The sequence below is a fragment of the Jiangella asiatica genome, assembly GCF_004349065.1.
GTDB classification, from domain to species: Bacteria; Actinomycetota; Actinomycetes; order Jiangellales; family Jiangellaceae; genus Jiangella; species Jiangella asiatica.
In genome coordinates this window covers 1-55,263 of record NZ_SMKZ01000047.1, presented here as the reverse complement: position 1 = coordinate 55,263, position 55,263 = coordinate 1, and the positions used below count along the sequence as shown (strand labels likewise).

The following is a 55,263-nucleotide window of genomic DNA, read 5'->3' as shown; positions in this document are numbered from 1 at the left end:
TGTGCGCGATGCCCCCGACGCCGCCGTCGGAAGTGCCGGAGGAACTGGACTTCACCGCGCCGACGATCGACGGCGGCACGTTCGACGGCGCGAGCCTGGCCGGTCGGCCCGCGGTGCTGTGGTTCTGGGCGCCGTGGTGCCCGGTGTGCCAGCGGGAGGCGTCGCTCATCGCCGAGCTCGCCGACCGGTATGCCGGGCGGGTGGAGTTCGTCGGCGTGGCTGGGCTGTCCGGCGACCTCGGCGCCATGGAGTCGTTCGTCGCCGACGGCGGCGTCGGGGGCATCGCGCACATCGACGACCGCGACGGTGAGGTGTACACGAGGTTCGGGGTCACGCAGCAGTACGACTTCGGGTTCGTGTCGGCCGACGGCACGGTCGAGGTGGTGCGCGGGCCGCTCGAGCACGACGAGATCGCCGCCGAGGTCGAGCGGCTCGTCGCGGACTGACCATGCCCGAGGTGCCCGTCGAGTTCGCCGTGCTGCTGGGGTCGGTCGCGGCACTCAACCCGTGCGGCTTCGCCCTGCTGCCGACCTACCTCACGCTGCTGGTGGCACAGGGCGGTCCGCCCGGATCGGCCGCCGCGCTGCGCCGGGCCGGCGTCATGACGGCGGCGATGACGGCCGGCTTCGTGGCCGTGTTCGGGGCGTTCGGGCTGGTCGTGGTGCCGGCGGCGGTGTCCGTCGAGCGTTTCCTGCCGTGGGCCACCGTCGCGATCGGGATAGCGCTGGTCGGGCTCGGCGGCTGGCTGGTCGCCGGGCGCGAGCTCCCGTTGCGGGTGCCGCGGCTGGCCGGCGCGGCACCGTCGTCGTCGTGGCCGTCGATGGTCTGGTACGGCGTCGCCTACGCGGTGGCCAGCCTGTCGTGCACCGTCGCGCCGTTCCTGGCGATGGCGACGACGACGTTCACGTCGTCGGGCGTGGCCGGCGGGCTCCTCGCCGTGGTCTCGTACGGGATCGGCATGGGCATCGTCGTCGGCGTACTGGCCGCCGCGGTGGCGCTCGGCAGCGACAGTGTCGTGCGTCACGCCCGCCGGCTGCTGCCGTACGTGTCCAGGGTGAGCGGTGCGCTGCTGGTCCTGGCCGGCAGCTACGTCGCGTACTACGGCGTCTACGAGCTGCGGGTGAGTGCGGGCGGTGACCCCGGCGACCCGGTCATCGACGCGGCGCTGTCGGTACAGGGCGCGCTCAGCGGCTGGGTCGTCGACCTCGGCCCCTGGCGGGTCGCCGCCGCCCTCGCGTCCGTCGTCGGCGTCGGGCTGCTCGTCGGCCTGGCACGGCGTAACCGTGCTCAGCGCTGAGCGAGCTGTCGGTACCGGCCGGCTACCGCTCCAGGAAGGCGGCGAGGTTCGCCAGGGAGGAGGCGAGGCCCGCGGCATGGTCCTCCGCCGAGATGCCGGCCGGGACGTCGTCGGCGCGGATGTCCACCCGCGTCCCTCCCTCGACGGGGGTCACGTCCCAGGTCATGGTCATGGTGCCGGAGTAGGCGGGGTCGCCGGAGACGAAGTCGACGGCCTGGACGACGCGCTCGCCGGGGACGACATCGACGAAGCGTGCCTCGACGACGTCGGAGTCCGGTGTCGCCTTGCCCGGTGCCGTGGTGGCGTCGGCGTAGGTGAGGACCAGCCGGTACGACCCGCCGGGCCGGGCGTCGAACCGCTCGAACCGGCCGCTCATGCCGTCCGGCGGCAGCCACGCGGTCAGCGCCTCCGGATCGACCAGTGCGGCGAACACCTGGTCGGACGGGGCCGCGATCACCCTGGAGGCGGCGTCTGTCCGTGCCATCGTGCCATCGTAGAGCCGTCGACCCGTGAGTCCCTTGATCATCAACCGTTGGCGACGCCATGACGTCGCCAACGGTTGATGATCAAGGGAAGGGGCGGGTTGGTCAGCTGGTGAGCAGGAGCTCGTCGATCTTGTTGTTCCAGCTGCCGTCGCCGCCGCGGAACTCGCGGAGCAGGCTCAGTTCCGCGTGGCGGTCCCTGGTCCCGCCCCTCGGCCCCGCTTCGAGGGTGAAGGTGCCGTTGGAGTTGTGGTGGTCGAACAGGCCGCTGACCGTCTGCCGGTTGTTGAAGTAGCTGTTGGCCCGCTCGGCGAAGCCGTAGTCGCGCAGGTCCTTGTAGCCCGCCTGCCGGAACTCGATCTTGGGGCCCGCGTACTGGCGGTCGTCCCACAGGCAGAGATGGGCGCTCGGACAGTCGCTGAGGGCCAGGGTCTCCGGTCCGTCGGCGGCCAAACCTTCACCAGCGCGGTAGTCGGCCTCGTCGTCATAACAGACGATGCTCGCGTCGGCCTGCTCGACACAGATCTGAGCGCCCTGCCATCCTTGCGACAGGTCGATGTACTCGCCGTTGTACTCGGCATAGCGGCCACCGGTCTCGGGGTTGACCAATGGCGTGGCGGATTCTGCCGGGTCGGCATGGGCGGACCCGGCAGTGACGGCCAGGATGGCCGCACCCGTGCTGAGCGCCGCCAGGATCCGATGCATGGTTCGCACGTAGTGTCCCTCCGATAATTTTCGTGCTCGAGGCGATGACGTCCGGATTCCGGTGAGATGAACCTAGGGGAGTGCGCGAAACACCTTTGGAAGCAAAGGTGAACAGTGGTCGTCCACCGGCTGACGGCGCTGTCAGGAACGGCGCGGCCCCGATCGGCCGGTGGTTGCGAAAGGGCGCCAGGCGGAGGGGTGACGTCCGCTATGGTGTGCCACCGTGGCGTCCGCTCCGACCCCGAACTGCATATTTCGGGCAGATGCCTCAATTTCGACAAACACATCCGTGGCGGAATCGTCACGTCTTCTTGAAGGAGCATCGTGGCTTCGTGGTGGAACCGTCGTACGACCAGTGCTGTCGCGGCGGGCTCGTTTCTCTTCTTAGCAGCGGTCGGTACGGGTGCCGCTCATGGTGGCGAGCGAGTGCCGGAACCCCCGTCGTTGTGGGACCAGCTGACGGCGCCGGACCGGGATGCCTCGCAGCAGGTCACCGATCTGAACGGCGGGCTGACGCCGCACGACCTGGTGGAGGCGCTGATCGGGGAGGGGGTGACGTACGAGAACGTGACGTACACCGGTGACCCTCGTGGTGCCGGCCTGGGCGCGGGCTTCGAGGCAGCCCTCGGCGTCGATGGCGGCGTGTTGCTGTCGTCGGGCTCGCTGGCAGGCGAGCTGAGCAACGTGATCGGTCCGAACGTGAACCATGCGCAGACGACCCAGTTCGACGCCCCGGGCGACGCGGATCTCGATGGCCTCGTCGCGCCGTATGCGACGCTCGACGCCACAACGCTGGAGTTCGACTTCGTGTCCGATGCCGACCAGATCTCGTTCCAGTACATCTTCGGCTCGGAGGAGTACAACGAGTACGTCGGCTCGGCGTTCGACGACGTGTTCGCGTTCTACGTCGACGGCGAGAACTGCGCCGTCGTGGGTGCGGATGCGCAGCGGGTCTCGGTGAACACCGTCAACGCCGGCCAGAACGCGGAACTCTACGTCGACAACGAGCTCCCCGAGGCCGCGCACGATACCGAGCTGGACGGGTTCACGAGCGTGCTCACCTGCGCCGCGGCGGTCGAGCCCGGCGAGAGCCATCACCTCAAGCTGGTGATCGCCGACACGTCGGATCCGTACCTGGACTCCACGGTGTTGATCGCGGCCGGGACGTTCCAGGCCAACCATCCGCCGGTCGCCGACGACCAGGCGGTGGAGACGGAGATGGACACCCCGGTCGACATCACCCTGACCGGGTCCGACCCCGACGGCGATCCGATCACGTTCGGCGACGTGTCGGATCCGGCCAACGGCGAGCTCTCGGGTACCGAGCCGGACCTGGTCTACACACCCGACGACGGCTTCACCGGCGAGGACGAGTTCACGTTCACCGTGTCCGACGGCGCGGCGGTCTCGGCACCCGCCACCGTGACGGTCACCGTCGAGGGCGGCTCGGAACCGACGGACGAACCGACCGACGAGCCCAGCCCGACCGATGAGCCGACGGATGAGCCGACGAATGAGCCCAGCCCGACCGACGAGCCGACAGATGAGCCGTCGGACGAGCCGACCGGCGAACCCACCGGCGAGCCGACGCCGCAGCCCACCGAGCAGCCGACCGACGAGCCCGACGACCAGCTCCCGGACACCGGCACCGACGCGCGGCTGATCCTGGTCGCGGGCGCCGTACTGGCCGGCGTGGCGCTGGCCCTGCTGCGCCGGGCGCGTACGACGAGCTGAGATCGCGCCCCCCGGGCCCGGCCGACGCGACCGGCCGGGCCGCGGCGGGCGTTCAGCGCAGCCGTAGCCGCAGGTGCCCGTCCGGGGCGTCGGTGCGGGTCTCGACCAGCTCGCCGAGTGACTCGACGAAGTCGGAGAAGGTCTTGAACCCCAGCGACTGCTCCTTGAAGGACGGGTCCATGCGCTGCATCTGGCTCTTCAGGCCGCCGCCGTTGAGCCACTCGCCGTCGTCGGCCTTGTCCTGAGCGATCCGGATGGCGCGCACCAGCAGGTCGGTGGCCTCCTGGAACGGGTCGACCTCGCTGCTCTTGGCCGAGCGGCGGGTGGTGGCCTTCTGCTCGGCCTTCTTCGCCGTCTTGGCGGCCGTCTTCTTGGCCGCGGCCCGGGGCTTGACCGGGCTGACGCCGGGCAGGGCGTCGTACTGGCTGAACTCGTCGCACGCGGCGATCAGTGCTCGGCTGGTCGAGCCGGTGACGCCGATGCCGACGACGAAGCGGCCGAGCTGCTTGCACCGCTGGGCCAGCGCGATGTAGTCGGAGTCGCCGCCGACGATGACGACGTGGGTGATGTCCGCGTACTGCACCAGGTGTTCGATCGCGTCGACGGCCAGCCGGATGTCCGCGCCGTTCTTGGTGCCGCTGACCGGGAACAGCTGGGTGAGGTCGACCGCCCGGTCGACGAGCTGGCGCCGGTAGGCGGCGTTGGCCGGCACCGACCAGTCGGCGTAGGCGCGGGCCAGGGCGACGGTTCCGAAGGAGGATGCGTAGTCGAGGATCGCGCCGATGTCGACGGTCGCCTCGGCCAGCCGGACCTGGACGGGGTTCGAGCCGGCCGGGTCCGGCGTGTGGGACCGTGCGCTGTCCGCGCGCCACGCATCGCGTATGTCCGGATGCACCTGCTCGTAGCGGGAGATCACGATGTTGTCGAAGTCCAGGTAGACGGCGACGCGAGGAGCGTTCATGCGGCCAGCCTAGAACGAAGACCCGTTCCCGAACCCGCTCCACGCCGGATGGACGGCTCGTGGCGAGGACGGGTCGTGCTCACCCGCATCGGGTGATGACGTGCGCCCCGATCGATCAGACGATGACGCCACCGTCGGACCGAGCGGGAGAGGTGTTTGCGATGACCGAGCCGTTCCGTGGCGTCATCGACATCGACGAGCGGGAGTCGACGCCGGACTGGACTCCGTACCTGCAGCCGGTGGCTCCGGACGGCGCGCCGAACGTGCTTTACATCGTGCTCGATGACGTCGGCTTCTCGGCCATGGAGCCGTGGGGCGGGCTGATCGAGACGCCGAACGTCAACCGCCTGGCGGCCAACGGTCTCACCTACACGAACTGGCACACCACTGCGCTGTGCTCGCCGACCCGGTCGTCGCTGCTGACCGGGCGCAACCACACGACCAACGGCATGGCGTGCATCGCGGAGGCGACCAGCGGGTTCCCCAACGCGCACGGGCACATCCCGTTCGAGTGCGCCACGATCGCGGAGGTGCTGGGGGAGCGAGGCTGGAACACGTACCTGCTCGGCAAGTGGCACCTGTGTCCGAGCGACGAGATGAACCTGGCCTCGACGAAGCGGAACTGGCCGCTGGGACGCGGGTTCGAGCGCTACTACGGGTTCCTCGGCGGCGAGACCAACCAGTGGTATCCGGACCTGATGTACGACAACCATCCGGTCGACCAGCCGGCCCTGCCGGAGGACGGGTACCACCTGACCACCGACCTGACCGACAAGGCGATCGAGTTCATCCGCGACGCCAAGATGATCACGCCGGACAAGCCCTTCTTCATGTACTTCGCCCCCGGCGCGGCGCACGCGCCGCACCACGTGGCGAAGGAGTGGATCGAGAAGTACCGCGGCGTGTTCGACATGGGCTACGAGGTCTACCGGGACGTCGTCTTCGATCGGCAGAAACGGCTCGGGATCTTCCCCGAGAGTGCCGAGCTGTCGCCGCTGAACCCGTACGTCGGCGAGAGTTCTGTCGACGGCGAGCCGTGGCCCCCACTGGACACCGTGCGGCCCTGGGACTCGCTGTCGGAGGAGGAGAAGCGGTTGTTCTGCCGCATGGCGGAGGTCTTCGCGGGCTTCCTCTCGCACACCGACCACGAGATCGGGCGGCTGCTCGACTTCCTCGACGAGACCGGCGAGCTGGAGAACACGATCGTCGTGCTGGTCTCGGACAACGGCGCCAGCGGCGAGGGTGGGCCGAACGGCTCGGTGAACGAGAACAAGTTCTTCAACGGCATCCCGGACGACATCGAGGAGAACCTGCGCTACCTCGACGAGCTCGGTTCGCCGGCCACCTACAACCACTACCCGACGGGGTGGGCCTGGGCGTTCAACACGCCGTTCAAGATGTGGAAGCGCTACAACTTCGAGGGCGGCGTGGCCGATCCACTGCTGGTCTCCTGGCCGCGCGGCATCACCGCACGCGGCGAGCTGCGCCACCAGTTCCTCCACGCGACCGACGTGGTGCCGACGATGTACGACCTGCTCCGCGTCGACCTGCCCGCGACGGTCAAGGGCTATCCACAGGTCCCGCTCGAGGGCGTCAGCTTCCGGTCGACCTTCGACGGCGACGACGTGCCGACGCCGAAGGAGTCGGCGTTCTTCTCCATGCTGGGCTCACGGGCGGTCTGGCACCGGGGGTGGAAGGCCGTGAGCGTCCACCCCACCCTCTCCGGCTGGGGTCACTTCGACCGCGACCGGTGGGAGCTCTACAACACCGACGAGGATCCCACCGAGTGCCACGACCTCGCCGCGCAGCAGCCGGTCAAGGTACAGGAGCTCGTCAACCACTGGTTCCACCTGGCCGGCCGGTATCGAGGCCTGCCGCTGAACGACCGCACGGCGCGGGAGGTGCTTGCCGACCCGTCCCGCCCCCAGGTGGCGCCGCCCCGGGACCGGTACGTGTACTACCCCGGCACCGCGGAGGTGCCGGAGTCGGCCGCGGTAAACATCCGCAACCGCGACTACACCGTCGCGGTGGACGTGCTCGTCGACTCGGCCGACGCCTCCGGCGTGCTGTTCTCACACGGCGCGCGCTTCGGTGGGCATGCGCTCTACATCAGGGACGGCCGGCTGCACTACGTCTACAACTTCGTCGGGACCACGGTGCGGACCGTCGTCGGGGCGTCACCGGTCCCCACCGGCGACGTCGTGCTCTCCGCGGTCTTCGTCCGCGACGGCGACGCCATGCCGACCACCGGCACGCTGAGCCTCTACGTCGACGACGAGAAGGTGGGCGAGGACCGGATCGTCACCCAGCCGGGCAACTTCTCCCTCGTCGGCGAGGGCCTCAACGTCGGCAAGGACCCCGCCTCGCCGGTGACGTCCGAGTACCCCGGAACGAGCCCTTACGCGTTCACCGGCGGCGCCATCAAGGCCGTGATAGTCGACGTGTCCGGCCAGCCGTTCTTCGACATCGAGAAGGAAGCCATGGCGATGATGGCCCGCGAGTGACCGCTCACTTGGCGAAGAACCCCACCAGCAGGCCGGGCGCGCGGCTACATCCCCTCGGCGGCGCCGGTGTCGTTGCGCACCACGTCGCCGGTGGCGGAGACGATGCGCGGGCTCCGCTCCTGCGGGAACGTGGCCTGGCAGAACGGGCACAGCAGGTCGTAGCCGGCCTGCCACAGCTCGGTGTGGCAGGGGAAGCTCTGCCCGCACGACGGGCATTCCACGGTGAAGATCGAGGCCATGGGCTGCTCCTGTCACTCGCCCGCCGCCGCGGGGGCGGACTCGCGGACGTAGTCGGCCATCGGGACCCTGGCCTTCGCATCGTCCGGGACAAGAATCCGCTCCGAGAACGGCCGCCGCACCGGCTTCGTCGCGTCCACGATCATCTTGGTGGTCATGATGGGGTCCGTCTGGGACGGGTCGAGGGTGTTGCCCTTGGCGTTCTTGATCATGTCGATCGCCTGGTCGGCCTGGACCCGGGTGGCGATCGCCCAGAGCACCTGCCGGTCGTCGAAGGGGTCGACGTCGGCGTCGACCACGAACACGTGCTTGATCATGTCGACCTCGCCGAGCGCGATCATCGCCGCCTGCTTGGATTCGCCGTCCACCTTCTTGTCGATGGCGATGTTGCAGTGCAGCCGGCACACCCCGGAGACCGGCAGGTGGACGGCCTGGACGGACGGCACGACACCCTTGATCCGGTTGTAGATCCGCGCCTCCTTCGGCAGCCCGCCCTGGATCCAGTCGTCCGGGTGCCCAACGAACACGTCCTGATAGATGGCGTCGCGGCGGTGTGTGACGGCGGTGACGTCGACGACCCACCGAAGCCGCTGCGGGCCGTACGTGCCAGGGAACTCCCCGAACGGTCCCTCGACCTCTCGCACGCCCGGCGGGATCACGCCCTCGATCACGATCTCGGCGTCGGCCGGCACCATGAAGTCCTCGCCCCAGGTCTCCGACGGCACCAGCCGCAGCGAGCGGCCGGCGACCGAGCCGATCACCTCGTAGTCGTCGTCGCCGAACGGTGCGACGTTGAGGGTGCCGAGGAAGAACGCCGGATGGTGGCTGACCACGATCACCACGGGTGTTGGCAGCCCACGGTCCTCGTGCTTGCGGGTGATCTGCCAGCTGTGCCGCGGCGACATGTGCAGGCCGAGCTTGCGGGGCCCTTTGTACATGGTGCGCAGGTAGGCGGCGTTGTACGCGCCGGAGTCGGGGTCGCGCATGATCGGCGTCATGTCGATGTAGGGCGCCGGGTCCATGTGGTGGTGGCGCACGATGGGGAACTCGCGCAGGTCCACCTGGTCACCCACCTTGACGACGTCCTTCACCGGGCTCTCGCCGGGCGTGACGACGGTGGGTGCGATGCGGTCCTGCTCGCGGCGGCCGTACTCGATGCTCAGCGGGAACTTCGCCTCGGTGACCGGCAGCCCGAGGGCCTGTGCGCACCGGGCGCGGTCGGCGAACACGTTGGTGATCAGCGGGAACCGGGAGACCTCGCCGCGCAGGTTCAGCGGCTGATGGAAGATCGCCATCGGGAAGCGGCCCGCATCCTCCAGCTGCTGGAGGACGGCAGTGACCTCGAATGCCGCGGGGTCGACCGGCTTGTCGACGTGCACCAGCGCATCCGGCTGGCCGGCCTCGACGGCCTTGATGAACTCGCGCAGGTCGAGGGTGAGGCTGTCCATCCGGGTCTCCTTCGCTCGGGTGGTCTGGCTGGCGCCGGTCGGGTTGTCAGCGATCACGCAGGCCGAATCTGGTGCCGATGGCGTAGACGAGGGTGACGAGCACGGTGAGGCCGCCGATCATCACCACGCCGAGTGCGGCGACCGTGGTGAGCTGGCCGTCCTCGTAGTAGTTCCAGGTGAGGATCGACAGCACCTCGTTGCCCGGCGTGTAGAGCACGATCGAGCTGGACAACTCGCGGACGGAGATGATGAACGTGTAGAGCCAGCCGGCCAGCAGCCCGGGGACGATCAGCGGCACCAGGACGCGCCGGAACGTCTTCCACCAGCTCGCCCCGGACACGTAGGCCGACTCCTCGAGCTCACCGGAGATCTGCTGGATCGCCGACACGGCGTACCGCATCCCGTAGGGCAGGAAGCGGGTGACGTAGGCGATCAGCAAGATCAGCATCGTCCCGTACACCTGGAACGGCAGCGGGTTGCGCAGGTAGACGAACGAGACGGCCAGGCCGAGCACGATGCCGGGCACGACGAGGGGCAGGAACGCCAGCTGGTCGACGATCTGCCGGCCGGGAACCTTGGTGCGGGCGATCAGCCACGCCGCGATTGCGGCCAGGACCACCACCGCCGTTGCCGCGCCGGCGCCGAGCAGCAGCGAGTTCATGGTGGCGCGCGGGAACGCGCGGTCGTCGAACAGCTCGGCGTAGTTGTCGAAGGTCATGGACGAGAAGACGTCGAGCGAGAACTGCTGTGCGAACGGCAGCATCGAGGTGTAGAGCAGCACGCCAACGGGCAGTGCGGCGGTGACCAGGAAGTAGAGCAGCACGAGCGTTCCGACGACGGGCTTGGCGCGCCGCAGCTCGATCGGGTGCGGACGGAACCCCTTGCCGGTGATCGTGCTGAACTGGCCGTCCCGCCCGCTGCCGAACCTGTTGGTGAGGAAGACGCCGACAGCGGCGAAGGCGAGCAGGCTCAGCGACAGCGACCCGGCGGCCGCGGTGTCGATCGGGAAGTTCTGCAGCTCGTAGAAGATCCGGCTGGTGAACACGAAGATGCCGCCGGGCACGCCGAGCAGCGCCGGCACCTCGAAGCCCTCCAGCCCGCGCACGACCATGATCAGCGTCGCGGCGGCGAGAGCCGGGCGGACCAGCGGCAGCGCGATCCGGCGGATCATGGTGAGCCGGTTCGCCCCGGACAGCAGGGCCGACTCCTCCATCGCCGGGTCCATGGAGCGGAACGCGGCCACCATGAACAGGTAGACCAGGGGAGCGTTGTGCGTCCCCTCCACCCAGATCATGCCCGGCATCGAGAACGCGTCGAAGACCGGCCGCCCCAGGATCGCGGACGAGACCTGGTTCAGCACGCCGATGTTCTCGCTGGACAGCAGGATCCAGGCGATGGTGTAGAGGACGCCGGGGATGATCAGGGGCACCATGGAGGCGGCGAAGACCAGCGTCGGGAACGGCGCGTCGGTGCGGATGGTCACGTAGGCGAGGAAGGTGCCGATCACCATCGCCAGCAGGGCACTGCCGCCGGCGAACAGGAACGAGTTCCAGACCATCTCGCCGAGCCCGACGGCGGAGTAGGCTCGGCCGAAGGCGTCGAGGGTGACCGACCCGTTCTCCACGAACGTGCCGTGGATCAGGTAGAACAGCGGTACCGCGGCCAGGTACGCGATGACGATCACGACGGCGAGCACGATGAGGTTGCGGGTCTGGAAGCCCGTGCGGGCCAGCCGCAGCCACCGGCCATTGCCGGACACGCCGCCGGAGCCCGGCTCGCCACGCTTCGGCGCCGGCGGCAACGTCGCCGTCGTCGGTCCTGCTTCGCTCACGGTCGCCTCCAGCCGTCGCCTACTCCTGGTGCTGGGTGCCCTCGTCGAGGAAGCCGAGCCATTCCGGCTCCCATTCGTCGCGGCTGTTGAAGTACTCGTCGATCGGGACGAATACCTGGTCGAGCCCCGCGAACAGGTCGTCCTGGCCCTGGGGGATCGACGTCGGCCGGTAGAGGCCGGCCATGATGTCCTGCCCGCCGGTCAGCAGGTAGTCGATGAACAGCAGCGCGCCCCACGGGTTCGGCGCGTTGACTACCGGCACGGCACCTTCCTGGTGGAACACGATGGGCTCGACGGCGCTGCCGTCCGCGCGCTTCCACGTCACTGCGGCCCCGTCGGCCTGGAGCAGGTTCACCGCGTGGTTGAAGGTGGTGAGTGCGACGTCGTACTCACCGGCGGCAAGCAGCTCGGCCTGGAGGGTGTGGCTGGGCACGATGGTCGAGTAGCTGGCCAGCGTCTGGAAGATCTCGACGATCTGCTCATGCGACTTGCCCGCCGCCTCCATCTGCTCGTGCAGGGCCATGTACCACGGCCAGTCCGCGTCGGCGATCGAGAGCCGGCCCTCCCATTTCGGGTCTGTGAAGCCCTCGATCGTGTCCGGGATCTCGCTCTCGTCCACCGCGTCGGTGTTCCACGACACCACGAACGCTCCCATCCGGGTGGGGATGAACTGGCCCTGCACGTCGTCCAGGCCACGGATCTGGTCGGTGAGGTCCGGATGGACGTACTCGCCGGCCAGGCCGCGCTCGGTGACCAGCGTGACGTCGGCGTCCTCCACGACGTCGACGCCGTGGTAGCCGGCCTCCTGCTCCTGGAAAAAGCGCTGGATGAATGCCTGTGGCGTGGCCCGGTAGGTGTTGACCTCGAGGTCCTCGTACGTTTCCTCGAAGCCTTCGATGATGGAGTCGATGGCGGAGTTGGAGGTGTAGACCGTGATGCGCCCGCCGGCATCGAGCGCACCCTCGTAGAGGGCCTGCTCGCGCTCGGTGCCGGACATGCTGGCGAACTCCTCGTAGACGCCCTCGGCCTGCTCCTGGGCCTCACTGGTCCCACCGTCGCCGCCGGTGCCGCCCGACCCGTCGCCGCACGAGCCGACGACGGCGGCAGCGGCGACCAGGCCGGCCAGGACGCGTGCTCTGGGCCGGCGTCGCCGCCGGAGGGGAAGCGTCATTGCTCGGTCTCCTTTCAGCTCACGGCCCCGTTGCGTCCGGGCCCTGGACGGTTCAGCGCGTCCCCTGGCCGCCGGCCGACCACAGCCGGGTGCTCTCGGCGAACAGGTCGTCGACGGGGAAGACCTCGGGGATGAGTCCCTGTTCGTGCGAGAAGCGCACCATCGACTCGAGGACGGGGCGGTTGGCGCCGAGGCCGTAGGGAAAGGGGTCCTCGCCGACCGCGGCGCGGGTGCGCTCCAGGTACTCCCACCGGAAGACCAGGTTGAGGGGGATGCGCTCGAACGTTCGTCGCTGGCCGGCGAGCTTGGCCTCGAGGAAGGCCGCACACAGGTTGTGCGCGACCCAGGGATGCCGGCGCAGCAGGTCGGCACGGACGACGTAGGCGTGGTTGATCGGGATGTAGCCGTGCGCCGCGAAGAACCGGGCACCCTCGGCGACGCCGTCGCCGAACGCCGGAGCGACCTTGCTCCAGTCGCCGCCGCGCTGGCGCTGGGACCGTTCGATGAAGTTGGTGGCCGCGGTGCGGCGGTTCGGCCGGACGAAGGCCGCGTCCAGCTCGCGGTCGAGCAGCATCGACGCGAGGCTCTTCTCCGGCGGGACACGGTGGAACGAGATGCCGTCGGGTGGGGTGAAGCCGGTGGCGCCACCGTGGCTGTGCTCGACCCCGCGCTCCATGTACCACTCGACGTCGTACTGCGAGACACCGAAGTCGTGCTCGAGTACCGCGCGCAGCCACAGGGCCGCCGTCTGCTGGTACTCGCCGACACCGATGCGCTTGCCGGCCAGGAGGTGCGGTTCGGTGACACCCGCGTCGACGTGGACGTCCAGCTCGGTGTGGAAGAAGCGGCGCGACGGGAACACCGGCAGCGCGACCAGGTCACTGCCCCTGGCATGGGCGATGAACAGCGACGACAGCGACATCTCGCAGACGTCGAACTCGCCGTACCGCAGCTGGCGCCAGAACAGCTCCGACGGGTGGGCGACCGTGGGGACGAGCTCGATGCCCTGCGGGGTGACGGTGCCGTCGACGAGGGCCTCGGTGTGCACGTTGAGACCGGAGCCGAACGACAACCTCACGTGTGCCACGGTCGTCCGCCTCTCCGTCGAGTAACTAAGTTTGTAGCAGCGGCATATGAATAAAGCAATAGTTCCGCCATTTCGTGCGGCGGCGTGCAACGCCAGGTGCGAGGCGGGCCGGCCGCATCGCGTCAATGGGTGTCGAAGACGGCCTGGTAATGCTGCAGGGCGGCCTCGACGGCGGCCAGCTCCGCTGCGGTCGGCGAGTCCGGATCGGCGGCCGGCGGCGGCGCCCCGAACCGCAGCAGGCACGCCATCAGCAGCATCCGAGCCTTGGTCGCGGTGAGATTGGCCCCGGCGATCGCCAGCCGCATGCGGTCGTGCGGCACCCAGCCTTCGCCGTTGCCCCGGCCGACCCGGACGACCGGCATCCCGCACAGGGCGGTCCGGCGCAGCACCGCGTCAGCCGACGGCGCGCTGGACCCGTAGGGCGCGTTCGCCTCCACCACGAAGCCGGCGAGCCCGCGGTGGCGCAGGTTGTGGTCGATCCGCGCCAGCAGCTCGACCTCGTCGTCGATGCCGTCGGGCCCGGTGGTGAGATACCGGGCGTGCTTGAAGATCGACACGTGCGGCACCGCGGAGCCGAGCAGCCCGCCCGCACCGTCCTTCACCTCGACGTCGATGGCCTCGGCTCCGTCACCGGCGCCGGATCGGCGGACGCCCCGCACCCGCCGGGGGATCGCCGTCAGCCGCACGTCGGAACCGTAGGTGTGCCGCCACACCGGCAGCGCCGTGAGCACCGGCGGGCCCGGGTCGCCGATGGTGGCGACGATACCGCCGTGCCCGCCGGTGACGCCGAACCCGCCCGGCCGGGCGTCGGCCTTCTGCACGTCCCGGGCCAGCAGCACCCGCTCGGCGTCGACCAGGACCGCGCCGAGCCGGTCGCGGCCCTGGTGGTCACGCCAGATCCCGGAGCGCAGGTACTCGACGGCGTGCACCAGGTTGCGGTCGCCGGTGGCGCCCAGGCAGCCGTGCGGCCACTCGGTCGACGCGCATCCGACGATCGGCACCTCGGTGTCGAGCACCAGCGTGAGCCAGTACAGCGTCTCCTCGATGGCCGGGCTCGCGTCGAGCCACAGCGCCGCCTGATACGTGCCGGTGGCCAGGGCACCGCTGAGCCGGTTGGTGACCTCGGCCAGCGCCGCGCGGGGCGGCTCGCCGCGAAGGTGGCCGGGCCGGTACGGGAAGAAGTCCTCGCCCCATCGTTCCGCAGCGATCCCGCCGGTGCCCACGTCGGTGCGCTCGCCCTCGGCCAGGCCGCGGGTGTAGCCGCCCGACGGCAGAACGCGGAAGAAGTCGAAGTCGGCGTGCCGGCCGAGCAGGTTGCTCTCGGCGTGCTCGCCGTAGCCGAGGCGGTCGATCTCCTCGAACACGCGCGCCGCGTCCGGGTAGAACGGCTGCCGGGTCGCGTCCGGGGGAGCGTCCGGCCCGGTGGCGTCGCCGTCCCACGCGCTGCCGTCGGCCCGGACACCCATGTAGGGCAGAGGCAGCAGACCGTCCTCGGGCCGCAGCTCGATGCGATAGACCGGCCGGTCCGACGGTGCGCGCCGCTCAGTGCCGAACCGGCCGGCGTCGTCGAGATAGCCGTCCGGTGGTCCGTAGAGGTGGGCGGCGTCGGCCTCCAGCGGATGGGCCGAGAACTGCTCCACGTACACCGTCACCGGTGCGGCCAGCCGCTGCGGCCGGAGCTGGTCGAACCGCAGACGGTCGCCCCACCGGTCGGTGAGCGGCGGCAGGCCGTGCCGCTCCCGCGCCTGGTTGGACGTGACCAGGGGCGCGCTGTTGAGCACTGTCGCGTTCGGCCCGGCGAACACCGCGACGCGGGGCTTGCCCGCGAGCCACGGACGTACGGGCTCAGTGCCGCTCACCGGTGCGGTCCTCGATCTCGGCGGCCTCGCGTTCGACGACGTCCAGGACGTCCTTGCGCAACACCGACCAGATCTCGCGGCGCACCTCCACGAAGCGCTCGTGGCTGCGTGCGTCGTACTCCCAGCGCGGCTGCGGCAGCCCGACGTCGACGACGGTGCGCACCCTCCCGGGGTGCGGCGAGAGCAGCACCACCCGGTCGGAGAGGTACACGGCCTCGTCGAGGTCGTGGGTCACCAGCACGATGGTCTTCCCCGTCGCGGCCCAGATGCGCAGCAGCTCCTCCTGCATGAGCTCGCGCTGCTGGGCGTCGATGGCCCCGAACGGCTCGTCCATCAGGAGCACCTCGGGGTCGACGGCGAGGGCGCGCGCGAGCCCGACGCGTTGCTGCATGCCGCCGGAGAGCTGATGCGGATAGCGGTCCTTGAACCGCTCCAGGTTCACCAGCCGCAGGTAGCGGTCGGTGCGCTCGTCGATCTCGGTGCCGCTCAGCTTGCGGATCTTGAGCGGGAATGCGACGTTTTGAGCCACCGTCCGCCACGGGAGCAGACCGAACGCCTGGAACACCATCGCCCGGTCGCGGCCGGGGCCGTCGACCGGCGTCCCGTTGACCTCGACCGTCCCGTCGTCGGCGGCGGTGAGGCCGGCGATGATCCGCAGCAGGGTGGTCTTGCCGCACCCGCTGGGGCCCAGGAGCGAGACGAACTCGCCGTCGGCGATCGTCAGGTCGATCCCATCGAGCGCGGGCGTGACGGCGGCGGCGTCGCCACTGATTTGGAAGCTCTTCCGGACGCCGGACACGACGATCTTCGGCTCTGCCTGTCTCATGATCGCGTTCTCCACGGTCTGCTCGTCGGTCAGGTGGTGGTTCGCCACGGTTCCAGCCGTTTCTCCAGGCGGGACATGAGCGCCATCGTGAGAATGCCGGCCGCGGACAAAACCAGCGCGGCGGCGACCATCTTGTCCACGCGGAGGTAGCCGACGCTGGCCTGGATCAGCCCGCCCAGCCCGGTCAGGCTGAGGAAGATCTCGGCGACGACGATGGCGGCGAGCGCCCGGCCCAGACCGATGCGCAGCCCCGCGGCGATGAACGGCAGCGCGCCCGGGATGACGACCTCTCTGACGACGTCGCGGCGGGAGGCGCCGAACGACGCCGTCACCTCGACCAGGTCGGCCCGGACGTTGCGCAGCCCTTCCTCGGCGTTGACGTAGATCGGGATGAAGGCGCCGATGAACACCAGCGTGATGCGTCCCACGTCGCCGACTCCGATCCACAGGATGATCAGCGGGACCATGACGATCACCGGCGTGGCGTAGAGGGCCAGCAGGTAGGGATCGATGATCGAGCCGAGGACGCCCGAGCGGACGGCGAGCAGCGCGAGTGCCAGCCCGGCGACGACCGCCAGCACCATCGACACCGCGAACGTCCAGGCCGTGGTCCACGCGGCACCGACCAGCTCGCCGGTCTCGAGCATTTCGCGGTACGCCTCGACCACCCGGACCGGGCTTGGGAACAGCAGCGGATCGACCGACGCGGAGAACAGCAACCAGCAGCCGAGGAACACCGCCAGGGTGGCCAGGCGCAACAGCGGTGTCCGCCAGCTCCGGCGCGGCCGCCCGCGGCCGGCTCGGACCGGCGGCGTCATGAAGCACCGCAGCCCATGCCGGCCGCCTGCTCGAGGAAGTCGCGCATGACCAGCGCCTCGCCGTCGACGTCCTGGGCGATGTCGCCGTTGTCGAGCATCGCGTCGGCCAGTGCCTGCATGCCGCCCTCGGGCAGGAGGTCCTGCCATTGCGTCGGGAACATGTTCATGTCCGTGACGGTCGCGTGCAGCTCGTGCAGCTCCTCCTCGCTGATGTTGGGCACGTTCTCCACAGCGAGGTCGACCCAGGCGTCGGGGTCGTCGTGGAACCAGGCGTTCGCCTCCAGGTTCGCGCAGGCCACCGCCAGGGCCACGTCCGGGTTGTCCTCGACGTAGTCACGCTTGGCGAACAGCGCCTCCTTCGTGAAGTCGTCGAGCACGTCGGACATGGTCAGAACCGCGTGCACGTCGTCGGTCTGGTTGGACAGCACGAGCCAGTCGCTGAGGATGATCGTGCTGGCGTCGATGCGGCCGGCGAGCAGGGCGGCAGCACGCTCGCCGCTGCCGCCGATTTGGACGAAGTCCACGTCTTCCGCCTCGATGTCGTTGCGGTCCAGGGCGATCCGCGACAGCAACGCGTCGAAGCCGGCCGGTCCGGACATGCCCATCGTCCGGTCCACCAGGTCGTCCGGGGTCTCGATGTCCGTCGTGGCCGCGAGCACGTAGTCGAGGGTGGAGCGCGGCGAGCCGACGGCCACCAGGTCGGCACCGCTGGCGGCGCCGAGGATCAGCTCGTCGCTGGGCGCGGACACCCAGTCCGCCTGGCCGGCGAGGATGGCCTGGGTCCCGGTCGTCGAGGTGATCGTGATGACGTCGAGCTCGGCGCCCCAGCCCTCCAGCCGGTCGAGCATGTAGTACATGGTCGTCAGCAGGGCCTCGGCCGGCGGCACGGTGATCCGGACGGTGGTCCCGGACAGGTCGATGTCGTCCGGGCCGGAGACCGTCGCGGCCGCCTCGCTGGCCCCGCCGGCGGCGTCCTCGCTGCCGGAGTCGTCGAACGCGGCGCAGGCCGGGACGGCGAGGACGACGGTGACGGCGCCGGCGGCGGCTCTGCGGGCCGGTGCCCGGTGCCCGTGACTGGCTCTGGCTCTCATCGCTGGTTCCTTTCGTTGTGCCGGACGGCGCCGGCCCTCAGGCCCGCCGCCAGGGCGACAGCCGCAGATAGATGACGTCGACCAGCCTGGTCAGCGCGACGCCCAGGACAGGAAGCACGAGCACCGACGCCATCAGGTAGTCGGTGGCGAAGCGCGCGCCGAAGGTGAAGACCAGGCCGCCGAGTCCGCCCAGGCGCAGGAACGCCTCGGCGAGGATCATGCCGACGACGCAGCGGCCGATGCTCTGGCGCAGGCCGACGACGATGTACGGCGCGGCGCTGGGCAGCAGCACCCGCAGCACGACCGTGGACCGCCGCGCGTCGAACGAGCGGGCCATGTCCTCCAAGTCCGGTGGGGCGGCGAGCACTCCGGCGCGAACGTTGTAGATCATCGGGAAGACGCCGGCCAGCAGCACGATCACGAAGCGGCCGCTGAAGCCGTAGCCGAACCAGACGATCAGGATCGGGATGAGCGCCACCTCGGGCGTGGCGTACAGGGCGGAGATGTACGGGCCCAGCAGCCGGTCCGCGAGCGGCACGCGGGCGACCAGGAAACCGACCGCGACGCCGACGAGGACCGAGGCGCCCAGGCCGGCGGCCAGCAGCTGCAGGCTCGGGACGGCTGCCTCGAGCAGCTGACCGCTGACGACCAGGTCGCCGAACGCGGCCGCCACCTTCGACGGTGGCGGCAGGATGATCGAGTCCCTGGCCTGCCCGTAGATCTCCCAGGCGCCCAGCAGCACGGCGGATGCCGCCAGGAGCGGCCACCGGCGCCGCCGGGCCACCGACCACAGCGGTGTCGCGGCCCGGCTCACGTCGGCTGTCCCGTGGTCAGGCCGAAGATGCGCTCGGCGTTGGCGTGCAGGATCCGCTCGAGGCTGGCGGCGGGCAGGTCGCCCTGCTGGTCGAAGAACTCGACGGCCTCGTCCATCCGCTGGTAGGGGTAGTCGGTCGCGAACATGATGTTCTCGTCGCCGAGCTCGGTGAGGCACAGGTCGAGGGCTGAGCGTTGATAGGCGCCGCTGACCGTGATCGCGAAGTTGCGCTTGACGTAGTCGCTGGCCTTCAGCTGCAGCTGGGGGGCGGTCTTGCCCTGGTGCTTGCCGTTCCAGTAGTCGATCCGATACAGCCAGAACGGGATGCCCTCGCCGAGGTGGCCGAGCACCAGTCGCAGCCGGGGGAACCGGTCCAGCACGCCGCTGACGATCAGCCGGTACGCGTGCGTGGCCGTCTCGACGGCGTAGCCCCAGGCCGCGCGGGACAGGTGGTAGACGGAGAACGGCGCGGCCACCGCGTCGGGGAGGGTCCGCGGGTGGATGTAGAGCGGGACGCCGAGCTCCTCGATGGCCGCCAGGACGTCCCAGAACCGCGGCTCGTCGAGATAGTGGCCGTCGGTGTGCGAGTTGACCACCAGGCCGTGCAGGCCGAGCTCCCGGATCGCTCGCCGCACCTCGGCCACGGCGCGCTCGGGATGGTGCGGCGCGAACACGGCCAGGCCGGCGAGCCGGCCGGGGTGGGCACGGACCTGCTCGGCGAGCCGGTCGTTGGCCAGCTCCGCCATATCGCTCGCGGTCTCCGGGTCGAACAGCTGGACGCCGGGGGAGCACAGCGAGAGCACCGCGACGTCGATGCCGTGCTCGTCCATCGCGGCGATCCGGGCGTCGCCGAGCTGCAGGAGGTCGTCGATCAGCCGCTGGCCGTGGTAGCTCATAGCGCCGCGGACCAGCTCGAGGTCCTGCGATGCCCAGACGCTGCGGGCCATCCCTCGCCACGCGTCTAGCTGTTCCGGGATCGCGAAGTGCTCCTCCGTGCCGATCCGTCGCATCGCCATCGCTCGCCGTCCTTCCGTTCCGCCTGATCAGCTCTCGCCGAGCTCCATGCGCCGGTGTGCCGCGTCCTCGGCGACGTAGGAGACCCACCGCCAGTCGGTGTCGGCGCCCCGCTCTCGGCCGGTGGCGACGTTGGTGTCCGCGCCCATCGCCCGCTTGTACGGCCGGGTGAAGAAGGCCTGGTCGGCATCGCTGACCGGCTCGGCCCGAACGCCGGCCAGGCGCAGCTGCCAGGTGAACCGGGCCAGGCGCTCCAGGCGCAGGGCGTTCATGACCGCCTCCGGCACATCGCGCCCGACGACGGTGACGCCGTGACCTCGCATCAGGCAGGCGGCGCGGTCGGCCATGGCGGCGACCAGCTCGTGCGCGCTCTCGACGTCGTCGACCAGCCTCGAGTGCGGGTAGGTCGGCACGCCGCGCAGTGCCAGCCGCAGGCCGCCGCTGTCGTACCCGCCGTAGGCCGGTTCGAGGGGGAGGCCGGCCACCGAGCACAGCACGCTGTAGGTCGGGTGGGCGTGCACGACGGCGTTCACGTCGTCGCGCAGCCGATAGGTCTCGCCGTGGATCGGCAGCTCCAGTGGGAGCTCGAAGCCCTCTGCGGCGTGGTCCTCGCCGCGGAAGCCGCACGTCCTGATGGCGTCGGTGGTGGTGTAGCGGAGGCCGCGCTCGGCCGCGGAGCGGCCGCGGACGAACATCCGCTCGGTGCCGGGAATCCGGGCGCTGACATGCCCGGCGATCTCGTGCACGAGGCCCTGCTGGGCCAGGATGCGGCATCCGGTCGCCACCTGTTCGCGTAGGTTCTGCATCGCTCAGCCGTCCCTCCCGCTCGCCGTGACTTGGTCGGCCGGCCGCGCACGGCGCGCGCGCAGGGCCTTGACCGCCGACCAGGCGATACCGACGGCCATCAGCCCGGTCAGCGTGGCCGCAAACGGCCGGGCCAGCAGGAAGTCCGGGCCGTAGATCTGCAACGACAGGACGAGGTAGTGCTCGAGGACCGGTCCCAGGACGAAGCCGATGAGGAACGTCACCCGCCCGTACCCGTACTTCTTCAGGTGGTAGCCGGCCAGCCCGGCCACCGCGGCGGTGATGATGTCGCCGACGTGCTGCGACGTCGCGTAGGCGCCGAAGAACGCCACCGCGAGGATGCCTGGGCCCAGCAGCGACGGCCGGACGCTCGCCAGCTTCGCCAGCTGCCGCACGAACGCCAGCACCATCCCGCTGGCCAGCAGATTGCTAACCATGAGAACGAAGACGATCATCCAGACGACGTCGAGGTCGTCCTCGAGCATCTCCGGGCCCGGCTGGATGCCGATCGTGACCAACGCCGCGAGCACGATGGCCATCGTGGAGCTGGACGGGATGCCGAACGCCAGCGCCGGGACCAGCTCGCCGCCGACGGTGGAGTTCGTGCTCGCGTCCGCGCCGACGACGCCGCGGACGTTGCCCTTCCCGAACGGCGGCAGGCCCCGGCCCCGGCCGCGGGCGGTGGAGGTCTTCGCCACCGTCGAGTAGGCCATGAACTGCCCGGCGGCGCCGCCGACCCCGGGGAGCATGCCGATCACCAGGCCGATCCACGAGCCGAGCCAGGTGGCGTCGAAGTGGCGGAACACGTCCTTGACGCCCTCCAGGGTGCCGCCGGCGGGGCTCGCGGCGGCCGCCGGCACCGGTGCCGGCTGGCCGGCGGCCCGCTGCTCCCGCGCGTCGCGCAACATGCTGATGGCCTCGGCCACGGCGAACAGCCCGATCAGCACCGGGACGAGACGCAGCCCGTCCCACAGGTAGAGCTGGTCGGACGTGTAGCGCTGGGTGCCGGTGGCGGCGTCCATGCCGACCAGCGCCAGCGACAGGCCCAGCGCGGCGGAGACCAGCCCTTTCGCGAACTGCTCCTCGCGCACGTACGCCAGCGTGAACAGCGCGGCCACGACGATGATGAAGAACTCGGCCGGCCCGAAGGCCAGGACGACGGGCCGGGCTATCGGAATGGCCAGTGCGAGCGTCACCGCGCCGATGACGCCGCCCACCGCGCTTGCCGTCAGGGCCGCGCCGATCGCCCGGCCCGCCATGCCGTTGCGCGCCATCGGGTGGCCGTCGAAGAGCAGGGCGGTGGAGGTGGCCGAGCCGGGCACCCCGAACAGGATCGACGTCACGGCGTTGCCGGTGCCGTCCGTCGCGGTGGCCGCCACCAGCATGGCGATGGCCACCAGCGGGTCCAGCTGGTAGGCGAAGGGGATGAGCACGGCGAGGATGAACGCCCCGCCCAGGCCCGGGATGATGGCGATGACCTGGGCGACGGCGACGGAGACCACGATCGCGAACAGCAGGGTGGGGTCCGCGAGGTGGCCGAGCCCTTCGACGATGGCATCCATCGGTCAGCCTCCGCCGAGCAGGCCGCCGAATACCGGGACGTCCAGACCCACCGCGAAGGCGAGATAGACGGTGACCATGACGCCGGCGGTGACCGCGACCGTCGTCGGCCAGGACTCCCGGGAGTAGCCGCGCAGCAGCGCCACCATCGCCAGCGACATCCCGGCCAGGAAGCCGAGGAGGAAGAGCAGGCCGATGCTCCCGGCGACCCAACCGAGCGTGACGGCCTCGTGCCGATGGCCGCGATCGGCGCCGGGACGCGGCCGGCGGCGCAGCAACCGGACCACCTCACGTACCAGCAGGCCGGTCATCAGGGCGAACGCGCAGCCGCCGATGATCGTCGGCGCGACGTTCGCCGGATACGCGAAGTCGAACGCACCGGTGAAGATGTATCCGGCCAGCAGCCACAGCACGACGGTGAAGGCGAGCGACCCGATCGACGGGTCGGTCTTCTGTCCGGTGTCCATCCGCCGCTCCCTATGAGGTGGCGGCTTCGCGCATCAGCTCGACGTACTCCGCCGGGGCGTCCAAGGCGTCCTCGACCGCGCTCTTCAGCTCCGCACCGGTCCGCGGCGCCCAGTTGACGCCGCGCGAGGTGGCCTCCTCGACCAGCGCCGGGTCGCTGGCCGCCTCGAACACGGCGTCGCTCAGCGGACCCAGCAGGTCGTCGGGCAGGTCCGGCGGCGCGACCAGGGCGACACCCAGCTGCGAGATCGTGATGTGGATGTCCAGCATCTCCATGACGTCGGCGGGCAGGTCGTACTCGACGATGGCCGGAACGTCCGGGAGCAGCGGGCTTCGTTCGTTACCGAGCACCACGAGCCCGCGGATCTCGCCGGCCTCGATGGCGGCCAGCTCCCCGCCGAGGAGATTGAACGAGGCGTCCACCTCGCCGCGGATGAGCGCCAGCTGGTTCTCGGCGCCGCTCTCGAAGCCCGAGACGATCTCCGTCTCGATCTGGTCGCCGAACACGCTCTGCATGAACACCGCGTCGTTGTAGCCGGACCCGGAGGTGCCGGTGACCCCGAGCAAGATCTCCTCGTCGGCGGCCAGCAGGTCCTCGAACGTCTCGTACGGGCTGTCGGCGCCGACGGTCATCAGCCGCGGCTCGGACGTCAGCCCGGCGAGATAGCTGAAGCGGGGGAGCTCGAACTCCACCGAGTCCGATGCGGTCTCGGCGAGCACGGTGACGGTGTTGCCGGGACCGTTGAGAGTTCCGATGACCGAGCCGTCGGGCTCGGACGCCCAGACGTAGTTGAGCGCGATCAGGTTGCCCGCGCCGGGCCGGTTCTCCACGACGACGGTCGCGCCGGTCTGTTCCTCCAGATATGGCTGCAGCCAGCGCGCGGCGTCGTCGAAGCTGCCTCCCGGGTCGTAGCCGACCACGAGCTCGATGGTCTCGCCGTCGAACGGCCGGGCCTCGCCGCCGGACTCACCCGCTGCCTCGGTGCCGTCGTCGTCGGAACACGCCGCGGCCAGGAGCAGGAGGCCGAACCCCGCGATGACGGCTCGGGCCGCCCCACGGCCAGGGATGTGCGTGCTGGAGAACATCGGCGTCCCCTCTCTGCGCAGCAGCGATGATCGCAGCAATGAATGTTGCAGTCAAGCTTGTTATGTCGATAATGTGTACCGACAATCAGCTCGGCGGCGACGGAGGGAGACGCTTGATGCGGACCGGGAATGCCGTAGCGGGGTGGCGGGATGCGGGCCGGGCATGAGTCGCACCCCGCCGGAGGCGACAGCCGAGACCGATCGGTCGGCCGGTCCGTTGGACGGCGTGCGGGTCCTTGACCTTGCCGACCCGCTCGGGGCGTACGGGTGCCGACTGCTGGCCGACCTCGGCGCGGACGTGATCCGCATCGAGCCCGTGACCGGGCGAGGCAGCCTGGACAGGGCGCCGTTCTGGTTGGTCCCCGGCAGTCCGCCGGTGAGCCTGTTCGAGCGGTTCGTCAACGCGGGTAAGAAGTCGGTGACGCTCGACCTGACCGCGCCGGAGGCCGAGCCGCTGCTGCGTGAGCTGCTGGTGAGCGCCGACGTCGTCGTTGAGAGCCCGGGGCCGGTGCTGGCGGCGGCCGGCTGGCCGCCCGAGTGGCTGCAAGAGGTCAACCCGGGCCTGATCCACGTCCGGGTCTCGCCGTACGGCGCGGACGGTGGCGATCGGTCCTCCGGCGCGACGGCGCCCGTGCCGCCGGACGACCTGGTGCTGCTGGGCGCCGGCGGCCTGTTGCACATGGGCGGCTATCCCGACATCGGCCCGGTGGCGGTCTACGGCGAGCAGAGCAGCTACATGGCCTCCATCTTCGCCGCCGTCGCCGCGATCGTGGGCCTGGTCGGGCGGCACCGCACCCGCGTGGCGGTCACCGCCGACGTGTCCGCCCAGGAGTGCGTCGCCCAGGCCCTGGAGGAGAGCGTGATGCGCTACGCCCTGACCGGCGAGGTGCGCGCCCCGCAGGGTGATGTCGCGAAGGAGGCCGGCAGCGGGGTCTACCGGTGCGGCGACGGCTACGTGAGTGTGGTGGCGGGGCGGCTGGGCACCGCGGCCGCATGGGCGTCGCTGGTGCGGTGGATCACCGAAGCCGATCCGGACGCCACGATGCTGACCGAGGAGCAGTGGTCGCGGTTCGAGTACCGGCAGCGGCCGGATGCCATCGAGACGTTCCGCGTGATCTTCGAGCGGTTCGCCGCCACCCGGAGCCGGCAGGAGCTCTATCGCGGTGCGCAGGAGCGGGGCATCGCGCTGTCACCGGTGAACGATCTCGCCGCGGTCCTGGAGGACGCCCAGCTGGCCAGTCGTGACTTCTTCGTCGACGTCGACGACCCTGAGGTCGGACGGACGCTGACCTACCCCGGCCCGCCGTACCGGTTGAGCGGCACCCCGTTGCCCGGGCCCCGGCCGGCGCCGCGGCGCGGTGCGGACAACGTCGACGTCTATGTCAAGGAGGCCGGGTTGAGCCCGGCCGAGCTGGAGAGCCTGGCCGCGCGTGGTGTGCTGTGAGAGGAGTTCCACCGTGAAGATGACCATCGCCACCGGCCGCTACGACCGGACCGCGGCGCTGCACGACGGCAGGATCCGGCCCGAGGGCCTGGAGATCACCTGGCTGCCGCTCAACGTCGAGCAGATCTTCTGGCGCATGATGCGTCACCGCGAGTTTGACGCGTCGGAGCTGTCCCTGTCCGGCTACCTGATCCGCCGGGCCAGGGGAGTGGACGACCTGGTCCCGATCCCGGTGTTCCTCTCCCGCTGCTTCCGGCACTCGGCCATCTACCTCAGCGCGGCGAGCGGCATCACCAAGCCCGAAGAGCTTGCCGGACGCCGTATCGGCGTTCCGGAGTACCAGATCACCGCGGCGGTGTGGGCACGTGGGCTGCTCCACGACGAGCACGGCGTGGACGCACGCGACGTCCGATGGGTGCAGGGCGGGCTGGAGCAGCCGGGACGCCGTCCGTTCGAGCCCGTCGAACCGGACGGCGTGGACCTCAGCTTCGCGCCGGAGGACGCGACGCTGGCCGGCATGCTCGCCGACGGTGAGATCGACGCGCTGATCAGCCCGCGGGTGCCGTCGACGTTCAGCGACGGCAGCGGCCGGGTGACCCGCCTGTTCCCGGACCCCGGCCGCGCCGAGCGCGACTACTACCGCCGCACCGGCATCTTCCCGATCATGCACATCGTCGCGATCTCACGCGACATCGTGGACGCCAACCCGTGGGTGCCGCAGACGCTGACCTCCGCGTTCCTGCAGGCCAAGCAGGTCGCGGACGCGGCGCTGCGGGACACGACCGCGCTGCCCATCCAGCTGCCCTTCCTGGTCGAGCACGTCCAGGAGACCGTGGCGGTGATGGGTGAGGACTTCTGGTCGTACGGCGTGGAGGCCAACCGCGCCACGCTCGAGGCGTTCGTCCGCTACGCCCACGTCCAGGGGCTGCTGCCCGAACCCGTCGACGTCGACGACATTTTCCCGGCCAGCGTCAGGAAGGTATCGCGGGTATGAGATTCTCCATCGCGTCCCTCGGCGAGGAGCCGGCCGGCCGCTTCGGCGAGTTCGTCCGGCTCTGTGAGCTGCTCGGGTACGAGTCCTTCTGCCACTCCGACGAGAAGTGGACGCGCGACGTCTACGTCCGGCTGGCCGTCGCCGCCGCGTCGACGTCGCGGATCGGGCTCGGCATCACCGTGACCGACCCCTATACCCGGCATCCCGCGCTGACCGCTCAGGCGGCCGCCACCCTCGGCGAGGCGTCGAGCGGGCGGCTGCGGGTGTTCCTGGGTGCCGGCAGCCACTTCGAGACGCTGCCCGGTTACGCGTCGGTCCGGCCGGTGGTCGGCATCCGCGAGTCGATCGAGCTGATGCGCCGGTTGTGGGACGGCGAGCGGGTCACGCTCGACGGCGAGATCGTGCGGTTCACCGGCGGCGAGCTCGACTTCCCCGTCGCACCCGAGCATCGGCCCGGCGTGTGGGTCGCGGGCCGCGGCCGGCAGATCCTGCGCATGGCCGGCCAGGTCGCCGACGGCGTCCTGATCGGCAGCTTCGCCACGCCGGCGGGCATCCGCTACGCCAAGGAGCTGGTCGCCGGCGGCCTGGAGCGCGCCGGGCGCACCTGGGACGACATCGGCCTTGCGTCGTGGCTCTACGTGAGCGTGCTGGAGTCCGCGGACGACGATGTCCCCGCCGGGGTCCGTCGCGGCGTCAGCCACGCGCTCTGGTCCAGCAGGGCCGTCGCGAACCAGCTGCTGGAGAGCGTCGACCTGTCCGGCGAGGACGAGTTCCTCGCGTTCATGAAGGACGCGCCCCACGAGTGGTCGCCGGCGGTCATGGCCGAACTGCGCCGGCTGATCCCGCGCGTGGTCATCGAGCAGTTCGCGGTGGTGGGCACCGCGGATCAGGTGGCCGCCCAGCTCATCGCCCTACGTGACGAGGGGGTCCAGGAATGCATCGCCTGGCCCTTCCCGGCCGATGGCATGGACGTGGAGGACTTCGCCGTCCAGTTCGCCCACGAGGTCGTCCCCCGGGTGCGGGGAAGGAGGTCGCGCGGTGCCTACCGGCTCGTCGACTGACGTCGGCGCGCAGCTACCGACGACGACAAGGCTTTGCGAGGAGAGGACCAATGCACGTAATGGGGAGGACTGGAACCAGCAGGACGCCGGTGCTGGCCGCGCTGGCCGTCGCTCCGGTGCTGTGCGCGGTGGCCTGCAGTGACGGCGCCTCCGGGGGCGGTGACGAGGAATGCGCCGACTACCCGGGTTCGGACATCGAGTTCATCGTGCCGTACTCCGCCGGGGGCGGCTTCGACACCTGGGCGCGCGTGATCGCGCCGGAGCTCGCCGACGACCTGGGCGTCAACGTGCCGGTGGCCAACCGCGACGGTGCCGGCGGCATCACCGGCGTCACCGAGGTGTTCGGCACCCGGCCGGACGGCAGCACCATCGTCATCACCGAGCCCGGCATCCTGGCCACCGCCCAGCTCACCGGCACCTCCGACCTGGACTTCGCTGAGCTCGACGTGGTCGGGCGGGTCGCGGTCGGGCCGGAGGTGATCGTGGTGCGCGCCGACTCGGAGTGGGACACCATCGAGGACGTCCAGGCCGCCGCCGGCGGCGGACCGGTCCTGATGGGCACCGGCGGGCTCGCCGCGGTCAACATCATCAGCTTCGACGAACTCGGGATCCCGTTCGAGAACGTCTCGCACGACGGCAGCAGCGAGGCGCTGCTGAGCGTGGTGCGGGGCGACACCGCCATCGCCCTCTTCCCGCTCGCGAGCGTCGCCGAGGGCATCCGCGCCGGCGACCTGAAGCCCTTGTTGCTGGTCGGCACGCCACCTGGCGAGGACAACCCGGACGCCGACGTCGTCGCCGGGGTGCCCACCCTGGACGAGGCCACCGGCCAGGACGGCCTCGGCGCGGCCCTGGAGCAGCACCGCATCGTGGCAACGGCGCCGGACACTCCACAGTGCATCGTGGAGAGTCTGTCCGAGTCGATGGCGGCGGCGTTCCAGGACGACGGGCTCGTCGGCGACTTCCAGGAGGCCGGACTGGTCCCGGCGCACATGGACGCCGCCGAGGCGCAGGAGGTGCTGCAGAGCACCATCGACACACTCACCGAGTACGAGGACCTCCTCAGCCAGAGCTTCGAAGGCTGACCGCGCCGGACGGGCAGGTGACGTGATGATCGACGGCCTCTCCTCGGCGTTCGCCGACCTGATGACCTGGCCGAGCCCGCTCTACCTGCTGCTCGGGGTCGTCGTAGGGCTGGTCGTCGGCGTGCTGCCCGGGCTGGGTGGCGGGGGAGCGATGGCCCTGCTGATCCCCTTCACCTTCGCGATGGAACCCTCGCACGGCATCGCGTTCCTGATGGCGGTCGGCGCCACGTCCGGCATCGGCGGCCAGGTCTCGTCGATCCTGATCAGCGTGCCCGGCGATCCGCCGAACGCCGCCACTACGATCGACGGCTTCGCCATGACCAAGCAGGGCAAGGCGGCCGAGGCGATGGGCGCGGCGACCTTCGGCTCGGTGTTCGGCGCGACCATCGGCATGGTCCTGATGCTGGCCGTGCTCCCGTTCGCCCGGGAGTTCGTGCTGGCATTCTCCTATCCCGAGTTCTTCATGCTGGCGCTGACCGGGCTGGTGCTCGTCTCGCGGCTGACCGGCGACAGCGTTCACAAGGGGCTGATCGCCGCCGCAGCCGGGCTGATGGTCGCGTTCGTCGGACTGGACCCGGTCAACGGGAACCCGAGGTTCACCTTCGAATCGCTCTACCTGTGGGACGGCGTCGACATCGTCCCGGTCCTGATCGGCCTGTTCGCCGGCGCGGAGCTGTTGGCGCTGTTCAGTCATCGTGGCGAGCAGGGCCTTGCGGCGGCGCCGCCGGGCGGGGAGGCCTCGCGGGTCATGGACGGGTTCCGGGCGACGGTCCGGCACTGGAGAGTGGTGGTGACCAGCTCCGTCATCGGGTTCGGCGCGGGCATCGTGCCCGGTATCAGCGGCACGCTGGCCGCCTTCGTCGCATACGGCCAGGCCGCTCGCTCGTCGAGACATCCGGAGCGGTTCGGCAAGGGGGCCGTGGAGGGTGTCATCGCCCCGGAGACCGCCAACGACGCGGACAAGGGCGGCGGCCTGCTGCCGACGCTGGCGTTCGGCATCCCCGGCGGCGTCATCATGGCCGTCCTGCTCTCCGGCCTGCTGGTCCACGGCGTCCCGGCCGGCCCGAACCTGCTCCGCGGCGACCTGCACATCGTCTACGTGCTCGTGGTCGCGGCGTTCCTGCCGCGCCTGCTGGCGGCGGGCATCGTGCTGCTGCTCGGCATGAAGGCGACCGTGCTCACCCGCATCCGCGGCGACATCCTGGCACCGGCGATCGCCGCCGTGACCCTGTTGAGCGTCTACGCGCTGCGCAACGAGCCGCTGGACGTCGTGCTGACCCTGATCTTCTGCTACGTCGGCTACGCGATGGAGCGGTTCGGGTTCTCCCGGTTGACGTTCATCATCGCGCTGGTGCTCGGCGGGCTGTTCGAGAGCTCGTACCACCAGACGATGACCACGTTCGGCGCCAGCGGCTTCGTCACCCGGCCGATCGCGCTCGCCCTGCTCGCGGTGGCGGTGCTGGCCCTGTTCGGCCCGCCGGTGGCGCGGCGGCTGCGCCGCAAGCCGGCCCCCGCCGACGTGGAGGTGGCCCGATGAGTGAGCCGGCTCGGGCCGCGCGCGGTTCGACGCGTGACCGGCGGCGCGAGCCGCACCGGATCACCTTCGACCTGCTGCTGGCGGCGTTCCTGGCCACCTTCGTCTACTCCAGCCTCGACCTGCGGCCGGACTCTCGGCTTGTCCCCCTCATCGTCGGCTTGCCCACCCTGGCCGCCATGCTGGTCCGCACCGTCCTCGACCTGCGCGGCACGAACCCCGAGCGCGGCAGGGCTGCCAGCCGGCCCGACGGGCTGGCGACGGCGTCGCTGGCAGACCTCACCCGGGCCGCGCGCGAGGAGGTCGCGGCCGACGCTGAGCTGGCGACCGGCGGCCAGGAGCTGCGCCGTCAGCGGGTCTTCGCGCTCTGGGGGCTCGCGGTCGTGATGGTGCCGGTGCTGGCGACGGAGTATCTGCAGCCGATCCCCGGCCTGCGCACGTACTTCGTCCCGGCGGTCGTGGCCGGGCTGCTGTTCATCATCCGCTGGGTGGGCATGAGCTGGGTGAAGACCGTGGCCATCACCGCCTCCATCTCCGCTCTCATGTACCTGCTGCTGGGCGTCCTCCTCAACGTCCGCCTGTAGCGCCAGTGACCCGTCCGACCCGAACACGGAGGTGCCCGTGGTGAAGTACGACGATCTGCGCGGCTGGATCGACCAGGTGCGGGCGCTCGGCCAGGTGCGCGACGTCAGCGGCGCGACCTGGGAGGAGGACATCGGCCGCATCACCGAGATGTTCCACCACACCGACGGCGCGCCGGCGGCGTTGTTCGACGACATCCCGGGCTACCCGCACGGGCACCGGATCCTGGTCAATGCCAACGCCACGTTGCAGCGACTGGCGCTGACCCTCGGGCTGGACCTCGACGTCGACCGGCGCGGCCTCATGGACCGGTTCCTCGAGCTCACCGAGGAGGGGAAGGCCATCCCGCCGGTGGTGGTGGGCCCGACCGACGCACCGGTGTTTCAGAACGTGGCCACCGGCGGCGACGTCGACGTGCTGACGTTCCCGACGCCGCTGTGGCATCCCCGCGACGGCGGCCGGTACCTCGGCACCGGCGTCAGCGTCGTGATCAAGGACCCCGACTCGGACTGGGTCAACGTCGGCACCTACCGCGTGATGATCCACGACGGCCGCCACGTCGGTCTCTACATCTCGCCCGGCAAGCACGGCAAACAGTTCGTCGACACCTACTTCGAGCGCAAGCAGCCCTGCCCGGTCGCGATCATCCCGGGCCCAGACCCGCTGCTGTTCGTCGGCTCCACCGTCGAGGTGCCGTACGGGGTCTGCGAGTACGACTGGGTCGGCGGCATCCGCGGCGAGCCCTACCCCGTCGTGAACGCGCCGGTGACGGGTCTGCCGGTGCCGGCGGCGGCGGAGATCGTCCTCGAGGGCTTCCTCCACCACGACCGGTTCCTGCCCGAAGGACCGTTCGGCGAGTGGCACGGCTACTACGCCAGCGGCCAGCGGCCCGAGCCCGTCGTCGAGGTGTCGGCCGTCTACCACCGCGACGATCCGATCATGCTGGGGGTCCCACCGAACAAGCCGCCGTGGGAGCCGATGAGGTACCGCGAGTACCTGCGCTCGGCGTTGCTGCTGCGCAACCTGCGACAGGCCGGCGTGCCCGGGGTTGTCGACGCCCAGTGCTTCGCCGTCGGCGGCAACCGGCTGTTCAACGTCGTCTCCATCCAGCAGAAGTACGCCGGCCACGCGCGCCAGGCCCTGCATGTGGCCGCCCAGTGCCATGCCGGCGCCTACCTGGGCCGCATCGTGGTGGTCGTGGACGACGACGTCGACATCACCGACCTGTCCGACGTCATCTGGGCGATCTGCACGCGGTCGGACCCCGAGGAGGACATGGACATCATCCGCAAGGTGTGGTCCGGGCCGCTGGACACCGCCGTCCACCCGGACCGAAAGGGGCTCAACTCGCGCCTGCTGGTCGACGCGACGCGGCCGTGGGCATGGCGCGACCGGTTCCCGGCGGCGATCGGTCCGGACCCGGAGACCAAGCGCGCCACCCGGGAGCGCTGGGGCCACCTGCTCCGGTGAGCCGAGCGGACACGGGGCGCAGCATCGCGACCATCATCGCCTTCGGGCTCGCCCTGGGCGCCTCGACCGTCACTTTTCCGCTGCTGGCGTTGGACGCGGGCATCTCCGCGCCGGTGGTTGGCGCGCTGGCGGCGGTCTCCGGCGCATCGCAGCTGACCTCGCGGCTGGCGCTGCCCTGGTTGCTGGAGCGGGTACCGGACCGGGCGCTGATCGTTTCGGCCTGCGTCGCCATGGCCCTGTCGGGAGCGACGCTGCTGGTGAGCACGGCGTTCGCGGCGTTCGTCGGCGCTCAGCTGCTCCAAGGCCTGGCCCGGGCGCTGTTCTGGACCTCCAGCCAGACCCATGCCGTGCGCTCGCCCGGCACGCCGATCCGCCGGCTGGCCCAGGTACACAGCTCCGGGCACGTCGGATCGCTGGCCGGACCGGCCGCGGCCGGGGCGTTGCTCGCCCTGAGCCCGCACCTGGCGCTGGGCCTGGTGGTCGCCGCGGCGGTGGCCGGCATGGTCACCGGGAGCCTGCTGGTGCGGCGTGCACCCTACGCGCGGCGGCCGCGCGGGACGCGGCGCAGCCGGCTGTGGCGGCGGCGGACCGTTGCCCTGGGCTGCTGGACCAGCTTCTGCGCCGGCGGCTGGCGCGGGATCCTGGACGCCTTCGTTCCGGTGGTCCTCGCCACGGCGGGGTTGAGCACCGCGACGATCGGGTGGCTGGTCGCGGTGGCCGAAGGCGCCGTCGTGGTGGTCGCGGTGGCGCTGGCCCGGTACGGGCGCGAGCCGTTCGGGCAGCTGGTCCGGTTCGGGGCGATGGCGGTGCTCGCCGGCGCGACCGTCCTGCCGGCGGTCGCCGGTCAGCCCGTGCTGGCCGGCGTCGCGCTGGCGGTGGCCGGCGCGGGTGCCGGGCTGGCGGGCTCGGTGGGCCCGGCCATGGTCAACGCCTCGGTCCACGAGCGCGACCAGGGCATGGCCATCGCGCTCACCGGCACGTACCGGGCCGCGGCGCGGCTGGCCACGCCCGCCGTCCTGGCGACGGCGGGCGGGCTGGTCGGTGTGCCGTTGGCGATCGCGTTGACCGCGGCGGGCATGGTGGCGCCGGTGCTCGGTCTCGGCGTGGTCAGTCGCCGACCGGGATGAGGGTGAGGTTCGCCGGGTCGATCCGCAGGGTGACGGTGGTCGACGGCGCCAGAGAGACCGACGGCTCGCACCGGGCGCGGACCTCCTGGCCACCGACTCGGACGATGTGGTCGACGGCGTCGCCGACGAAGCTGCGCGTGACGACGCTGCCGGTGAGCTGGTTGGGCGTGTCGTGGGTTGGCGCCTGGTCGGTGAGCGCGACCGCCTCGGGCCGGGCGGCGAGCACCACGGCCTCGCCGGTCCCCGGTCGCACCTCCGCGCGGACCAGGAGCTGGCCGTGCTCGGTGTCGACGGCGAGGAGCCCGTTCTCGTGCCCGGCGACGGTGCCGCTGAGGAAGTTGGACGTGCCGATGAACTCGGCGACGAAGCGGTTGTCCGGCCGCTCGTAGATGTCGCGCGGCGTCCCGGTCTGCATGATCTTCCCGTCGCGCATCACCGCGATGCGGGAGGACAGCGCCAGCGCCTCGATCTGGTCGTGCGTGACGTAGACGCTGGTGATGCCGAGCTCGCGCTGCATGCGCTTGAGCTCGAACCGCAGCGACTCGCGCAGCTTCGCGTCGAGGTTGGACAGCGGCTCGTCGAGCAGCAGCAATGGCGGCTCGGTGACCAGGGCCCGGGCGAGGGCCAGGCGCTGCTGCTGCCCGCCGGACAGCTTGGTCGCCTGGCGGCCGGCCAGGTGCGCCAGTTCCATCGTCTCCAGCACCGACATGACCTTCTCCGCGATGGCCTTCTTCCCCGGCCGGCTGCCGCGCGACATGACCTGCAACGGGAAGGCGACGTTGTCGAAGACCTTCATGTGCGGCCAGATCGCGTATGACTGGAACACCATGCCCAGGCCGCGCTGGTTGGGCGGCAGATGGAAGGTCCGGCTCGAGCCGCCGCTGAACAGGACCCGGCCGGCCACGCTGATCTCACCGGAGTCGGGGCGCTCCAGGCCGGCCACCGAACGCAGCGTGGTGGTCTTGCCGCAGCCGGACGGTCCGAGCAGGGTGAACAGCTCCCCGTCCCGCACGTCGATGCTGATGTCGTCGACGGCGCGTACCCGGCTGGCGGCGCGGTCACCGTTCTCCCGTCGCGGCTGACGATCGCCGGCGAAGGTCTTCACCAGGTTCGTGATCTCGAGCATGGTTCGTCCTCACGTTCCTCTCGACGTTCGATCCGGCGGTCAATCGCTGCGCAGCCCGATGCTGGCGCCGAGCTTGTAGGCGGCCGAGACGAAGACGACGAGCGTGGCGACCATCACCACCCCAAGGGCTGACACCGCCGTCATCTCGCCTTTCTCGTAGAACTGGAAGATCACGATCGCCAGCACCTCGTTGCCGGGGCTGTAGAGCAGGATCGAGCTGGAGAGCTCCCGGATCGAGACGATGACGATGTAGATCCAGCCGGCCGTCAACCCGGAGACCATCAGCGGCAGGACGATCCGGCGGCCGGTCTGCAGCCAGCTCGCGCCGGACACCGCCGCGGACTCCTCGAGCTCGGCGGAGATCTGCGTCAGCGACGACGACGCGTAGCGCATCCCATAGGGCATGAACCGGGTCACATAGGCGATCAGCAGGATCAGCATGGTGCCGTAAACCGGGATCGGCAGCGGGTTTCGCAGGTACACGAAGGAGATGGCGACACCCATGACCAGCCCGGGCACGATCAGCGGCAGGAAGGTGAGCTGGTCGACGACCTGCCGCCCGGGTATCCGGGTCCGGATCACCAGCCAGGCAGCGATCGCGGTGAGCAGCATGACCGCCGTCGCCGATCCGACGCTGAGCCCCAGCGAGTTGACCAGCGACCGGGTGAAGATCCGGTTCTCGAACAGCGCGCTGTAGTTGGCCAGCGAGAAGTCGCCGAAGGAGGCGAAGGAGAAGCGCTGGTAATACGGCAGGAAGGAGTTGTAGACCATGATCAGGACCGGCAGCGCCGTGGTGGCGACGAAGTACAGCACCACTGCGGCGCCGACGGGGACCCTGGCCAGGCCCAGGTCCAGCGGTCGCGGCCGGAAGCCTTTCCCAGTGACGGTGGCGTACTCACGGCCCCCGCCGCCCAGCCGGTTGACCGCGTAGACGCCGGCGACGGCCACCAGGACCAGCCCGATCGAGAGCGCGCCGGCCGCGCCGTAGTCGTACGGGAACTGCCGCAGCTCGGTGAAGATCTGGCTGGTGAACACGTTGATCCGGTCCGGGAGGCCGAGCAGCACCGGCACCTCGAAACTGGTCAGCCCGTTCACCCCGATGATCAGCATGGCGCCGGCGATGGCCGGGCGGGTGAGTGGCACCGTGATCCGGCGGATCATGGTGAACCGGCTGGCGCCGCAGACCAGCGCCGACTCCTCCAGTGCCGGGTCCATCGAGCGGAACGCGGCGACCATGAACAGGAAGACCAGGGGAGCGGAGTGGGTGCCCTCGACCCAGATCATGCCGGCCATGCTGAAGATGTCGAAGACCGGCTGACCCACGACCGCTTCCGAGACCTGGTTGAGCAGTCCGACGTTCTCGCTGCTCAACATGATCCACGAGATCGTGTACAAGAGCCCCGGGATGATGAGTGGGACCATGGCTGTGGCCACCAGCAGCGGCCGGAACGGGACGTTGGTGCGGACGGTCACGTAGGCGAGGAACGTGCCGGTGACGAAGGCCAGCAGCGACGAGCCGATGGTGAAGACGACGGAGTTGCGGACCATCCCGCCCAGCCCCGAGCTCGCATAGGCCCGCTCGAACCCGGACAGCGTGAAGGCGCCCTCGTCGACGAAGGTCCCGTACGCGAGGTAGAGCAGCGGCGTCATGGCGAGGTAGCCGATGACGATCACCACCGCCAGCAGCACGAGCGTGCGCGCCTGCAGCGCCGACCGGATCCACCCCCTCGCCCGGCCGTCGCCTGCCGCCCGCGACGCCGCGGCGGGCGGGGGCGCGCCGCCGGCCGGCGGCTGAGGCTCGATCTCGACGGCCGCGGGCGGGCCAGCGGTCGGCCTGGTCGTCATGCGCTCTCCTCGCCCGCGGTCAGCTCTGGTTGAGCAGCTCTTCGAACCGGCTCGTCCACTCGCTCCGCTCGGTGGTGAACTTCTCGAAGTCGACCTGGTGCAGGTCCTCCTCGTGGATGTCCTCGAGTGGGCCGCCGGGTTGCGGGACGGCGGTGGGCGTGCGGTCCTCCTGGGAGATGATCTGCTGGCCCTCGTCGAGCAGGAAGTCGACGAACAGCATGGCCGCGGCCGGGTGCGGCGCGTTCTTCAACAGGGTTATCCCCTGCGGCTGGAAGATCAGCGGCTCGACGTAGCTGCCGTCGGACTTGCGCCAGGCGATGGGCGCGTCGGGCGCGGCCTCGGTCTCGCGGTCGATCGACTGCGTGTACACCGACAGCGACACCGGGAACTCTCCGGCCAGCAGCAGCTGGGCCTGCACGGTGTGGCCGGCATTGTAGGTCGAGTACGAGGCCAGGGTCTGGATCATCTCGTCGACCTCGTCCTCGGTCCACCCCTGTTCGAGGTAGTAGTCCATGACGCCCGTGTACCAGATCCAGTCGCGCGGATCGATGGAGAGCTTGCCGTCCCACTTGGGGTCGGTGAACCCGTCGAGCGTGTCCGGGATCTCGTCCTCGGACACGAGGTCGGTGTTCCAGCCCTGCGTGTAGACGCTCAACCGGGTCGCGGCGACGTGCGACTCCGGGTCGTAGCCGGGGATCTGGTCGGTCAGCTCCGGGTTGATGTACTCGTAGGTCAGCCCCTGCTGGGCGATGCTGAACGACTCGGAGTCGTCCATGACGTCCGCACCGTAGAAGCCGGCCTCGTACTCCTGCAGGATGCGCTGGAGCACGGTGTCGGACTGCCCGGAGTAGAGCTCCACCGTGACGTCGTAGGTGTCCTCGAACGCGGCGATCACCGGATCCATGCCGGAGCTCGCCGTGTAGAAGACGACGCTGCCCTCCTCCTCGGCCGCTTCGACGAGGGCGTCGTGCCGTTCCTGGCCCGACATCTCGTTGAAGCGGTCGAAGGTGTCGGCCGCCGAGCCCCGGTCGGAGTCGCCCGAGCTGGCGGTGCCGTCCTCGCTACCGCACGCGGCGAGCACCAGACCGATCGCGGCGGCCGCCGCGAGGGACGTCCGCGTGGAGCGCCGGCCGCCGAGTCGGCGGGCCGGTCGTGTCCCGGCTGACTTCATCGTCATCTCCCCAAGCCGTGGCCGAAGAACTGTAACGTTGCGGGATCGTGCGAGCATTGCAGCAATGAATGTTGCAGTCAAGAGCTGGGTAGAGATAATGTGTACCGCCGTGGTGACCCTGTCATTCGCGTCGGCGGTGAACGAACGAACCCGGCCGATCATGGACGGAACCGTCCAGCCCGAAGGCATCACGCTGTGTCCGGTGGTGTCCGATCCGGCCGAGACCTTCTGGCGGATGCTGCGCTTCGGCGAGTTCGACGTGTCGGAGATGTCGATCTCGTCGTTGCTCATGGCCTTGGAGCGGGGCGCCGACCTGGTGGCGATCCCGGCGTTCCCGTCCCGGCGCTTCATGCACACCGAGTTGGTGTGCCACCGCGACGCCGGCATCGGGGGTCCGGCCGACCTCGCCGGCAAGCGGTTGGGCGTGGGCGAGTACCAGCAGACCGCGGCACTGTGGACCCGCGGCATCCTCGAGCACGACTTCGGCGTCTCGCAGTTCGACGTCGAGTGGTACATGGAACGGACCCCGGACCGCAGCCACGGCGCGGCCACCGGGTTCCAACCCCCGCCGGGGATCTCACTGCGGTTCGTGCCGGGGGACCGGAGCCTGTCCACGATGCTGGCCACCCACCAGATCGACGCCGCCCTGGTCAAGCGGGCGATGCGCAAGCCGGCGTCGAACGTGGTGGAGCGCTCGGCCCGGCTGACGGTCGCGCCGGCGGAGTTCCGGCGGGTGACCCGGCCGGTCTTCGCCGACCCGATGGCGGAGGGTCAGCGCTTCTACCGCGCGCATGGCTTCGTCCCCGTCAACCACACGTATGTGGTGCGCGGCGACGTGGCGCGCCGGTATCCGTGGGTCCCGTTCAATCTGTACCAGGCGATGCTGCGCGCCAAGGAGCTGGCCGAACGCGACCTCGTGAACAGCGTCCCGCTGAGCTTGATCTTCCGTGAGGAGTATCTCGCCCGCACCGAGGAACTGCTCGGGCCCGACCTGTTCCCGTACGGTGTCCGGGCCAACCGAGCGGCCCTGGAGACGATCGCCGGCTACTCGCACGAGCAGGGCCTCACATCCGAGCGTGCCGACGTGGCCGGGCTCTTCGCGCCCAGCACGCTCGACCTCTAGACGGTGCCGGCGTGGTCGATGGGCGGGTGCGGCGCCGGGCCCGGGAGGCGTTGCGCCGGTCGCTGCAGTCGCTACGGGTGCGCAACTACCGGTTGTTCTTCGGCGGGCACGCGATCTCCGTGGCCGGCACCTGGATGCAGCGGGTGGCGCAGGACTGGCTGGTGTTCGAGATCACCGGCAGCGCGGTGGCCATCGGCGCCGCGATGGCGCTGCAGTTCGGCCCGATCCTGCTGCTGGGCATCTGGGGCGGGGTGATCGCCGACCGGGTCGACCGGCGCATCGCCCTCCTGGTCACCCAGGCCGTCCAGCTCGTCCTCGCCCTGGTGCTGGGGACCCTGGTGGTCGCCGGCATCGACCACCTGTGGATCGTGATGGCCTTCTCGCTGCTGCTGGGCCTGGCGACGGTGGTGGACCAGCCGGTCCGGCAGGCATTCGTCGCCGAGCTGGTCGACCGCGACAGCATCGCCAACGCGCAGGTGCTCAACTCCGCGGCGCACAATCTGGGCAAGGTCGCCGGCCCGGTGGCCGCCGGGGGCGTGATCGCGTGGCAGGGTGCGGGCGCGGCGTTCCTGGTGAACGCCGCGTCGTTCCTGCCGCTGCTGGTGAACCTGGCCCGGATGGACGGCGCGACCCTGCGCCGGCCGCCGCGCCTGGTGAGGGGACGGGGACAGGCGCGGGCCGGTCTGCGCTATGTCCGCGACCATCCCGACCTGCGCATCGCCATGGTCCTGCTGCTGGTCGTCTGCGTACTGGGGCAGAACTTCCGGGTGGTGTTCCCGCTCGTCGGCGCCGAGCTGTTCGACGGCGGCGCGGGCACCTACGGGACGCTGATGGCGATGCTCGGGCTGGGCGCGATGCTGGCCGCGGTGTTCACGGCCGCCCGGCAGACGGCCACCGTGCGCGGACTGATCGTCGCCGCCGCCGGGTTCGGGCTGGCCGGCACCGCCCTGGCCATCAGCCCGACCCTGGGCCTCGCTCTGGCGGTGACGGTGGTCGTCGGCATCGCGAACTTCTCGTTCAACACCTTGGCCCGCACGGTGCTGCAGCTTGTCGCCGACCAGGCGATGCACGGACGCGTCCTAGCCCTGCACGGCGTGGTGTTCCTGGGCAGTACCCCAATCGGCGGCCTGCTGCTCGGCTGGGTGTGCGAGCGGTGGGGCGCGCGCGTCGGCCTGCTCGTCGGCGGCCTGAGCGCGCTCGCCGTCGCCGCCGTGGCGGAACGGATGTTCCGTCGGGCCCACTCGCGGCCGCCGATGACCCCCTCGACCGTGGAGCCGGCCGGCAAGGCGAGTGGCGACCAGGATCATTGACAGCAGCAATTGTTGCTGCATAGTGTTGGATTCGACGGAAGGGGAGATGCCAATGCGGACCGTGGACGCCGTGGCCGAGTGGCTCGAAGCGGCCGGTACCACGCACTACTACGGCTATGCGGGCGGCGCCGTCTGGCCGTTGCTGGACGCCCTCGTGGACCGTCCGGAACTGCGCGGTGTCCAGGCCAAGCACGAGTCGCACGCCGTGCATCAGGCCGACATCCACTACCGGACCACCGGCCGGGTCGCGGCGGTGATCGTCACCAAGGGACCGGGCCTGCTCAACTGCGTCGGCGGCGTGGCCAGTGCCATGCACGACGGCATCCCACTACTCGTCATCGCGGGCTCCGGGCCGACCCACTTCATGGGCAAGGGCGGCATGCAGGAACTGTTCTACGCCGGCTTCGACGACGCCGTCCCGGTCTTCAAGCCCGTCACCAAGGGCGCCTGGCTCGCCGTCCGCCCGGACACCGTGATCGACCTCCTGAACCACGCGCTGCGGGTCGCGACCAGCGGCCGCCCCGGCCCCGTGCTCATCCAGCTCCCGCTCGACGTCCAGCTCGGCGAGGTCGAGGGCCAGGTCGAGCCGCCGGTGCGCCGCTCGGTCCGCCAGCGCACCCGGGTCGATGCCGCGGACGTGACCGAGGCGGGTCGGCTGCTGGCGGCGGCCGAACGTCCCGTGCTTCTGGTCGGCGGCGGGCTGGTGCGCTCGCCCGGCGGCGCGCAGGCACTTCAGGCGGTGGCCGAGCAGCGCGGCGTTCCGGTCGTCACCAGCCTGCCGGGCAAGGGCCTGCTCGGTGAGGAGCACCCGCTCTCGCTGGGCTGTGTGGGCCGGTCGGGCACCGAGTGCGCCGCCCGGGCCACCCGCGAGGCCGACCTCGTGATCGCCGTCGGTGCCCGGTTCTCGGACAACCACACCGCCAACTGGCGCAAGGGCGCCATCTACGACATGGACATCACGAAGGTCGTCCAGGTGAACGTCGACCCCGACGAGATCGGCCGCAACTACCCGGTCGAGCTCGGGCTGGTCGGTGACGGCACTGCGTTCCTGGAGGACCTGTTGGCAGCCACCGACGGCCCGGCCGACGCCTACGCCGGCTGGGTCCAGCGCGTCGCCGGCTTCCGCGACGAGTGGCGCGCCTCCATCGAGCCGGTGCTGACCGCCCCGACCTCGCCGATCCACCCGGGCCGGATGTGCTACGAGGTGGGAGAGGTCCTGGCGCAGCGGGGCCGGGTGTTCATCGACATCGGCGACGTCATCCAGTACGCCGAGCCCTACATGACGGTGCGCCGGCCCGGCACCTGGCACATCAGCCCCGGGATGGCCGAGATGGGATGGGCGGCGCAGGGCGCCTCCGCGGCCTGCCTGGTGGCGCCGGACGACCCTGCCGTCGTGCTCACCGGCGACGGCGCGTTCATGATGGGACCGCAGGCCGTCGCGACGGCGGTCGAGCACGGCCTGCCGGTCACCTGGGTCATCCTCAACAACCTCGAGCTCGGCATCGAGCGCAAGGGCGCCGTCGGCAAGTTCGGCCGCAGCCACCCCTGGTACTCGTTCACCATCGAAGCGACCGGTGAGCCCTATACTCCCGACTTCGCGGCGCTGGCCAGGTCGTTCGGCGCCGAGGGCGAGCGGATCGAAGAGGCCGGGCAGTTCCGGCCGGCGCTGGAGAAGGCGGTGGAGTCGGGTCGCCCGACGGTGCTCGACGTGGCCATCGACGTCACGGTACCCAGCTACTTCACCAAGGGCCTCGACCGCTTCTACCCCGACACCTGGGGTGCCAGCTACCCCTCCTATGGGCAACTGAAGCTGGCCAGATGAGCGGCGGCGACGACGCGGCGCCGCTGCTGGTGGCGGGGGAGTGGGAGCGCGCGGGGGAGCCGTTCGCGGCATGTGCCGCCGGTGACGGGCCGGTGGTGGGCCACACCTTCCACGCGCTGCCCGAACAGCTGGACCGCGCCACCACCGGCGCGGTCCGCGCCTTCGACGGCACCCGCCGCTCGGCCTCGTACGAGCGCGGTGAGCTGCTGCGCCGCGCCGCCGAGCTGATCGCCGCCGACGTCGAAGGTCTGGCGAGGACCCTCGCCGCGGAGATCGGCAAGCCGATCAACGACGCCCGGCTGGAGGTGCGGCGCACCGCCACCACGTTCCGGATGGCCGGTGAGGAGGCCGAGCGGATCGGCGGCGAGATGCTACCGCTCGACCTGCTGCCGAGCGCGCGCGGCCGCTGGGGCATCACCCGGCACCTGCCGATCGGCCCGGTCGCCGCGATCACGCCGTTCAACGTGCCGCTCAGCCTGTCCGCGCACAAGCTGGCGCCGGCGCTGGCGGCCGGCTGCACCGTCGTGCTCAAGCCCGACTCGCGGGCGGCGCTGACCCTGCTGCGACTGGCCGGGCTGCTGGTCGAGGCCGGCGTGCCCGCCGGGGCACTGAGCATGCTGCCGATGAGCACCTCCGTTGGCGACCGGATGGTCACCGACGACCGGTTCCGCATGGTCAGCTTCACCGGCTCGGCCCGGGCCGGGTGGGACATCCGGTCCCGGGCCGGCACCAAGAAGGTCACCCTCGAGCTGGGCGGCAACGCGCCGGTGATCGTCGACGAGACAGCCGACGTCGCGCACGCCGTCGCCCGCACCGTGGCCGGCGGCTTCAAGTACGCCGGCCAACTGTGCATCAGCGTCCAGCGGGCGTTCGTGCACCGCGCGGTGTGGGACGAGTTCGTCGGCGGCCTCGTCAAGGGAGCGGAGGCGCTCACCGTCGGCGCCCCGCTGGACGAGAACACTCAGGTCGGTCCGATGATCTCCGTCGCGGCGGCGGACCGGATCCGGTCGTGGGTCGACGAGGCGGTCAGCGGTGGCGCCCGGTTGCTGACCGGTGGTGCCGGCGATGGAGCCTACGTCGCGCCCGCGGTGCTCGAGCAGGTGCCGGCCACCGCCCGGGTAGCGGCGGAGGAGGCGTTCGGGCCGGTGGTCGTCGTCTCGCCGTTCGACGACGTGGACGCGGCGTTCGCGGCCGCCGACGCGACGCCGTACGGCCTGCAGGCGGGGTACTTCACCCGCGACCTGCACCGCACCTGGCGGGCGTTCGAGGCGCTGGAATTCGGTGCGGTGATCATCAACGACGTGCCCACGTTCCGGGTCGACAACATGCCGTTCGGCGGAGTGAAGAGTTCTGGCCTCGGCCGGGAAGGAATCCGGTGGACGATAGCGGACATGAGCGAGCAACGGTTGCTCGTGCTGGCCCCCGAGGCGGACTGAAGAGAGACCGGAGATGACCACAGCACCGATGGACGACGTGGCGGAGACCGTCCGCAGCAAGTACGACAAGCTCACGAATTCGCAGAAGCGGATCGCCGAGACCATCATCGAAGACCCGGAGTTCGTCGCGTTCGCGACCGTCGACAAGCTCGCCAGCCGCCTCGACGTCGCGGCGTCGACCGTCGTCCGGTTCGCCTACAAGCTGGGCCTGGACGGGTACCAGGACCTCCAGGAGCGGGTGCGCAGGCAGATCAGGCAGCAGTACCGCACGGCCAGCAACACCGAGGGCTCGACGCCGACCAGCCACCTGGCCGACACACCGTTCCAGGCCTCGCTCGACCGCGACCTGGCGCACCTGCAGCGCACCGCCCGCTCGCTGGACCGTGACGTGCTGGACCGCGCCGTGACGGCGATGAGCGAGGCCGAGCACGTCTACATCACCGGTGACCTGACCTCGTACTGCCTGGCCTACTTCACCGCGATCGCGGTGGGCCGGGCCCGCGAGAAGGTGCGGCTGGTGCGGGCCGACGCCGAAGGTGCGACGGCGCTGCTCGAGATGGGACCGGACGACGTCCTGCTCGCGTACACGTTCCCGCCGTACTCGCGGAACGTCCTGCGCGTCGTGGACTCCGCGGTGCGGCGGCGCACGCTCACCATCGGCGTCACCGACGCGGCCATCTCGCCGGTCGGGCAGCGGGTGTCCATCGTGCTGTCGGTGATGGCGTCGGGCATCGGGCCGCAGAACACGCTCGTGCCGGGACTGGCGGTGGCCAACGCGCTGGTGAACGGGCTGATCCAGCGCAACGAGGACACGTCGCTGGAACGCTACAAGGCCGTCGGGTCGCTGGCCGGAGACTGGGACCTCTTCCTGCTGGGGCCGGACCATGGAACCTGAGACGCCGGCGCCGCTGGCCGGGCTGCGAGTCCTGGACTTCGCGTGGATCGGTGCCGGTGCCCTGGTCACCAAGGCGCTGGCGGAATTGGGCGCGGAGGTGATCCGCATCGAGTCGCGGGTCCGGCCGGACAACCTGCGCCAGTCGCCGCCGTTCCGGCCGGGCACCACAGGGCTGGACGCGTCGGGCTACTTCGCCTCGCGGAACCCGGGCAAGAAGAGCGTGGCGCTGAACATGAAGCACCCCCGGGCCCGCGAGATCGCGCTCGCGCTGGCCGCCCGCTCCGACGTGTTCACCAGCAACTTCCGCACCGGGGTGCTGGAGCGCTGGCGGATGACGTATGCCGACGTCCGCACCGTCAACCCGCGAGTGGTGTTCCTGGCGATGCCCATGCAGGGCAGCGACGGCCCGCACCGCGACTACGTCGGCTTCGGGTCCACCATCGCCGCGCTGGCCGGCCTGGTGCACACCACCGCGGTGCCCGGCCGCCCACCCGTCGGCACCGGCACGCACTACCCGGACCACGTGCCCAACCCCGGCCACGCCCTGGTCGCCCTCCTGGCGGCCATCTACCACCAGCAGCGCACCGGCGAGGGCCAGTACGTCGAACTGTCCCAGCTGGAGTCGACCGTCAACGTCGTCGGCCACGGGGTGGTGCACAGCTCCCTCGGCGGCGACGTCGAGCCGGCGGGCAACCGTTCGCCGGGCACGGCACCGCGCGGGGCATACCGGTGTGCCGACGGCGAGTGGATCGCGCTGGCCTGCCACACCGATGAGCACTGGCAGGCGCTGGCAAGCGTGCTCGACCGGCCCGGCTGGCTGACCGACGATCGGTTCAGCACCGTCCTGGAGCGCATCGGCCACGCCGACGAGCTGGACGAGCTGCTACGTGTCGCTCTGGAGTCACGACGCCGCCCGGCCGTGGTGGACGCGCTGACGGCCGCGGGCGTGCCCGCCGGCCCGGTCAACAGCGCCAAGGACATGCTGGCCGACCCGCACCTGACCGCCCGCGGCTTCTGGCAGCCGGTCAACCACGCCGTGATCGGCGAGATCCCGATGTCGCACCTGCCGTTCCGGCTCGGCGACGGCCCACGGCCCGAGATGACCCCGCCGCCGCTGCTCGGCGAGCACACCCGCGAGGTGGCGACCGGCCTCCTGGAGCTCACCGACGAGCAGTACGACGATCTTGTCCGCGACGGAGTGTTCCGCTGATGGAGGCGGTGCTGTGGGAGCGCGACGGGGGCGTCGGGTGGGTGCGGCTGAACCGCCCCGAGCGCCGTAACGCCATCGACCAGGCGACCCGGCGCAGGCTGGCGGAGGCGTTCGCGGAACTGGAGGCCGACGACGACGTCGGGGTCATCGTCCTCACCGGGACCGGCACGGCCTTCTGCGCGGGGGTCGACCTGCTCGAGGAGGCGCCGGCGCGAGGGCTGCTGGACCTCGGCGCACCGGTGAGCGCGCCGGTCGACCGCTGCACCCGACCGGTGCTGGCCGCCGTGAACGGCCCGGCCGTCGGCGGCGGCTTCGAACTGGCGCTGGCCGCCGACCTCCGGGTGGCAGCCGGCACCGCCTGGTTCCAGCTCAGCGAGCTGCGCCTGGGCAGCCTGCCGGGCAGCGGCGGCACCCAGCGGCTGTTCGACGCGCTGCCCTCCGCGCTGGCGTGGCGGATGCTGCTGACCGGCAGCCGGATGGACGCCGCGGACGCCGCACGGTTCGGCCTGGTCAGCGACGTGCTGCCGGCCGAGACGTTCGACGCCGACGTCGCGGCCCTGGTGGCGACGCTGGCCGAAGCGGCGCCGCTGTCGATGCGCGCCGCCAAGCTCGCGCGAACGGCGGCCCGGGGTGCGGGCTCCGAGCTGGCGATGGAACGACTGCTGTGGCGGCTGCTCGCCACGACCGAGGATCGGGCCGAGGGCCGCGCGGCGTTCCGGGAGAAGCGCCGGCCGCGGTTCCTCGGCCGCTGAGTGTCCCTGACAGGGTCGCTGCGAGTCGAGAGGACGGTGCGACGATGGGATGGCGACGGGCGGCCATCAGCGGGGTGGGCGTGAGCCGGCAGGGCAAGCTGCCGGACGAGACCCCCAACTCCCTCGCGGCCGAGGCGTTCGTGGCAGCGCTGGACGACGCCGGGCTGCGGCGCGAGAACGTCGACGGACTGTTGACCATGCCCGGCACGAAGTCACCGGAGGGCGCCAAGCATTACCTAGCGCTGGGTGAGCAGCTGGGCATCAACCCGCGGATCACCGGCAGCCTGTCCATGGGCGGCGCGACGGCCGGCGTGCTCATCCAGCAGGCGGCCCTGGCCATCGACGCCGGCATGGCCTCGACGGTCGCCTGCGTCTTCGGCGACACCGCGAAGACCGGCGGCAGCCGGTTCAACGCCGCCGCCGGCACCGACACCGACTCCTGGGGCATCTGGGGCATGTTCGGCAACGCCGCCAACAGCGCGTTCGGCGCCCAGCGGCACATGGCGCGGTACGGCACCACCAGCGAGCAGCTCGGCTGGGTCGCGGTCACCATGCGCGAGCACGCAGCACTGAACCCCGACGCGATCATGCGCGAGCGGATCACCCTCGACGACCACCAGAGCTCGCGGATGATCGTCGACCCGCTGCACCTGCTGGACTGCTGCATCATCTCCGACGGTGCCGTCGCGGTCATCGTCACCTCACCCGAGCGGGCCCGCGACGCCCGCAGCGCGCCGGTGGACATCTGGGGGATGGGGCAGGGGCACACGCTGGAGAAGCTGGGCCGGCCGGACTGGTGGTACCTGCCGCACCAGGCCGACTGCGTGAGCGACGCCTACCGGATGGCCGGCGTGTCGCCCGCGGACATCGATGTCGCGCAGCTCTACGACAACTTCACCATCTCGGTGCTGTTCTGGCTGGAGCACGCCGGGTTCTGCGCGCCCGGCGAGGCCGGACCGTTCGTCGAGGGCGGCAAGCGGATCCGCCTGGGCGGCGACCTGCCGGTGAACACCGCCGGAGGCAACCTGTCCGAGTCGTACATGCAGGGCTGGCTGCACGTCGTCGAGGGCGTCCGGCAGCTTCGCGGCGAGTGCGGGCCCCGACAGGTCGACGGTGCGCGGCTGTGCCTGGTGACCGGGCGCGGCATGACTCTGAACACGGCGAGCTGCCTGATCTTGGGAGGCACGGCATGAGCGACGGGGGGTTCGTCCGGCCGGTGCGGACCGAGGTCAACCGCGGCTTCTGGGAGGGCGTCGACGACGGCGTCCTGCGGGTCCAGCGGTGCCTGGGCTGCGGGGAGCTGCGGTATCCGCCGGCGTCGCGCTGCCCGCGCTGCCTCGACGCCGAGTGGACCTGGCAGCCGGTGTCGGGCCGCGGCGAGGTGCTCTCGTACGTGGTGGTCCACCAGCGCTACCACCCGGCATGGTCGGACCGGGTGCCCTACAACGTCGTCCTGGTGCAGCTGGACGAGGGGCCACGGCTGATCAGCAATGTGCTGCCGCTCTCCGGCGCGGACCTGCGGGTGGGGATGGCGGTCCGGGTGGTCTTCGACGACGAGGACGGCGTCCGGGTGCCGCGTTTCGTCAGCACCGACGGTACCGACGGCGCGACCGAGCCCAACTGAAGGGAGCCCGATGACGCTGGAGAACACGACCACCGGCGTGGAGCGCGTGGTCGACGGCAGGACGGTGCGCATGGTGCCCTATGCCATCGACGGGCCGGCCGACGGGCGGGCGGCGCCGAAGGTGCCACGAGACGCCCGCGAGTGGCTGGCACGCGCGGCGTCCATGGGTGAGCTGCGGGTGCTGCGCGGCGTGGACTGCGAGCGCGGCATCGGACAGATCACCGAGATGCTGCACCACGACGAGGACGCCCCGGCCGTGCTCTTCGACGACATCCCCGGGTACCCGTCCGGGTACCGGATACTGGTGAACACGCTGTCGCGGCGCAACCGGCTGGCCATGACCATCGGGCTGGACGAGAACGTCTCGGCCGCCGGCCTCGTGGACGCGTGGGAGGCCTGGCTCATCGACGCGCGGCCCCGGCCGGTGAACGTCGTCGTCGAGGGCCCGATCACCGAGAACGTGCTGGCCGATGACGACGTCGACCTCAACGCGTTTCCGACGCCGCTGTGGCACCAGGAGGACGGCGGCCGCTACATCGGCACCGCGGTCGCCGTGGTCACGGCCGACCCCGACACCGGCTGGGTCAACTACGGCACGTACCGGGCGATGATCCACGACCGCAACCACACCGGCCTCTACATCTCGCCGGGCAAGCACGGGCGAGCCCACCAGCAGGCCTGGTTCGACCGCGGCGAGCCGATGCCGTGCGTCATGTTGGTCGGGCTGTCGCCGTTGCACTTCCTGGGCGCGGCGCTGGAGATCCCGGACGGGGTCAGCGAGCTGGAGTGGATCGGCGGTATCACCGGCGAGGCGATCGACTGCGTCGAGGGGCGCGTCACCGGGCTGCCGATCCCGGCCGGTGCCGAGATCGCGCTGGAGGGATACGTGCTGCCGGACGAGACCCGGTTGGAGGGCCCGTTCGGCGAGTGGACCGGCTACTACGCCTCGAAGGAACAGCAGCAGCCGGTGTTCCGGGTGGACGCGATCTACCACCGGGACGACCCCATCCTGCTGGGCTGCCCGCCGCAGAAGCCGCCGTACGAGGGCCAGCGGTTCCAGCAGTACGGGCGCAGCGCCAACCTGCGCCGCGAGGTGCGGGCCGCCGGCGTGCCGGGCGTCGTCGCCGCGTGGACGCACAGCGTCGGCGGCTGCCGGCTGTTCAACGTCATCTCGATCAAGCAGCAGTACGCCGGCCACGCCAAGCAGGCCGCCCTGGTGGCCAGCCAGTGCCGGCAGGGCGCCTACCTCGGCCGCATCGTCGTCGTGGTCGACGACGACATCGACGTCACCGACCTGCACGAGGTCATCTGGGCCGTCTGCACCCGGCACGACCCCGAGCGCGACGTGCAGATCCTCACGCGCACCACCAGCGGTAACCTCGACCCGGCCATCGAACCGGGCAGGAAGGGCTACAACAGCCGGCTGATCATCGACGCGACGCGGCCGTGGGAGTGGCGCGACCGGTTCCCCGACCCGATCGGCCCGGCACCCGCGGAGAAGCTCGCCGTGCGCGAGACGTGGGACTGGATCTTGCGGAGCACGCCGTGACGGCCGGCTATGAGCCCAGTTCTGACCTGCGCTTCGGCCTGGTGCTGGCGAACAAGGGCCGCGGCGCCGGGCCCGAGGCGCTGGACGCCGGCGCCGCCGCCGTCGAGCGGCTGGGCTGGCACAGTGTGTGGGTCACCGACCACCTGATGGTGCCGGACGGGCCGGAGGCCGGCGAGTACGGCTCGATGCTGGAGGCACTGACCTCGCTCACCTACGTGGCCGCGCGGCACGAGCGGGTCACCGTCGGCACCAGCGTCGTCGTGCCGGCGATGCGCGACTCGCCGCTGCTGGCGAAGGAGCTGGCCACACTCGACGTGCTCAGCGGCGGCCGGCTCGTGGTCGGCGTCGGCGCGAGCGACCGCATGGACCTGCCCGAGTACACCAACCTCGGCAAGGCCGACCGGTTCGCCCGCCGCGGCGCGTACGTGGACGAGTCGATCGCGCTGTGGCGGCACCTGTGGTCCGGTCGCACCGACCCGTTCGCGGGTGAGTTCCATACGTTGTCGGGCTACGTGTTCCTGCCGCTGCCCACAGCGCGAGACATCCCCGTGTGGTGTGGCGGGCGCAGCGAGCGGGCACTGCGCCGGGCCGCCCGGCTCGCCGACGGGTACCACGCCTCGCAGACCGGCCCGGCCGACCTCGCCGGGCGGCTGCCGATGCTGGCCTCGCTCGCCGCTGACGCGGGCCGGGCGCTGCCGACGCTGTCGGTGCGAGCCCGCGTCGAGTTCGGCGCGGCGGCCCGTGACGTCTACACCTTGCACGGCTCGGCCGCACGAATGGTGGACGAGGTCGTGCGCTTCGCCGAGGCCGGTCTGCACGAGCTGGTCCTGGTCTTCGACGCGGCGACTCCGGCGCAGGTGACCGCCGCGGTCGAGCGGTTCCACGAGTCGGTGGTTGAACCGTTCCGCGAGCGGATCGCGGGTGCGCGCGCCCGGCAGGACGGGGCCGTGCGCGCGTGAAGCCCACCACGCCGGAGACCAAGCTGAGCCGGTTCGTCGCGGAGCTGGACTGGGACGACCTGCCGCCCCGGGTCCAGGACCGCGTCGTCGAGATCTGGGCGGACGCGGTGGCCAACGCCCTGGCCGGCCGGTCCGCCGCCAACACGGCGGCGGTCGAAGGGCTGGCCACCGCGCTGTGCGGCCCCGGCGACAGCACCGTCGTCGGCGGCGGCACCCTGGCGCCCACCGGAGCCGCCCTGCTGAACGGCTACCAGATCACCGCGTTCACCATGTGCGACGTGTACCGCCCGGCCCTGTGCCACGTGACTCCGGAGGTGGTACCGGCCGTGCTGGCCGTCGCCGAAGCCGGCGACGTCAGCGGACGGGACCTGCTCACCGCCATCGCGGCCGGCCTCGAGGTCACCACCAGGCTCGGCCTCGGTGTCGACTACCCGGTCTTCAGGGCCAGGGGCTGGCACGCACCCGGTGTCATCGGCACGATCGGCGCAGCGATGGCCGCGGCGCGGGCGCTGGGTCTGGACGCCGCCGGCGTCTGCGCGGCGATGGGCCTGGGCGGCAGCCAGGCGGCCGGCACGTTCGCCGCGCTCGGCACCCCGGCGGTGAAGTTCCACCAGGCCCGCGGCGCGGTCTCGGGGCTGTGGGCGGCCCGGTTCGCCGCCGGCGGCCTCGGCGGGGCCGAGAACATCCTCACGCACACCGACGGCGGACTGCTCACGACCTACGCCGGTGGCGGCCGTCCCGGGCACATCACCCGGCAGCTGGGCGAGCGGTGGGAGCTGGAGCAGATCTCGCTGCGCCGCTGGGCCGCGGCGAGCTCGCTCCAGTCGCTGGTCGCCGCCCTGCTGTCGGTCCCCGCCGACGACTTGCGGCCGTCGGACCTCGTCGGCGTCGACGTCGCGCTGCCGCCCACGTCCTACGCGATGTGCGGGGACATGGGCTGGGACGACGAGCTCAGCGCCATGCAGTCCGCCCGTTACGTCACCACGGTCGTGCTGCACGACAGACAGTGCTGGATCGAGCAGTTCACCGCGGATCGCAGGAGTGACGTCCCACTCGCGCAGTTCGCCCGCGCCCGGGTGAGCGTCGATGTCGGCGCGGGCCTGCCGCCGTCCGGGGTCGGGCTGCGGATCACCCGCCGGAGCGGCTCCCCCCTGGTGGTCCACCGCGACGGTGCGCCCGGGGAACCTGCCGAACCGCTGACCCGGGAGACGATCCGCGAGAAGCTGGCCGCCGTCGGTGGCGGCAGTCTCGACGAGGTGGTCTTCGGCGTCGCCGGGCGGTCCGCGGCCGAGGTGGCCGCGGCGCTGCGCGCGACCCCGTCGTCGGCCACCGCCGGAAGGAGCTAGCGTGAACACACCTCCCTGCACTGACGTCCGGTTGCCATCGCCGGTCGCGGCCCTGCTCGACGGGACCGACCTCGCCGGACGCGTCGGCCACACCATCTCGCTCACGACCGCCGGCGACGACGGGTGGCCACGGCTCGCGCTGCTCAGCGTTGGCGAGGTGCTCAGCGTCACCGGCACCGACCTCCGGCTCGCCCTGTACGCCGGAAGCGGCACGACCGCGGCGCTCGCCGGGTCGGGCCGGGCACTGCTCAACCTCGTGCTGGACGGGACCAGCTACAAGATCCGGGCGCGGGTCCGGCGCATCGACCGGGGCGGCGAGCCACTGGCGTTCTTCCACGGCCACGTCGAGGCGGTGGACGAGGACCGAGTCGGCTACGCCGAGCTCGTCTCCGGCATCACCTACCGGCTGGCCGACCCCGCCGCCGTCGTCGAACGGTGGTCCTGGCAGGTCCAGAAGCTGCGGGAGGTGGCCGGATGAGCACCACGCGGGGCCAGGCGCAGCCGCGGCGGCTGATCGTCGCCATCACCGGCGCCAGCGGCTCGATCCTCGGCGTGCGCATGCTCGAGCGGCTTCGCGAGTTCGACGTCGAGACCCACCTGGTCGTCACCGCGTGGGGCGGACGCACGCTGGAGCACGAGACGAACTGGTCGCTCGCGGAGGTCCGGCAGCTGGCCGACGTGGTGCACCGGCCCGGCGACCTCGGTGCCACCATCTCCAGCGGGTCGTTCCACACCGACGGGATGATGGTCGCGCCGTGCAGCGTCAAGACCCTCGCCGCCATCGCCGCGGGCTATGCCGAAGACCTCGTGGCCAGAGCCGCCGACGTGGTTCTGAAGGAACGGCGCCGGCTGGTGCTGCTGGTCCGTGAGGCGCCCCTGAGCGAGATCCACCTGGAGAACATGCTCAAGCTGGCGAGAATGGGCGTCTCGATCCTGCCGCCGGTGCCGGGGTTCTATGCGCGACCCAAGACGCTGGAGGAGGCGGTGGACCACATCGTTACCCGGGCGCTGGACCAGGTCGGGCTGGTCTCGCAGCAGAGCCCCCGCTGGGACGGCAACGTCACGAGGCAGCGGCCGTGACCGACCGGGCCGAGCCGCCGCGGTATCCGCAGCGGCGGCCCCGCGCGGCCTCGGTGCGGTCGCGGCTCATGCTGGAGGTCGCGTCGGAGCTGGTCGGCACCAGGTCCTGGCCGCATCAGCAGGTGCGCGTCGACATGCGGGCGCCCGGCGCGGCGGACTGGGCCACGTCGCTGTTCGCCAGCGACGGGGTCGATGCGGTCGAGGCGGTCCTGAGCGGCGCCAGCCTCGTCGCGATCATCAACCCGGCAACAGCCGTCCAGCCGGCCCTGCTGCGGCTGGACGGGACGACCGGAGACGAGCTGGCGGCCATCGCCACCGTGCCGTCATACGACCAGCTGGGCCTGGCGGTGCCGCGGGCGCTCGGCCTCGGCACCCTGGACGACCTCGTCGCCGCGGCGCCGGCGCTGCGCTTGTCGCTGCGCGGCAACCGGCCCAACCACCTGGTGCACCTGGTGCTGGACGACACGCTGCGGGCGGGCGGTGCCTCGGTGGCTGACCTGGAGTCCTGGGGCGGCACCGTCCGCTACGACAACGGCCTGCCCCACGCCTCGGTGCGCGCCGGCCTGCTGCGCGGCGGCGCCGTCGACGCCGTCTTCGACGAGGGCGTGTACAACTGGGTCGAGCTGGCCACGGACGCGGGCCTGTCCTTCCTTGACGTCCCCGACGACGCCATGGCCCGGCTGACCGTACTGGGCTACCGACGCGGCTGGCTGCGCCGGCAGCGGTACCCGGCACTTGCCGCCGACGTGGCGACCGTCGACTTCAGCGGTTTCCTGATCTTCACCCGCGCCGACGCGGCCGGAGGCGCGGTGGGCGGCTTCTGTGAGGCGCTCGTGGCCGCACGCGATCGGATCGCCTGGCAGGGCGGCTCCACCCTGCCGCTGGAGCGGATGTGCGCCGACGCCGTCGACGCACCGCTGCCGATCCCGTTCCATCCCGCGGCCGAGGCCGTCTGGCGCCGGCACGGCCTGCTGTGAACGTGGTCGTCCGGTGTCGCGTCGTCACGGGCGCCAGATCACCAGGCCGACCTCGCGAGTGCGCTCGCTGAACAGGCCCGCCGGCGAGGCGGCGTCCAGGAGGCCGCGCAGGTCGGCCTCGAAGGCCGGCAGGCGATCGCCGAACAGGTGCGGCGCGGAGCTGGAGAGCGACAGGACCGAGGCGACGACGTCGTCGGCCGAGCGGGTCACGACCTGGCCGCCGCCGACGTCGATCCTCGCGGGACCGGCGTACCCGGCCTGTCGCATGACCTCCTCTTCGCCGGACTGGGTGCCGTCCGGCAGGACGGTCCGGCCGGCCCGCCGCACCGGCCCGAGATAGTGCCGGACCAGGTCGTCGACCCGGTCCCAGGGCGGGCGCGGTTGCGGCAGCGGGTCGTCGCCGTCTACGCCGCGGTGGGTGGTCGCGTGGACGTGGACCCACGCGCCGTCGGCGGTGAACATCTCGCGCACCCGCCGCGCCACGAGCGGCTGATCCATCCAGTGGAACGACTGGGCGAACGTGACCACGCGGAACTCGCCCAGTCCCGCGGGGAGTTCCTCGGCCCGCAGCCGCCGCCAGTCGATCGTCGTGATGCCGACCGCCGCCGCCCGCCGGCGCGCCTCCGCGACCATGTCGCCGTCGGCGTCGACCCCCACGGCGGCCTCGAACAGCGGCGCCAGGAGCAGCGTCAACGAGCCCGGGCCGCAGCCGACGTCGAGCAACCGGCCGGCGCCGTCCAGCCCGAGCTGGCCGCGGACGGCCGCCACGAGGTCGTCTGGGTAGGCCATCCGGCCGGTGCCGTAGTACCTGGCGCTGCCGGCGTACAGCGTCTCGTCGTCCTGCCACGGATGCCGGCCCACGGCGGCAGGCTACTCCGCGCGGACGCGGTCGTTGGACTCGAGGTCGCTCATGGTGATGACGTCGACGGGGTCGCCTGTCATGCGCCGTTCGAAGTGGCCGGCGGCACGGCACCCAGGCGTGCGGTACGGTCAGTCCCGCGTCGCCTAGCATGCGAGTGATGCCTGCCCTTTTTCTCGATCTCGACGACACCCTGATCGATCGTGCGAGCGCGTTTCGCGGCTGGGCCGAGGAGCTGGTCCGCGACCACCGGTTGTCGGGAGAGGACCTCGACTGGCTGATCACCGTGGACCGGGAGGGCTACGAGCCGAGGGAGCGGGTCGCCGCGGCGATCCTGGAACGGTTCGGCCTCACGGGCTGGTCGGTGGACGACTTGGCCGCCGACCTCCGGCATGCGGTCGTCGAGCGTCTCGTCCTCGCTGCGGAGGTGCCTCGAGCCCTCGCCGCGGCGAGGGACGCCGGGTGGGTGCCCGTCGTCGTGACCAACGGCGCTCTGGTACAGCAGGAGCGGAAGCTCCGGCGCACCGGGCTGGACCGGCTCGTCGCCGGCTGGGTGGTGTCGGAGGCGGCGGGATGCGCCAAGCCCGATCCCCGCATCTTCGACCTCGCCGCCCGCGTCGCCGGCCGACCGCTGGACGGCGCGTGGATGATCGGCGACTCGGCCGCGAACGACATCGGCGGTGCCCACGCGGCCGGGCTGGACAGCGTCTGGGTCCACCACGGACGGACCTGGCACGACCGCGCATTCGCGCCGTCGGTCATCGTCGACACGTGCCCGGCGGCGATCGACCACGTCGTCGTCCAGCCGCGATCAGGGCTTCCGGACTCGGTCCGCAGATAGGTCACGCCGCGGCGTCGGGTTGCCGGTCCGGGATCAGCTCGGCCCGCTCTCGGCGAACCGCGGCGCGCCCCATAGGTGGTCGCGGTGGCGCGGGGCCTGGACGCCTTGGCGCGGCGTTCGCGGTGATGCCGCCCACGACCGTGGCCGGCGCGAGCCGGACACCAGCCTTGTGCTTCTCCGCATCAGAAGGGTGGCGGGTCGGGGGCGCTTCGGTGGTGGGGCCGATGGGTTCGGGTGGTTTGTCGTAGGT

At 71.1% G+C, this 55,263-nt stretch carries 50 protein-coding genes; 28 read left to right on the top strand and 22 right to left on the bottom strand.

Annotated elements, in window-relative coordinates:
• On the top strand, window positions 1-446 hold a 446-nt coding region (locus E1269_RS24925; RefSeq protein WP_203434045.1), incomplete at its 5' end, for a redoxin domain-containing protein.
• A gap of 2 nt (window positions 447-448) precedes the next feature.
• On the top strand, window positions 449-1,297 hold the full coding sequence (locus E1269_RS24920) for a cytochrome c biogenesis CcdA family protein (protein WP_131899654.1): 849 nt from the start codon (window positions 449-451) through the stop codon (window positions 1,295-1,297).
• A gap of 22 nt (window positions 1,298-1,319) precedes the next feature.
• Here the strand turns inward: E1269_RS24920 and E1269_RS24915 are convergent, their stop codons facing one another.
• On the bottom strand, window positions 1,320-1,781 hold the full coding sequence (locus E1269_RS24915; protein ID WP_131899652.1) for an SRPBCC family protein: 462 nt from the start codon (window positions 1,779-1,781) through the stop codon (window positions 1,320-1,322).
• A 103-nt stretch (window positions 1,782-1,884) separates the two neighbouring features.
• A complete protein-coding gene (locus E1269_RS24910; protein WP_239001018.1) occupies window positions 1,885-2,484 on the bottom strand; it encodes a peptidase inhibitor family I36 protein in 600 nt (199 codons plus the stop codon).
• 426 nt (window positions 2,485-2,910) lie between these two features.
• Here E1269_RS24910 and E1269_RS24905 point away from each other — a divergent pair, with 426 nt between their 5' ends.
• Window positions 2,911-4,218 (top strand): choice-of-anchor L domain-containing protein, encoded by a 1,308-nt coding sequence (locus tag E1269_RS24905; protein WP_131899648.1) that lies wholly within the window; start codon window positions 2,911-2,913, stop codon window positions 4,216-4,218.
• A gap of 52 nt (window positions 4,219-4,270) precedes the next feature.
• Here the strand turns inward: E1269_RS24905 and E1269_RS24900 are convergent, their stop codons facing one another.
• Complete coding sequence (locus tag E1269_RS24900) at window positions 4,271-5,179, bottom strand: NYN domain-containing protein (protein ID WP_131899646.1); 909 nt, start codon at window positions 5,177-5,179, stop codon at window positions 4,271-4,273.
• Window positions 5,180-5,340: 161 nt separating this feature from the next.
• On the opposite strand from E1269_RS24900, the gene E1269_RS24895 reads away from it, so the two are divergent.
• On the top strand, window positions 5,341-7,683 hold the full coding sequence (locus tag E1269_RS24895; RefSeq protein WP_131899644.1) for an arylsulfatase: 2,343 nt from the start codon (window positions 5,341-5,343) through the stop codon (window positions 7,681-7,683).
• 44 nt (window positions 7,684-7,727) lie between these two features.
• Here the strand turns inward: E1269_RS24895 and E1269_RS24890 are convergent, their stop codons facing one another.
• The 15 genes from E1269_RS24890 to E1269_RS24820 form a co-directional block, all read right to left on the bottom strand.
• On the bottom strand, window positions 7,728-7,922 hold the full coding sequence (locus E1269_RS24890; RefSeq protein ID WP_131899642.1) for a hypothetical protein: 195 nt from the start codon (window positions 7,920-7,922) through the stop codon (window positions 7,728-7,730).
• A 12-nt stretch (window positions 7,923-7,934) separates the two neighbouring features.
• Window positions 7,935-9,368, bottom strand: coding sequence for a UbiD family decarboxylase (locus tag E1269_RS24885; protein WP_131899640.1), 1,434 nt, complete (start codon window positions 9,366-9,368; stop codon window positions 7,935-7,937).
• A 46-nt stretch (window positions 9,369-9,414) separates the two neighbouring features.
• Window positions 9,415-11,199: an ABC transporter permease gene (locus tag E1269_RS24880; protein WP_203434044.1), complete on the bottom strand. Its 1,785-nt coding sequence runs from the start codon at window positions 11,197-11,199 to the stop codon at window positions 9,415-9,417.
• 19 nt (window positions 11,200-11,218) lie between these two features.
• Window positions 11,219-12,370 carry an ABC transporter substrate-binding protein gene (locus E1269_RS24875; protein ID WP_131899636.1) on the bottom strand — a complete coding sequence of 384 codons (1,152 nt, stop codon included), beginning with the start codon at window positions 12,368-12,370 and terminating at the stop codon, window positions 11,219-11,221.
• Window positions 12,371-12,422: 52 nt separating this feature from the next.
• The gene (locus E1269_RS24870; protein ID WP_131899634.1) at window positions 12,423-13,448 is read right to left on the bottom strand and encodes a substrate-binding domain-containing protein; all 1,026 of its coding nucleotides are present in this window, start codon (window positions 13,446-13,448) and stop codon (window positions 12,423-12,425) included.
• A 131-nt stretch (window positions 13,449-13,579) separates the two neighbouring features.
• Window positions 13,580-15,316 (bottom strand): L-asparaginase family protein, encoded by a 1,737-nt coding sequence (locus E1269_RS24865; protein WP_203434043.1) that lies wholly within the window; start codon window positions 15,314-15,316, stop codon window positions 13,580-13,582.
• Window positions 15,303-16,142: an ABC transporter ATP-binding protein gene (locus E1269_RS24860; RefSeq protein WP_131899632.1), complete on the bottom strand. Its 840-nt coding sequence runs from the start codon at window positions 16,140-16,142 to the stop codon at window positions 15,303-15,305. Before E1269_RS24860 ends, E1269_RS24865 begins: the two co-directional genes overlap by 14 nt.
• A 29-nt stretch (window positions 16,143-16,171) precedes the next feature.
• On the bottom strand, window positions 16,172-16,960 hold the full coding sequence (locus E1269_RS24855) for an ABC transporter permease (RefSeq protein ID WP_162606620.1): 789 nt from the start codon (window positions 16,958-16,960) through the stop codon (window positions 16,172-16,174).
• Window positions 16,957-18,051 (bottom strand): ABC transporter substrate-binding protein, encoded by a 1,095-nt coding sequence (locus tag E1269_RS24850; protein ID WP_131899628.1) that lies wholly within the window; start codon window positions 18,049-18,051, stop codon window positions 16,957-16,959. Before E1269_RS24850 ends, E1269_RS24855 begins: the two co-directional genes overlap by 4 nt.
• A gap of 37 nt (window positions 18,052-18,088) precedes the next feature.
• Window positions 18,089-18,865 (bottom strand): ABC transporter permease, encoded by a 777-nt coding sequence (locus E1269_RS24845; protein WP_131899626.1) that lies wholly within the window; start codon window positions 18,863-18,865, stop codon window positions 18,089-18,091.
• Window positions 18,862-19,881 (bottom strand): amidohydrolase family protein, encoded by a 1,020-nt coding sequence (locus E1269_RS24840; protein ID WP_131899625.1) that lies wholly within the window; start codon window positions 19,879-19,881, stop codon window positions 18,862-18,864. The genes E1269_RS24845 and E1269_RS24840 overlap by 4 nt, the downstream gene beginning before the upstream one ends.
• Before the next feature lie 27 nt (window positions 19,882-19,908).
• On the bottom strand, window positions 19,909-20,685 hold the full coding sequence (gene phtC, locus E1269_RS24835; protein WP_131899623.1) for a 3,4-dihydroxyphthalate decarboxylase: 777 nt from the start codon (window positions 20,683-20,685) through the stop codon (window positions 19,909-19,911).
• Window positions 20,686-20,688: 3 nt separating this feature from the next.
• Window positions 20,689-22,245, bottom strand: a complete 1,557-nt coding sequence (locus E1269_RS24830; protein ID WP_131899621.1) for a tripartite tricarboxylate transporter permease — start codon at window positions 22,243-22,245, stop codon at window positions 20,689-20,691.
• Window positions 22,246-22,248: 3 nt separating this feature from the next.
• Window positions 22,249-22,710, bottom strand: coding sequence for a tripartite tricarboxylate transporter TctB family protein (locus E1269_RS24825; protein ID WP_131899619.1), 462 nt, complete (start codon window positions 22,708-22,710; stop codon window positions 22,249-22,251).
• A 10-nt stretch (window positions 22,711-22,720) separates the two neighbouring features.
• Window positions 22,721-23,794: a Bug family tripartite tricarboxylate transporter substrate binding protein gene (locus E1269_RS24820; protein ID WP_131899617.1), complete on the bottom strand. Its 1,074-nt coding sequence runs from the start codon at window positions 23,792-23,794 to the stop codon at window positions 22,721-22,723.
• Between the two features lie 163 nt (window positions 23,795-23,957).
• On the opposite strand from E1269_RS24820, the gene E1269_RS24815 reads away from it, so the two are divergent.
• Genes E1269_RS24815 through E1269_RS24780 form a run of 8 tightly spaced genes read left to right on the top strand, consistent with a single transcriptional unit; the run spans window position 23,958 to window position 33,088 of the window.
• Window positions 23,958-25,238, top strand: a complete 1,281-nt coding sequence (locus E1269_RS24815) for a CaiB/BaiF CoA transferase family protein (RefSeq protein ID WP_162606619.1) — start codon at window positions 23,958-23,960, stop codon at window positions 25,236-25,238.
• A 19-nt stretch (window positions 25,239-25,257) separates the two neighbouring features.
• Window positions 25,258-26,232, top strand: coding sequence for a substrate-binding domain-containing protein (locus E1269_RS24810; protein ID WP_131899658.1), 975 nt, complete (start codon window positions 25,258-25,260; stop codon window positions 26,230-26,232).
• Window positions 26,229-27,293: an LLM class flavin-dependent oxidoreductase gene (locus E1269_RS24805; RefSeq protein ID WP_131899613.1), complete on the top strand. Its 1,065-nt coding sequence runs from the start codon at window positions 26,229-26,231 to the stop codon at window positions 27,291-27,293. The genes E1269_RS24810 and E1269_RS24805 overlap by 4 nt, the downstream gene beginning before the upstream one ends.
• A 59-nt stretch (window positions 27,294-27,352) precedes the next feature.
• Window positions 27,353-28,375, top strand: a complete 1,023-nt coding sequence (locus E1269_RS24800; RefSeq protein ID WP_162606618.1) for a Bug family tripartite tricarboxylate transporter substrate binding protein — start codon at window positions 27,353-27,355, stop codon at window positions 28,373-28,375.
• A 25-nt stretch (window positions 28,376-28,400) separates the two neighbouring features.
• Entirely contained in the window at window positions 28,401-29,912 is a 1,512-nt protein-coding gene (locus E1269_RS24795) for a tripartite tricarboxylate transporter permease (protein WP_131899609.1), read from the top strand.
• The gene (locus E1269_RS24790; protein ID WP_131899607.1) at window positions 29,909-30,493 is read left to right on the top strand and encodes a hypothetical protein; all 585 of its coding nucleotides are present in this window, start codon (window positions 29,909-29,911) and stop codon (window positions 30,491-30,493) included. Before E1269_RS24795 ends, E1269_RS24790 begins: the two co-directional genes overlap by 4 nt.
• Window positions 30,494-30,533: 40 nt before the next feature.
• Window positions 30,534-31,961 (top strand): UbiD family decarboxylase, encoded by a 1,428-nt coding sequence (locus tag E1269_RS24785; protein WP_162606617.1) that lies wholly within the window; start codon window positions 30,534-30,536, stop codon window positions 31,959-31,961.
• Window positions 31,958-33,088 (top strand): MFS transporter, encoded by a 1,131-nt coding sequence (locus E1269_RS24780; RefSeq protein WP_162606616.1) that lies wholly within the window; start codon window positions 31,958-31,960, stop codon window positions 33,086-33,088. Before E1269_RS24785 ends, E1269_RS24780 begins: the two co-directional genes overlap by 4 nt.
• Here the strand turns inward: E1269_RS24780 and E1269_RS24775 are convergent.
• From E1269_RS24775 to E1269_RS24765, 3 genes are read right to left on the bottom strand one after another with little or no spacing between them, the layout of a single operon-like run.
• Window positions 33,069-34,214, bottom strand: a complete 1,146-nt coding sequence (locus E1269_RS24775) for an ABC transporter ATP-binding protein (RefSeq protein WP_131899601.1) — start codon at window positions 34,212-34,214, stop codon at window positions 33,069-33,071. The genes E1269_RS24780 and E1269_RS24775 overlap by 20 nt on opposite strands.
• A 39-nt stretch (window positions 34,215-34,253) precedes the next feature.
• A complete protein-coding gene (locus tag E1269_RS24770; RefSeq protein ID WP_131899599.1) occupies window positions 34,254-36,059 on the bottom strand; it encodes an ABC transporter permease in 1,806 nt (601 codons plus the stop codon).
• Window positions 36,060-36,078: 19 nt separating this feature from the next.
• Entirely contained in the window at window positions 36,079-37,230 is a 1,152-nt protein-coding gene (locus E1269_RS24765; RefSeq protein WP_162606615.1) for an ABC transporter substrate-binding protein, read from the bottom strand.
• 136 nt (window positions 37,231-37,366) lie between these two features.
• Between E1269_RS24765 and E1269_RS32490 the strand changes: the two genes are divergently transcribed.
• Genes E1269_RS32490 through E1269_RS24690 form a run of 15 tightly spaced genes read left to right on the top strand, consistent with a single transcriptional unit; the run spans window position 37,367 to window position 53,313 of the window.
• The gene (locus E1269_RS32490) at window positions 37,367-38,353 is read left to right on the top strand and encodes a type 2 periplasmic-binding domain-containing protein (protein WP_162606614.1); all 987 of its coding nucleotides are present in this window, start codon (window positions 37,367-37,369) and stop codon (window positions 38,351-38,353) included.
• Between the two features lie 11 nt (window positions 38,354-38,364).
• Entirely contained in the window at window positions 38,365-39,663 is a 1,299-nt protein-coding gene (locus tag E1269_RS24755) for an MFS transporter (RefSeq protein ID WP_162606613.1), read from the top strand.
• A 52-nt stretch (window positions 39,664-39,715) separates the two neighbouring features.
• Complete coding sequence (locus E1269_RS24750; RefSeq protein ID WP_162606612.1) at window positions 39,716-41,485, top strand: thiamine pyrophosphate-binding protein; 1,770 nt, start codon at window positions 39,716-39,718, stop codon at window positions 41,483-41,485.
• The gene (locus E1269_RS24745; RefSeq protein WP_131899589.1) at window positions 41,482-42,921 is read left to right on the top strand and encodes an aldehyde dehydrogenase family protein; all 1,440 of its coding nucleotides are present in this window, start codon (window positions 41,482-41,484) and stop codon (window positions 42,919-42,921) included. The genes E1269_RS24750 and E1269_RS24745 overlap by 4 nt, the downstream gene beginning before the upstream one ends.
• Before the next feature lie 13 nt (window positions 42,922-42,934).
• Entirely contained in the window at window positions 42,935-43,816 is an 882-nt protein-coding gene (locus E1269_RS24740; protein ID WP_131899587.1) for a MurR/RpiR family transcriptional regulator, read from the top strand.
• The gene (locus E1269_RS24735; protein ID WP_131899584.1) at window positions 43,806-45,026 is read left to right on the top strand and encodes a CaiB/BaiF CoA transferase family protein; all 1,221 of its coding nucleotides are present in this window, start codon (window positions 43,806-43,808) and stop codon (window positions 45,024-45,026) included. The genes E1269_RS24740 and E1269_RS24735 overlap by 11 nt, the downstream gene beginning before the upstream one ends.
• Window positions 45,026-45,778: an enoyl-CoA hydratase/isomerase family protein gene (locus tag E1269_RS24730; RefSeq protein ID WP_131899582.1), complete on the top strand. Its 753-nt coding sequence runs from the start codon at window positions 45,026-45,028 to the stop codon at window positions 45,776-45,778. Before E1269_RS24735 ends, E1269_RS24730 begins: the two co-directional genes overlap by 1 nt.
• A 44-nt stretch (window positions 45,779-45,822) precedes the next feature.
• Complete coding sequence (locus tag E1269_RS24725) at window positions 45,823-46,971, top strand: thiolase family protein (protein ID WP_131899580.1); 1,149 nt, start codon at window positions 45,823-45,825, stop codon at window positions 46,969-46,971.
• Window positions 46,968-47,402, top strand: coding sequence for a Zn-ribbon domain-containing OB-fold protein (locus E1269_RS24720; protein WP_131899578.1), 435 nt, complete (start codon window positions 46,968-46,970; stop codon window positions 47,400-47,402). Before E1269_RS24725 ends, E1269_RS24720 begins: the two co-directional genes overlap by 4 nt.
• Window positions 47,403-47,412: 10 nt before the next feature.
• Complete coding sequence (locus tag E1269_RS24715; protein ID WP_162606611.1) at window positions 47,413-48,951, top strand: UbiD family decarboxylase; 1,539 nt, start codon at window positions 47,413-47,415, stop codon at window positions 48,949-48,951.
• Complete coding sequence (locus E1269_RS24710) at window positions 48,948-49,910, top strand: TIGR03619 family F420-dependent LLM class oxidoreductase (RefSeq protein ID WP_162606610.1); 963 nt, start codon at window positions 48,948-48,950, stop codon at window positions 49,908-49,910. The genes E1269_RS24715 and E1269_RS24710 overlap by 4 nt, the downstream gene beginning before the upstream one ends.
• On the top strand, window positions 49,907-51,256 hold the full coding sequence (locus E1269_RS24705) for an MmgE/PrpD family protein (protein ID WP_131899572.1): 1,350 nt from the start codon (window positions 49,907-49,909) through the stop codon (window positions 51,254-51,256). Before E1269_RS24710 ends, E1269_RS24705 begins: the two co-directional genes overlap by 4 nt.
• Before the next feature lies 1 nt (window position 51,257).
• Window positions 51,258-51,734: a hypothetical protein gene (locus tag E1269_RS24700; RefSeq protein WP_131899570.1), complete on the top strand. Its 477-nt coding sequence runs from the start codon at window positions 51,258-51,260 to the stop codon at window positions 51,732-51,734.
• Window positions 51,731-52,336, top strand: a complete 606-nt coding sequence (locus tag E1269_RS24695; RefSeq protein ID WP_131899568.1) for a UbiX family flavin prenyltransferase — start codon at window positions 51,731-51,733, stop codon at window positions 52,334-52,336. The genes E1269_RS24700 and E1269_RS24695 overlap by 4 nt, the downstream gene beginning before the upstream one ends.
• Window positions 52,333-53,313: a hypothetical protein gene (locus E1269_RS24690; protein WP_131899566.1), complete on the top strand. Its 981-nt coding sequence runs from the start codon at window positions 52,333-52,335 to the stop codon at window positions 53,311-53,313. The genes E1269_RS24695 and E1269_RS24690 overlap by 4 nt, the downstream gene beginning before the upstream one ends.
• Before the next feature lie 24 nt (window positions 53,314-53,337).
• On the opposite strand, the gene E1269_RS24685 is transcribed toward E1269_RS24690, so the two are convergent.
• A complete protein-coding gene (locus E1269_RS24685) occupies window positions 53,338-54,174 on the bottom strand; it encodes a class I SAM-dependent methyltransferase (RefSeq protein ID WP_203434041.1) in 837 nt (278 codons plus the stop codon).
• A gap of 158 nt (window positions 54,175-54,332) precedes the next feature.
• Here E1269_RS24685 and E1269_RS24680 point away from each other — a divergent pair, with 158 nt between their 5' ends.
• Entirely contained in the window at window positions 54,333-55,013 is a 681-nt protein-coding gene (locus E1269_RS24680) for an HAD family hydrolase (protein ID WP_131899564.1), read from the top strand.
• Window positions 55,014-55,263 lie beyond the last annotated feature (250 nt).

Excerpts from the sequence above, each read along its gene's own strand:
- E1269_RS24765 (WP_162606615.1), bottom strand. The coding sequence starts at position 37,230 with ATGAAGTCAGCCGGGACACGACCGGCCCGCCGACTCGGCGGCCGGCGC.
- E1269_RS24800 (WP_162606618.1), top strand. The coding sequence starts at position 27,353 with ATGGGGAGGACTGGAACCAGCAGGACGCCGGTGCTGGCCGCGCTGGCC.
- E1269_RS24795 (WP_131899609.1), top strand. The coding sequence starts at position 28,401 with ATGATCGACGGCCTCTCCTCGGCGTTCGCCGACCTGATGACCTGGCCG.
- E1269_RS24810 (WP_131899658.1), top strand. The coding sequence starts at position 25,258 with ATGACCATCGCCACCGGCCGCTACGACCGGACCGCGGCGCTGCACGAC.
- E1269_RS24885 (WP_131899640.1), bottom strand. The coding sequence starts at position 9,368 with ATGGACAGCCTCACCCTCGACCTGCGCGAGTTCATCAAGGCCGTCGAG.
- E1269_RS24855 (WP_162606620.1), bottom strand. The coding sequence starts at position 16,960 with ATGACGCCGCCGGTCCGAGCCGGCCGCGGGCGGCCGCGCCGGAGCTGG.
- E1269_RS24815 (WP_162606619.1), top strand. The coding sequence starts at position 23,958 with ATGAGTCGCACCCCGCCGGAGGCGACAGCCGAGACCGATCGGTCGGCC.
- E1269_RS24875 (WP_131899636.1), bottom strand. The coding sequence starts at position 12,370 with ATGACGCTTCCCCTCCGGCGGCGACGCCGGCCCAGAGCACGCGTCCTG.
- E1269_RS24830 (WP_131899621.1), bottom strand. The coding sequence starts at position 22,245 with ATGGATGCCATCGTCGAAGGGCTCGGCCACCTCGCGGACCCCACCCTG.
- E1269_RS24680 (WP_131899564.1), top strand. The coding sequence starts at position 54,333 with ATGCCTGCCCTTTTTCTCGATCTCGACGACACCCTGATCGATCGTGCG.
- E1269_RS24805 (WP_131899613.1), top strand. The coding sequence starts at position 26,229 with ATGAGATTCTCCATCGCGTCCCTCGGCGAGGAGCCGGCCGGCCGCTTC.
- E1269_RS24825 (WP_131899619.1), bottom strand. The coding sequence starts at position 22,710 with ATGGACACCGGACAGAAGACCGACCCGTCGATCGGGTCGCTCGCCTTC.
- E1269_RS24735 (WP_131899584.1), top strand. The coding sequence starts at position 43,806 with ATGGAACCTGAGACGCCGGCGCCGCTGGCCGGGCTGCGAGTCCTGGAC.
- E1269_RS24725 (WP_131899580.1), top strand. The coding sequence starts at position 45,823 with ATGGGATGGCGACGGGCGGCCATCAGCGGGGTGGGCGTGAGCCGGCAG.
- E1269_RS24840 (WP_131899625.1), bottom strand. The coding sequence starts at position 19,881 with ATGGCGATGCGACGGATCGGCACGGAGGAGCACTTCGCGATCCCGGAA.
- E1269_RS24850 (WP_131899628.1), bottom strand. The coding sequence starts at position 18,051 with ATGAGAGCCAGAGCCAGTCACGGGCACCGGGCACCGGCCCGCAGAGCC.
- E1269_RS24895 (WP_131899644.1), top strand. The coding sequence starts at position 5,341 with ATGACCGAGCCGTTCCGTGGCGTCATCGACATCGACGAGCGGGAGTCG.
- E1269_RS24745 (WP_131899589.1), top strand. The coding sequence starts at position 41,482 with ATGAGCGGCGGCGACGACGCGGCGCCGCTGCTGGTGGCGGGGGAGTGG.
- E1269_RS24820 (WP_131899617.1), bottom strand. The coding sequence starts at position 23,794 with ATGTTCTCCAGCACGCACATCCCTGGCCGTGGGGCGGCCCGAGCCGTC.
- E1269_RS24720 (WP_131899578.1), top strand. The coding sequence starts at position 46,968 with ATGAGCGACGGGGGGTTCGTCCGGCCGGTGCGGACCGAGGTCAACCGC.
- E1269_RS24695 (WP_131899568.1), top strand. The coding sequence starts at position 51,731 with ATGAGCACCACGCGGGGCCAGGCGCAGCCGCGGCGGCTGATCGTCGCC.
- E1269_RS24770 (WP_131899599.1), bottom strand. The coding sequence starts at position 36,059 with ATGACGACCAGGCCGACCGCTGGCCCGCCCGCGGCCGTCGAGATCGAG.
- phtC (WP_131899623.1), bottom strand. The coding sequence starts at position 20,685 with ATGCAGAACCTACGCGAACAGGTGGCGACCGGATGCCGCATCCTGGCC.
- E1269_RS24915 (WP_131899652.1), bottom strand. The coding sequence starts at position 1,781 with ATGGCACGGACAGACGCCGCCTCCAGGGTGATCGCGGCCCCGTCCGAC.
- E1269_RS24730 (WP_131899582.1), top strand. The coding sequence starts at position 45,026 with ATGGAGGCGGTGCTGTGGGAGCGCGACGGGGGCGTCGGGTGGGTGCGG.
- E1269_RS24740 (WP_131899587.1), top strand. The coding sequence starts at position 42,935 with ATGACCACAGCACCGATGGACGACGTGGCGGAGACCGTCCGCAGCAAG.
- E1269_RS24900 (WP_131899646.1), bottom strand. The coding sequence starts at position 5,179 with ATGAACGCTCCTCGCGTCGCCGTCTACCTGGACTTCGACAACATCGTG.
- E1269_RS24790 (WP_131899607.1), top strand. The coding sequence starts at position 29,909 with ATGAGTGAGCCGGCTCGGGCCGCGCGCGGTTCGACGCGTGACCGGCGG.
- E1269_RS24920 (WP_131899654.1), top strand. The coding sequence starts at position 449 with ATGCCCGAGGTGCCCGTCGAGTTCGCCGTGCTGCTGGGGTCGGTCGCG.
- E1269_RS24910 (WP_239001018.1), bottom strand. The coding sequence starts at position 2,484 with ATGCATCGGATCCTGGCGGCGCTCAGCACGGGTGCGGCCATCCTGGCC.
- E1269_RS24860 (WP_131899632.1), bottom strand. The coding sequence starts at position 16,142 with ATGAGACAGGCAGAGCCGAAGATCGTCGTGTCCGGCGTCCGGAAGAGC.
- E1269_RS24775 (WP_131899601.1), bottom strand. The coding sequence starts at position 34,214 with ATGCTCGAGATCACGAACCTGGTGAAGACCTTCGCCGGCGATCGTCAG.
- E1269_RS24890 (WP_131899642.1), bottom strand. The coding sequence starts at position 7,922 with ATGGCCTCGATCTTCACCGTGGAATGCCCGTCGTGCGGGCAGAGCTTC.
- E1269_RS24715 (WP_162606611.1), top strand. The coding sequence starts at position 47,413 with ATGACGCTGGAGAACACGACCACCGGCGTGGAGCGCGTGGTCGACGGC.
- E1269_RS24750 (WP_162606612.1), top strand. The coding sequence starts at position 39,716 with ATGCGGACCGTGGACGCCGTGGCCGAGTGGCTCGAAGCGGCCGGTACC.